Origin of the sequence: Pseudomonas sp. NFACC10-1, assembly GCF_900119195.1 — a bacterium.
GTDB lineage: Bacteria > Pseudomonadota > Gammaproteobacteria > Pseudomonadales > Pseudomonadaceae > Aquipseudomonas > Aquipseudomonas cerasi.
This window is the reverse complement of the sequence record NZ_FPJB01000004.1, coordinates 340,274-396,296: the sequence shown is the minus strand read 5'-3', so window position 1 is coordinate 396,296 and position 56,023 is coordinate 340,274. Positions and strand designations below refer to the sequence as shown.

The 56,023-nt window shown below is 60.5% G+C and carries 52 protein-coding genes, 1 pseudogene and 2 riboswitches (2 of these 55 cut by a window edge); of the genes and pseudogenes, 21 read left to right on the top strand and 32 right to left on the bottom strand.

From position 1 onward, the window contains the following. From BT119_RS14100 to BT119_RS14080, 5 genes are all read right to left on the bottom strand, one after another. On the bottom strand, nt 1-172 hold the beginning of the coding sequence (locus BT119_RS14100; RefSeq protein WP_072366105.1) for a PqiB family protein. Its footprint begins 1,508 nt before the window's first position; only the first 172 of its 1,680 coding nucleotides appear in the window; the start codon lies at nt 170-172; the stop codon falls past the left edge of the window. Further along, the gene (locus BT119_RS14095) at nt 165-779 is read right to left on the bottom strand and encodes a paraquat-inducible protein A (RefSeq protein ID WP_003364588.1); all 615 of its coding nucleotides are present in this window, start codon (nt 777-779) and stop codon (nt 165-167) included. Before BT119_RS14095 ends, BT119_RS14100 begins: the two co-directional genes overlap by 8 nt. Next, nucleotides 776-1,405 (bottom strand): paraquat-inducible protein A, encoded by a 630-nt coding sequence (locus BT119_RS14090; protein ID WP_004413845.1) that lies wholly within the window; start codon nt 1,403-1,405, stop codon nt 776-778. Before BT119_RS14090 ends, BT119_RS14095 begins: the two co-directional genes overlap by 4 nt. Nucleotides 1,406-1,671: 266 nt before the next feature. Continuing rightward, nucleotides 1,672-1,971, bottom strand: a complete 300-nt coding sequence (locus BT119_RS14085; protein ID WP_072366101.1) for a protealysin inhibitor emfourin — start codon at nt 1,969-1,971, stop codon at nt 1,672-1,674. A 41-nt stretch (nt 1,972-2,012) separates the two neighbouring features. After that, on the bottom strand, nt 2,013-3,083 hold the full coding sequence (locus BT119_RS14080) for a M4 family metallopeptidase (RefSeq protein WP_004413842.1): 1,071 nt from the start codon (nt 3,081-3,083) through the stop codon (nt 2,013-2,015). 267 nt (nt 3,084-3,350) lie between these two features. On the opposite strand from BT119_RS14080, the gene BT119_RS14075 reads away from it, so the two are divergent. After that, complete coding sequence (locus tag BT119_RS14075) at nt 3,351-3,692, top strand: hypothetical protein (protein WP_072366099.1); 342 nt, start codon at nt 3,351-3,353, stop codon at nt 3,690-3,692. Nucleotides 3,693-3,783: 91 nt separating this feature from the next. Here the strand turns inward: BT119_RS14075 and BT119_RS14070 are convergent, their stop codons facing one another. Next, nucleotides 3,784-4,101: an ElaB/YgaM/YqjD family protein gene (locus tag BT119_RS14070; protein WP_003364576.1), complete on the bottom strand. Its 318-nt coding sequence runs from the start codon at nt 4,099-4,101 to the stop codon at nt 3,784-3,786. 153 nt (nt 4,102-4,254) lie between these two features. Here BT119_RS14070 and BT119_RS14065 point away from each other — a divergent pair, with 153 nt between their 5' ends. From BT119_RS14065 to BT119_RS14055, 3 genes are all read left to right on the top strand, one after another. Then, nucleotides 4,255-4,509: a hypothetical protein gene (locus BT119_RS14065; protein WP_003315380.1), complete on the top strand. Its 255-nt coding sequence runs from the start codon at nt 4,255-4,257 to the stop codon at nt 4,507-4,509. A gap of 116 nt (nt 4,510-4,625) precedes the next feature. Next, nucleotides 4,626-5,987, top strand: coding sequence for an MATE family efflux transporter (locus BT119_RS14060; protein ID WP_072366097.1), 1,362 nt, complete (start codon nt 4,626-4,628; stop codon nt 5,985-5,987). Between the two features lie 22 nt (nt 5,988-6,009). Continuing rightward, entirely contained in the window at nt 6,010-6,660 is a 651-nt protein-coding gene (locus BT119_RS14055; RefSeq protein ID WP_004413838.1) for a TetR/AcrR family transcriptional regulator, read from the top strand. Between the two features lie 16 nt (nt 6,661-6,676). On the opposite strand, the gene BT119_RS14050 is transcribed toward BT119_RS14055, so the two are convergent. Together BT119_RS14050 and BT119_RS14045 are read right to left on the bottom strand one after the other, a co-directional pair. Beyond that, nucleotides 6,677-9,418, bottom strand: coding sequence for a glycoside hydrolase family 3 protein (locus tag BT119_RS14050; protein ID WP_072366095.1), 2,742 nt, complete (start codon nt 9,416-9,418; stop codon nt 6,677-6,679). Next, the gene (locus tag BT119_RS14045) at nt 9,415-9,657 is read right to left on the bottom strand and encodes a hypothetical protein (protein ID WP_044309348.1); all 243 of its coding nucleotides are present in this window, start codon (nt 9,655-9,657) and stop codon (nt 9,415-9,417) included. The genes BT119_RS14050 and BT119_RS14045 overlap by 4 nt, the downstream gene beginning before the upstream one ends. Before the next feature lie 592 nt (nt 9,658-10,249). Here BT119_RS14045 and BT119_RS27860 point away from each other — a divergent pair. After that, nucleotides 10,250-10,546: pseudogene (locus tag BT119_RS27860) on the top strand (hypothetical protein); the annotation flags it as partial. Nucleotides 10,547-10,583: 37 nt separating this feature from the next. On the opposite strand, the gene BT119_RS14035 reads toward BT119_RS27860, so the two are convergent. Then, entirely contained in the window at nt 10,584-11,462 is an 879-nt protein-coding gene (locus tag BT119_RS14035; RefSeq protein ID WP_058396272.1) for a glycoside hydrolase family protein, read from the bottom strand. 130 nt (nt 11,463-11,592) lie between these two features. Further along, nucleotides 11,593-12,072 (bottom strand): LEA/WHy family protein, encoded by a 480-nt coding sequence (locus BT119_RS14030; RefSeq protein ID WP_003411342.1) that lies wholly within the window; start codon nt 12,070-12,072, stop codon nt 11,593-11,595. A 190-nt stretch (nt 12,073-12,262) separates the two neighbouring features. On the opposite strand from BT119_RS14030, the gene BT119_RS14025 reads away from it, so the two are divergent. Further along, nucleotides 12,263-13,471: an acetyl-CoA C-acyltransferase gene (locus tag BT119_RS14025; RefSeq protein WP_004413828.1), complete on the top strand. Its 1,209-nt coding sequence runs from the start codon at nt 12,263-12,265 to the stop codon at nt 13,469-13,471. A gap of 89 nt (nt 13,472-13,560) precedes the next feature. After that, nucleotides 13,561-14,334 (top strand): enoyl-CoA hydratase, encoded by a 774-nt coding sequence (locus BT119_RS14020; protein ID WP_004413827.1) that lies wholly within the window; start codon nt 13,561-13,563, stop codon nt 14,332-14,334. On the opposite strand, the gene BT119_RS14015 is transcribed toward BT119_RS14020, so the two are convergent. Continuing rightward, nucleotides 14,274-15,896: a type VI secretion system Vgr family protein gene (locus tag BT119_RS14015; protein WP_072366090.1), complete on the bottom strand. Its 1,623-nt coding sequence runs from the start codon at nt 15,894-15,896 to the stop codon at nt 14,274-14,276. The two genes, BT119_RS14020 and BT119_RS14015, sit on opposite strands and share 61 nt — an antisense overlap. A 326-nt stretch (nt 15,897-16,222) precedes the next feature. Between BT119_RS14015 and BT119_RS14010 the strand changes: the two genes are divergently transcribed. Further along, nucleotides 16,223-16,927, top strand: a complete 705-nt coding sequence (locus tag BT119_RS14010; protein WP_003364547.1) for a YebC/PmpR family DNA-binding transcriptional regulator — start codon at nt 16,223-16,225, stop codon at nt 16,925-16,927. A gap of 20 nt (nt 16,928-16,947) precedes the next feature. Here the strand turns inward: BT119_RS14010 and BT119_RS14005 are convergent, their stop codons facing one another. Then, nucleotides 16,948-18,252: a leucine-rich repeat-containing protein kinase family protein gene (locus tag BT119_RS14005; protein ID WP_072366088.1), complete on the bottom strand. Its 1,305-nt coding sequence runs from the start codon at nt 18,250-18,252 to the stop codon at nt 16,948-16,950. A 78-nt stretch (nt 18,253-18,330) separates the two neighbouring features. Further along, nucleotides 18,331-18,876 carry a TetR/AcrR family transcriptional regulator gene (locus BT119_RS14000; RefSeq protein ID WP_003364542.1) on the bottom strand — a complete coding sequence of 182 codons (546 nt, stop codon included), beginning with the start codon at nt 18,874-18,876 and terminating at the stop codon, nt 18,331-18,333. Nucleotides 18,877-18,982: 106 nt separating this feature from the next. On the opposite strand from BT119_RS14000, the gene BT119_RS13995 reads away from it, so the two are divergent. Next, a complete protein-coding gene (locus tag BT119_RS13995) occupies nt 18,983-20,212 on the top strand; it encodes an MFS transporter (protein ID WP_042930247.1) in 1,230 nt (409 codons plus the stop codon). 36 nt (nt 20,213-20,248) lie between these two features. On the opposite strand, the gene BT119_RS13990 is transcribed toward BT119_RS13995, so the two are convergent. The 3 genes from BT119_RS13990 to BT119_RS13980 all read right to left on the bottom strand — a co-directional run bounded on the left by BT119_RS13990 (nt 20,249) and on the right by BT119_RS13980 (nt 22,998). Continuing rightward, nucleotides 20,249-21,385: a M14 family metallopeptidase gene (locus BT119_RS13990; protein WP_046719296.1), complete on the bottom strand. Its 1,137-nt coding sequence runs from the start codon at nt 21,383-21,385 to the stop codon at nt 20,249-20,251. 101 nt (nt 21,386-21,486) lie between these two features. Then, nucleotides 21,487-22,038 carry a DUF4880 domain-containing protein gene (locus BT119_RS13985; protein WP_072366086.1) on the bottom strand — a complete coding sequence of 184 codons (552 nt, stop codon included), beginning with the start codon at nt 22,036-22,038 and terminating at the stop codon, nt 21,487-21,489. A gap of 492 nt (nt 22,039-22,530) precedes the next feature. Next, on the bottom strand, nt 22,531-22,998 hold the full coding sequence (locus BT119_RS13980) for an Lrp/AsnC family transcriptional regulator (protein WP_004413813.1): 468 nt from the start codon (nt 22,996-22,998) through the stop codon (nt 22,531-22,533). Nucleotides 22,999-23,170: 172 nt separating this feature from the next. On the opposite strand from BT119_RS13980, the gene BT119_RS13975 reads away from it, so the two are divergent. After that, complete coding sequence (locus BT119_RS13975) at nt 23,171-26,653, top strand: indolepyruvate ferredoxin oxidoreductase family protein (RefSeq protein ID WP_072366239.1); 3,483 nt, start codon at nt 23,171-23,173, stop codon at nt 26,651-26,653. 87 nt (nt 26,654-26,740) lie between these two features. On the opposite strand, the gene cobM is transcribed toward BT119_RS13975, so the two are convergent. From cobM to BT119_RS13955, 4 genes are read right to left on the bottom strand one after another with little or no spacing between them, the layout of a single operon-like run. Continuing rightward, the gene (gene cobM, locus BT119_RS13970) at nt 26,741-27,490 is read right to left on the bottom strand and encodes a precorrin-4 C(11)-methyltransferase (protein ID WP_003364531.1); all 750 of its coding nucleotides are present in this window, start codon (nt 27,488-27,490) and stop codon (nt 26,741-26,743) included. Between the two features lie 32 nt (nt 27,491-27,522). Continuing rightward, a complete protein-coding gene (locus BT119_RS13965; RefSeq protein WP_004413808.1) occupies nt 27,523-27,972 on the bottom strand; it encodes a cobalamin biosynthesis protein in 450 nt (149 codons plus the stop codon). After that, nucleotides 27,950-28,672 carry a CbtA family protein gene (locus tag BT119_RS13960; RefSeq protein ID WP_072366084.1) on the bottom strand — a complete coding sequence of 241 codons (723 nt, stop codon included), beginning with the start codon at nt 28,670-28,672 and terminating at the stop codon, nt 27,950-27,952. The genes BT119_RS13965 and BT119_RS13960 overlap by 23 nt, the downstream gene beginning before the upstream one ends. A gap of 10 nt (nt 28,673-28,682) precedes the next feature. Further along, nucleotides 28,683-28,865 carry a CbtB domain-containing protein gene (locus BT119_RS13955; protein ID WP_003342053.1) on the bottom strand — a complete coding sequence of 61 codons (183 nt, stop codon included), beginning with the start codon at nt 28,863-28,865 and terminating at the stop codon, nt 28,683-28,685. A gap of 98 nt (nt 28,866-28,963) precedes the next feature. Beyond that, nucleotides 28,964-29,179, bottom strand: a riboswitch (cobalamin riboswitch). Between the two features lie 202 nt (nt 29,180-29,381). Continuing rightward, nucleotides 29,382-29,604, top strand: a riboswitch (cobalamin riboswitch). Between the two features lie 118 nt (nt 29,605-29,722). On the opposite strand from BT119_RS13955, the gene cobW reads away from it, so the two are divergent. From cobW to BT119_RS13935, 4 genes are read left to right on the top strand one after another with little or no spacing between them, the layout of a single operon-like run. Then, nucleotides 29,723-30,787 carry a cobalamin biosynthesis protein CobW gene (cobW, locus tag BT119_RS13950; protein WP_011268157.1) on the top strand — a complete coding sequence of 355 codons (1,065 nt, stop codon included), beginning with the start codon at nt 29,723-29,725 and terminating at the stop codon, nt 30,785-30,787. 3 nt (nt 30,788-30,790) lie between these two features. Beyond that, nucleotides 30,791-34,555 (top strand): cobaltochelatase subunit CobN, encoded by a 3,765-nt coding sequence (gene cobN, locus BT119_RS13945; RefSeq protein ID WP_072366082.1) that lies wholly within the window; start codon nt 30,791-30,793, stop codon nt 34,553-34,555. Continuing rightward, entirely contained in the window at nt 34,555-35,589 is a 1,035-nt protein-coding gene (locus BT119_RS13940) for a magnesium chelatase ATPase subunit I (RefSeq protein WP_072366080.1), read from the top strand. Before cobN ends, BT119_RS13940 begins: the two co-directional genes overlap by 1 nt. 53 nt (nt 35,590-35,642) lie before the next feature. Then, nucleotides 35,643-36,254: a vWA domain-containing protein gene (locus tag BT119_RS13935; protein ID WP_072366078.1), complete on the top strand. Its 612-nt coding sequence runs from the start codon at nt 35,643-35,645 to the stop codon at nt 36,252-36,254. A gap of 160 nt (nt 36,255-36,414) precedes the next feature. Here the strand turns inward: BT119_RS13935 and BT119_RS13930 are convergent, their stop codons facing one another. Then, complete coding sequence (locus BT119_RS13930; RefSeq protein WP_003315350.1) at nt 36,415-36,681, bottom strand: hypothetical protein; 267 nt, start codon at nt 36,679-36,681, stop codon at nt 36,415-36,417. Nucleotides 36,682-37,009: 328 nt separating this feature from the next. On the opposite strand from BT119_RS13930, the gene BT119_RS13925 reads away from it, so the two are divergent. Further along, on the top strand, nt 37,010-38,335 hold the full coding sequence (locus tag BT119_RS13925; RefSeq protein ID WP_072366076.1) for a sigma-54-dependent transcriptional regulator: 1,326 nt from the start codon (nt 37,010-37,012) through the stop codon (nt 38,333-38,335). On the opposite strand, the gene BT119_RS13920 is transcribed toward BT119_RS13925, so the two are convergent. Next, on the bottom strand, nt 38,312-38,857 hold the full coding sequence (locus BT119_RS13920) for an AAA family ATPase (RefSeq protein WP_072366074.1): 546 nt from the start codon (nt 38,855-38,857) through the stop codon (nt 38,312-38,314). The genes BT119_RS13925 and BT119_RS13920 overlap by 24 nt on opposite strands. Beyond that, nucleotides 38,854-39,417, bottom strand: coding sequence for a nicotinamide riboside transporter PnuC (gene pnuC / locus BT119_RS13915; protein WP_004413793.1), 564 nt, complete (start codon nt 39,415-39,417; stop codon nt 38,854-38,856). Before pnuC ends, BT119_RS13920 begins: the two co-directional genes overlap by 4 nt. 251 nt (nt 39,418-39,668) lie before the next feature. Here pnuC and BT119_RS13910 point away from each other — a divergent pair, with 251 nt between their 5' ends. Both BT119_RS13910 and BT119_RS13905 read left to right on the top strand, forming a co-directional pair. After that, the gene (locus BT119_RS13910) at nt 39,669-40,499 is read left to right on the top strand and encodes an undecaprenyl-diphosphate phosphatase (RefSeq protein ID WP_072366072.1); all 831 of its coding nucleotides are present in this window, start codon (nt 39,669-39,671) and stop codon (nt 40,497-40,499) included. Beyond that, the gene (locus BT119_RS13905; RefSeq protein ID WP_032609763.1) at nt 40,496-40,930 is read left to right on the top strand and encodes a DUF1294 domain-containing protein; all 435 of its coding nucleotides are present in this window, start codon (nt 40,496-40,498) and stop codon (nt 40,928-40,930) included. The genes BT119_RS13910 and BT119_RS13905 overlap by 4 nt, the downstream gene beginning before the upstream one ends. Here BT119_RS13905 and BT119_RS13900 read toward each other — a convergent pair. Next, entirely contained in the window at nt 40,925-41,293 is a 369-nt protein-coding gene (locus BT119_RS13900; protein ID WP_058396262.1) for an MmcQ/YjbR family DNA-binding protein, read from the bottom strand. The genes BT119_RS13905 and BT119_RS13900 overlap by 6 nt on opposite strands. A 126-nt stretch (nt 41,294-41,419) precedes the next feature. Between BT119_RS13900 and pcaD the strand changes: the two genes are divergently transcribed. The 4 genes from pcaD to BT119_RS13875 all read left to right on the top strand — a co-directional run bounded on the left by pcaD (nt 41,420) and on the right by BT119_RS13875 (nt 45,523). Then, nucleotides 41,420-42,211: a 3-oxoadipate enol-lactonase gene (pcaD, locus tag BT119_RS13895; protein ID WP_004413786.1), complete on the top strand. Its 792-nt coding sequence runs from the start codon at nt 41,420-41,422 to the stop codon at nt 42,209-42,211. Nucleotides 42,212-42,291: 80 nt separating this feature from the next. Beyond that, a complete protein-coding gene (locus tag BT119_RS13890; RefSeq protein WP_072366070.1) occupies nt 42,292-43,251 on the top strand; it encodes a LysR family transcriptional regulator in 960 nt (319 codons plus the stop codon). A gap of 74 nt (nt 43,252-43,325) precedes the next feature. Continuing rightward, a complete protein-coding gene (locus BT119_RS13885; RefSeq protein WP_072366068.1) occupies nt 43,326-43,934 on the top strand; it encodes an FMN-dependent NADH-azoreductase in 609 nt (202 codons plus the stop codon). A 548-nt stretch (nt 43,935-44,482) separates the two neighbouring features. Next, on the top strand, nt 44,483-45,523 hold the full coding sequence (locus tag BT119_RS13875; protein WP_004413784.1) for an alpha/beta hydrolase family protein: 1,041 nt from the start codon (nt 44,483-44,485) through the stop codon (nt 45,521-45,523). Between the two features lie 9 nt (nt 45,524-45,532). On the opposite strand, the gene BT119_RS13870 is transcribed toward BT119_RS13875, so the two are convergent. The 8 genes from BT119_RS13870 to malQ all read right to left on the bottom strand — a co-directional run. Then, nucleotides 45,533-46,186 carry a glycosyltransferase family 2 protein gene (locus BT119_RS13870; protein WP_003364497.1) on the bottom strand — a complete coding sequence of 218 codons (654 nt, stop codon included), beginning with the start codon at nt 46,184-46,186 and terminating at the stop codon, nt 45,533-45,535. Next, nucleotides 46,155-46,781: a class I SAM-dependent methyltransferase gene (locus BT119_RS13865; protein WP_072366064.1), complete on the bottom strand. Its 627-nt coding sequence runs from the start codon at nt 46,779-46,781 to the stop codon at nt 46,155-46,157. The genes BT119_RS13870 and BT119_RS13865 overlap by 32 nt, the downstream gene beginning before the upstream one ends. Further along, complete coding sequence (locus tag BT119_RS13860; protein WP_072366062.1) at nt 46,778-47,551, bottom strand: PIG-L deacetylase family protein; 774 nt, start codon at nt 47,549-47,551, stop codon at nt 46,778-46,780. The genes BT119_RS13865 and BT119_RS13860 overlap by 4 nt, the downstream gene beginning before the upstream one ends. 13 nt (nt 47,552-47,564) lie before the next feature. Further along, on the bottom strand, nt 47,565-48,578 hold the full coding sequence (locus BT119_RS13855) for an acyl-CoA dehydrogenase family protein (protein ID WP_054081015.1): 1,014 nt from the start codon (nt 48,576-48,578) through the stop codon (nt 47,565-47,567). Next, nucleotides 48,575-50,758 (bottom strand): glycogen debranching protein GlgX, encoded by a 2,184-nt coding sequence (gene glgX, locus BT119_RS13850; protein WP_004413777.1) that lies wholly within the window; start codon nt 50,756-50,758, stop codon nt 48,575-48,577. Before glgX ends, BT119_RS13855 begins: the two co-directional genes overlap by 4 nt. 156 nt (nt 50,759-50,914) lie before the next feature. Then, nucleotides 50,915-51,316, bottom strand: coding sequence for a DUF2934 domain-containing protein (locus tag BT119_RS13845; RefSeq protein WP_072366060.1), 402 nt, complete (start codon nt 51,314-51,316; stop codon nt 50,915-50,917). A gap of 17 nt (nt 51,317-51,333) precedes the next feature. After that, entirely contained in the window at nt 51,334-54,117 is a 2,784-nt protein-coding gene (locus BT119_RS13840; protein ID WP_072366057.1) for a malto-oligosyltrehalose synthase, read from the bottom strand. Next, nucleotides 54,114-56,023: the 3' portion of a 4-alpha-glucanotransferase gene (gene malQ, locus BT119_RS13835; RefSeq protein ID WP_024663687.1), read on the bottom strand. Its footprint extends 169 nt past the window's final position; the window shows 1,910 of its 2,079 coding nt (coding positions 170-2,079); its start codon lies off the right edge, out of view; its stop codon occupies nt 54,114-54,116. The genes BT119_RS13840 and malQ overlap by 4 nt, the downstream gene beginning before the upstream one ends.

Here is a 56,023-nt window from a genome sequence, read left to right as displayed (position 1 = left end):
GGAAGCTGACAGTGATTCTGGGGCCGATGTTCATCCAGTCATGGAAGGCCATGGATATGCCAATGATCGCAGCAACGATCGGCACCAGCCAGATCAGCGAGACACGCAGGCGACGACGTTTGACTTCAGGGCGTGGCACTGAAGGAGGCGGGGGGAGGGTACTGTCAGACATCTTCAACCTCTGCGTCCCAGATAAGCCGGGGATCGAAACTCATGGCGGCGAACATCGTCATCACCACTACCAAGCCAAAAAACAGAATACCGAGTCGCGGCTCGATGGTGCTGAGCTCACGAAACTGAACAAGAGACGCTACAAGGGCTACAACCAGCACATCGAGCATCGACCAGTAACCGATCAGTTCGATGAAACGGTACAGACGCGCGCGCTCGCGCATTGCCCAGGTGCTGCGACGCTGGCAGGTGATCAGCAGCATGCCGAGCACCAGAAACTTGATGCACGGCACCAGAACACTGGCGACGAAGATCAGGATGGCGATGTCCCAGGAGCCGCTTTCGAAAAACTCGATGACGCCGCTCATGATCGTGCTTTCGCTGCGGTTGCCCAGCAGGTTGGTGTACATCACCGGCAGTACGTTGGCCGGGATATAGAAAATCAGCGCAGCAATCAGATACGCCCAGGTGCGGCTGATGCTGTTGGGCTTGCGCCTGTGCACCGGCGAATCACAGCGCGGACAGCGCGTAGCGTCCTCCTGGCAGGCATAGCCACAGGTGTGGCACAGGCAGAGCTTGTGTTCATGGGCGAAGGGGATGCCGTTCATTGCGGCTGCACTCCCAGTTCATCCCACAACCGGCGGATATCCTTGTTGGCGATCAGCAGGATCAGCACCATCAGCATTGCCATGGCCCAAAGGCCGACGCCGGGGTGTACGTCAAGCATCCCGGACAGTTTGATGATCGCCACCAGAATGCCGAGCATGCACACTTCGAGCATGCTCCATGGGCGCAAATGCTCAAGCGCACGCATACAGGTTCTGAAGCCGGGCGCAATGATGCCCTTGTGTGCATGTACCAGCACCCAGAACAGCAGGACGATTTGCAGCAGCGGCGCAAAAATGATCGACAGCCCGGCCACCAGCGCAATGATCGTGATTCGTCCTTGAGCAAGGGCTTCAACCGACTGCCAGAGCGTGACCTCGTTGGACAGGCCCTTCATGTTGATGCTGATGACCGGGAACAGATTGGCGAACAGGAAAAGCATGGCTGCGGCGATGGTCAACGCCAATAGCTGTTCTATGGTCACCCGATGGCCACGACCGAGCAGCGCTTCGCAGCGAAGGCAGAATGCCGCCTCGCCGGGTTGCAGAGGGTGAGCTTCGTAGAGCGAGTCGCAATGCTCGCAGATGATCAGGCCGGAAGAGTGTTCGATAGGATGCACAGTGCTCATCGACGCCATTGATGCAGAGGTAAGGAGGTAAGAACGCGCAGCACGAAAAGATACCTCGTTAATGGCAGTGTGAAGCGTTTTTTTTTGTACGGTCAGCGCTAGCGGGCTGGTACAAATCATTGACCGTCAGGGTGTCGGGTGGTTCACATGTCACTGCGCCATTATTCCATGCGCGGAGAATAGTGGCGAATCCGGAAGCAGCGATGCCCTCCATCTGTCGACGAAAGGACATCGCTGCTGCCAGAGTCCTTTGGCAAACGCCTGTCTCAGAGCTGGCCGGGTTTGACGCGCTGCTTGAGAAAGCCGAGCAACTGGCGGGCGGATGCAGGCACGTTGTGTTCGTCGAACGTCAGGCAGATTGCCCTGGCGTCATCCTCGATGGTGATTTCGTACTGATTCAGGTCCCGCGCTTCGTCATTGAAAGCACTGCTGGACTGGTTCAGGCCGCTGTCGCTCACCAGCCGCTGCAACTGCTCGGCTTCGGGCTGCTCAAGGGTCGCTGTATCGACTTCACAGCGTTTGACTGCACCTGCAAAACCGCCGGATTGCACTAGACAGACCTTCATTTCAAGCACCTTTTTGATGGTTATGCCTTGGCTGACCTTGGCTATACCTTGACGCCGACCTCTTTCCAGGCCGCTTGTACGGCTTTTTTGGCTTTGGGGCCGAAGCGCGGGTCGGAGGCGATTTTTATGCTGGCCTTGGCACAATCGACGAATTGACTGTCCGACGCCAGCTTCAGCATCGTTTCATACCAGATTCTGCCCGCCACTTCCCAGGCATTTCCGCCCAGCGCCTTGGCCACCAGTACGAATGCCCGGTTGGGAATGCCCGAGTTGATGTGTACACCGCCGCGATCCTTGGCCCCGGTGTACAGGTCGGCCATTGTCGCGGGTTGCGGATCATCACCCAGATCCGGATCGTTGGAATACGCCGTGCCGGGTTTTTCCATATCGCGAATGCCTCGTCGCGTCGGGGCAGGCACCAGTAGCTCCTTGCCCACCACCCAGTCCGACTCGGCGGCGCTGGTGCCTTGTTTCCACTGGCGCACCAGCATGCCGAATACGTCGGCAAAGTGCTCGTTCAAGGCCCCGGATTGCCCGCGGTAGTCAAGGTTCGACGTGAAACTCTGCACGCCGTGGGTCAGCTCATGACCGATCACTTCAAGGCTGCCAGTAAAGCGCTTGAAGACCAGGTCATCTCCATCGCCGTAAGCCATCTGGCTGCCATTCCAATAGGCATTGCTCAGCGGTACATGATCACCGTTGAAATCCACCTCGGCGACGTGCACCGTCGAGACCAGCGACATGCCACTGTCGTCCAGTGAGTTGCGTTCGAACAGTTGCGCATAGAAGTCATAGACGTCACCTGAGCCATCGTAGGCTTCATCCGTCGCCTTGTCGCCCGTAGCTGCCTGGCCTTCCTTGCGCACCACGGCGCCGGGGAGATTGTCAGTGCCCTTGGCATCATGAATCACGCGGTGCTTTCGTCCGTCAGGCGATTTGATCGCATGCATGGAGGGCATGGTTCGGGCGGTCAGGCGGGAGGCGAGGAACGCCGAACTGCTCGTCAGGTTGGCAATGGCCCGGGCGCTGACCAGGGTCTTGGGGGACTGCGCCATACGCTCGAGCATGTAAGGCGGAATGAAGCAATGCAGGGGATTTCGGTCGTCGCACATGATGAACTCCTGTACTAATGCACCGATGGCGGCAAGCCACCGATCAACATGGTCGCACTCGTGTGACACCTCCCGTGGCGTTTATATGCAACGAAATATCCGATTACATGATCAGTGGTTACTGCCAAACCTGACTGAAGTGGCAATAGCCCCGTATTGCGGGTACTTCAAGTCATTCCAGGGCCCATGCGACACCTCGACACAGGCGATCAACGGGCCGCGCGGCAATGTTAGACTCGCGCCACTTCAGACGAGGAGCAGACCTACGTGCGCAAGACGGTAATGATGATAGCGGTACTGGCTCTGGCCGGATGCGATGGAGGCGGGCCCGCCAGGGATAAAGTCCAGGGGGCGGCAGCGACCGCTCCGGTCTCTACTCCACAGTGGTTCATTCAGATGAACTCGCGGGAGGCAGTCAGCGATTCCAGCGCCTGGTTACTCGAGCGCAGTTATGCCCCGATCATCGTGGACGTGGACGGCAAACAGCAGGTATTGATAGGGCCTTATGAAAGCCAGGCCAAGGCCGAGGAGGAGCGCGTGGCGTTACAGGCGAAGGTGACCAAGTCGCACCGTTTTGCCCAGCCTTCGGTGGTACAGCACACCCGATAGGGCGTTCGCCAGGTTTACATCTGCTTCATCACACTTCAGTGCATCGGCATCGCGGGTCAGCAACTGGCCCGCGATGCCGTTCATCAGTCGATCAACGACGACCCAGCAGCAGGCCAACTACCAGGCCAAAGCCCGCAGAAATAGCCACGGTCTGCCATGGGTGACCACCGATGTAGGTTTCGGTTGCTTCGACAACTGGCTTGGTGCGCTCGCGGACGCTGGCCATCGAGTCCAGTGCCTGCTTGAGTTTGACACTCAACTGCGCGCGCAATGTCTCTGCTTCTTCACCCACCAGAGCAGCACTTTCCTTGAGCAGTTTGTCGGATTCTTCGATCAGTGCCTGCAGGTCACTGAATGCCTGATCCTTGATTTGATCGGCAGCTTGTTGAGCAGGGGTCTTACGAGCCATGGGTGTATTCCTTTCAAGTGGTGGCAACAGTGTTCAATGGAGTCTCGCGTATCCTTAAAAGTTGCAATTGCTTGAATGACCCGACGCAAGACTCTGCAAGCAATGCCCCTTACGGGTGTAAGATGCAGCCGTTTTTAGCCGTAGGTGACTGTGATGAGTTTCAATCTGGCCAATCGGCCGCTCCCTGAGCGTACCGCTCTCGAAGACGAAAAATCCCGTCTGTTCGAACTGTGGCAGAGCAATCTGGGCAAGGCCAAGGGCGAGGCGGCACGCTTGATGGGCGAGCGCGCCAAGCGCAAGGGCAAGTGGTCTGAATGGGTTCGGTCCGAGCTGGACACCATGAGTCCGCCGGAATACGCCAACATGGTTCGCAGTGAAGTGAATCGTCTGATGGCGGCGAGCAGATAGCAGCACAACCCGACAGCGCCCGACAATCCGCGTCGATCATTCTTCACGCTTCAGCGTGAGGGTGTCCTGGTGAGGGGTCTTGCCTTCCTGACCCGTCAGGCCTTTTGAGAACATTGATGGCCCAAGCCAGTGCAAGATTTACCCAGGGCAGCGTAGCGCGCCATATCGTCGTTACCGCCAGTGCCAGTGCCTTGAGCCTGTTCGCCGTCTTTCTGGTCGACATTCTCACGCTGGTCTACGTATCGATGCTGCATGACCCCGTGCTTCTGGCGGCTGTCGGCATTGCCAAGGTCTTGATGTTTTTCAACGGTGCGCTGGCAACCGGCCTGATTATCGCCGGGGCCTCGGTGCTTGCCGCACGCATCGGCCATCGGGCAGCCAGGTCGATACCCAGGCTCACCGCCAGCCTGATGCTCATGGTGATCATGGTCAGCGGTCTGGCCGCCGCCGCGCAATTGACGTTTATCGTGCCGATCATGCGATGGCTGGGTGCCGAGGCGGCCACTTACGAGGCAGCGCGCAGTTTTATCTGGCTGACTTTGCCTTTTACCGCGTTGCAGGCGGTGATGCAGATGTCGGCGCAAATGCTCAGAACCATTGGTGACAACCGTAGGGCCATGGGCGTCGTGTTGTCCGCTGCCGCCACACTGGCAGTGGCGGACCCGTTTTTCATCTTTGGGCTCGGCCTGGGGCTCGACGGTGCTGGTATCGCGTTTGCCGTGTCTGCAGCAGTTTCCGCGTCCATCGGTCTGTATTGGGTGCGCAGCCGAATAGGCATGGTGTTCACGCGTCATCTGAAACTGTTGCGCCTGCACGCGCGGCATACCTTCAGGCTGGCGCTCCCGGCGATGGCGGCAAATCTGGCGACGCCAGTCGGTTTGGCTTATCTTGTCGCCTCGCTTTCGGCATTCGGCACCTCGGCTCTGGCCGCGATGACCGTGCTGGATCGAGTCATACAGTTTTCGTACTGCGCTTTTTTTGCCTTGCCTGGCGCGCTGGCTCCGGTGCTGGGTCAGAACATTGGTGCGGGCCGCGATGATCGCGTGCGTTCCGCGGTCACTTTTACCCGGCGACTGGTGGTCTGCTACGGGCTGGCCGTGTGGATGGTGCTGGTGCTTTGTGGAGGCATGATCGCCGACCTCTACCAACTGGGGGACGAAGCCCGCGCCGTGTTCATGGCCTTTTGTTTGTGGGGCGGCGGTCTCTGGGTTTTGATTGGTCTGGATTTTGTCGCCATCGCGGTATTCATCACCATGAACAGGTCGTGGTGGGTCGCGGTGTTTGCCTGGCTCAGGGCAACGGCGGGTACAGTGCCGTTCGTCTTCGCCGGGACCCACTGGTTCGGCAGCAGCGGCGCCTTGCCCGGCATGTTTACCGGCAATGCGCTCATCGCGCTGATCTCCATCACCACGGCGTCGCTGACGGCGAAACGGTTTTTTACCAGCAGGGCCCCGGTCATGAGCATCGGGGCACATTGAATCAAGGCGTTATCAGGTTTTTATGGTCATCGAAGAATCAGGGAATGAATCCGCAGAAACGGCTCCACCCAAGCGTCGCCGCGCACCCAAGGGAGACATGCGCCGAAAGGCCTTGCTGGACGCCGCTACTGTTGTTTTTGCCAGAGACGGCTATTCGAGTGCGTCGATGCGCGAGGTTGCACTGCTTGCCGGTATCACCACGGTCGGATTGCTTCACCATTTCCCCAACAAGGAAGCATTACTCGCGGCCTTGCTGGAGCGCAGGGACCAGCGGGTCACGTCGCGCTTTCAGGATCTGGTCACCGAGCCGACGCTCGAAGGGTTTCTGAAGTTTCTCAAGCTGAGCATGAGTTTCAGCATCGAGAATGCCGAGGAGTGTCAGGCAGCTTTGCTGATGAATACCGAGAGCCTGTCGAAGGCGCACCCGGCCTGGGCCTGGCACCTTGAACGATTCCAACTGACCCACGAACACGCACGCGGGCATTTGCAGGGGTTGATAGAGGCGGGGGAAGTGCGCAGCGATATCAATGTCAAAGCCCTGGCCCAGGAGATCTTCTCGGTCATGGACGGCTTGCAGATTCAGTGGCTGCGAAGCCCTCAGGACGTGGATGTCATGGCGGTTTTCGATATCTACGTACAGCGATTGGGAAGGGATATCAAGGCTCATCCATGAGCCTTGAAGGGGTGCATCAGTAGGTCTGTGCTGCGCTGACCTGGACTGCCTTGCGCAGTGGCAATGGCAGCGGGTTGCTGTCACGCGTGGTCAGTTTTTCCGGGTACAGGGTGATCAGCGTCCTGTTGAGTGTGAGGTTCTCCGAATCCGCACCGACGAGGATCTTGAACTTCCCGGCATCGACGTCCCAGCTTGCAGTCTTGTCGACGTAGTAAGCCAGGGAGCGCGAGTCTATCGGTACGCTGACGGTCTTGCTCTCGCCCGGCTGCAGGTACACCTTGGTGAAGCCCTTGAGCTCTTTCTCCGGACGGTCCACAGCAGGTTTGACCGGCTGCACATACAACTGCGCCACCTCGAAGCCTGCCTTGTCGCCGGTGTTGGTCACCGTGAATTTCACGTCGATCGTCGAGCCTGGCGTCAGCACGTTGGTCGACAGTTTAAGGTCGCTGTAGCTGAACGTGGTGTAGGACAGGCCATAACCGAACGGATAAAGCGGCTTGGCGTGTTTCTTGTCATACCCGCGATAACCCATGTACAGGCCTTCGCTGTAGGTCATCTCGGTCAGCGGGTTGCTGCCGCGATAGGCTGCCGGATCCGGATAGGAGGCATAGCTCGGGTTATCCTCGATCTTTTTGTCGATCGTGACCGGCAACTTGCCCGACGGGTTGACCTTGCCGTAGAGAATCTCGGCCAGTGCCTGACCGCCTTGCTGACCCGGGAACCAGGCTTGCAGCGTGGCGCCGACCTTGTTCGCCCATGGCTGCATGTTGGCCACGCCACCGCCGTGCATGACGACGATGGTGTTGGGGTTGGCCTTGGCGACGAAGCTGATCAGTTCAGCCTGTTGGTCCGGCAGATCGAAGCCATGGTCGGAACCTTCACCTTCGTTTTCAGACGTAGTCCCGGTCGCAACCACCACCGCATCGTATTTCGACAGGTCCTTTGGCGGACGCAACGCAGCCCAGCTCATCTGCACGCCTGTCAGGCCGCCCAGTACCGGAATGAAATTACCCTGCACGCGCTGGTATTCCAGTTTCACGGTGTAGGTCTTGCCGGCCGACAATGCTGCAGTTTTCCCCGACGTTGTCAGCGCATTCACCACATCGCCCGAGTAAGGCACACCGTCGCTCTGCACGATGAGCTCATCGTTGACCCAGAGTTTGTATGGGCCGTCCGCACGCACCTTGAACGCCTGGGCGCCCGAGATGGTTGGCCTGATGGTGGTGGTGAAACGTGCCGAGAAGGCGCCGGGTGTCGGGCTGAAGCCAGACACCGCAGTGCTGCCTGTGTTGGTCACGTTGCTGCCGGTGGTCCAGTTCAGGTTCACGCCGGGTTCGACACGCGTCAGCACCGGGTCACCGGAAAAGCTCGTGTTGGAGAAGTATTCGGCTTTTACCCCGGCGTTGCTGATCCCGTTATCGCCGGTTGCTGGCTGATACCACACCGAACTCGCCGGATTCAGGCTCATCTCTGACAGATACGTGACATCGCTGCTGCTGGATGCCAGTTGCTGCAAACCGCTCAGCTCGGTCACGTAGCTGTTGGGCGGGGAATTGGCGGTGCCGAAAGGCGACGCCGGTACGTCGTGCGCCCAGTTGCCGATCACGGCGATTTTTGCCGAACGGTCCAGCGGCAGCAGTGGTTTGCCGGCAGCGGTGTTCTCGTTGCGCAGCAACACGATGGATTCGCGCGCGGTATTCAGCGCGGCACGCATGCCGTATTCCGGATGCTCGAGAGTCTTGGCGGTGTTGAGGTTGTTCTGGAGGTCGTAGCTGACGATGCCGCGCAGGTTGCGTTTGACCTTGTCGTCGATCACGTTCTGGGTCAGTTGCCCGCTCCACAGGTAGGGCAGGAGTTTGGCTTCGGTAAACTGCAGGCCGGAGGGCATGTCGATGTCCGTACCAGCCCATGCGCCCTTGAAGGCATCATGAATGGCGTTGAAGTCACTGATGACCATGCCCTGATAGCCCCATTCGCCCTTGAGCACTTCGGTGATCAGGTGATGGTTTTCACAGGCGTAGTCGCCGTTGACCTTGTTGAAGCCACACATGATCGAGGCGACATTGGCGTTCTTCACCATCGACTCGAAGCCTGGCAGGTACAGTTCGCGCAGGGTGCGCTCATCGACCTTGACGTCGACCGCCTGACGATTGGCTTCCTGTTCGTTGGCCAGGTAGTGCTTGCCGCTGGCCTGGATACCCTGAGCCTGGATGCCGTTGACGATAGCGGGTGCCAGCACGGCGCCGAGGAACGGGTCTTCACCGCTGACGTATTCTGCCGAGCGGCCGTTGTAGGGTGTCCGGTACAGGTTCACGCCTGGCGAGAGCATCTGCTGACCGCCGGAAATGCGCGTTTCATAAGCGATGGCCAGACCGAACTCCTTGGCCCGGTTGATGCTCCAGGTCGCTGCCAGCGCAGACTGCGAAGGGTATTGCGCGCCGAACGTGGCGTTGTTGACGTGTACCCCCATGGACGAGTCATACGCCACGGTGCCCTTGATGCCCCACTTGAGCAGGGACGGGATCATGTGGCCGTCGTCGACGCGGGTGAAGTTGATCTTTTCCGACTGGTTCATGTTGTCGAGAATCGAGCTGACGCGCGCTTCGACTTCGTTGCCGGTCGCCGGGGTCACGGCGGCGAGTGCCAGGTTGGCCTGCATGACGCTGAACGTCAGCAGACTCAGGCCCAGGGTCTGTTTGAAAGCTGACAAGGCAAGTGTCCTTCCGGTCGATGTGATCGGTTGATTGAGGTTGTTCATGGTCGTTGTGCCTGGGCAGGGGCGTCGTCGGTGTCCACCGGCGTTTCGAGCAGGGACGACGAACTCTGTTGTTGAGCCGGTTTGATCTTGTCGGCGCCTGATAACTGGTCGCGCTTGGCTTCCACCTGCGTCCGGATCTGTTGATCGGACCCGGTGGCAGGTGTGCTGGAAGTTGAGTCCGCGGCGAAAGTTAAGGCACTTTGCGCGCACAGAAGTACTGCACTGAAAACAGACAGCATTGATCTAGTCATCGATTGAATCTCGATTGATGGTTTGCAGGATAAAAACGGACGGCTGTTGCAATCGCCTATTGCTCGGCTGAACACTCAGTCCAGCGAGAGCGAAAAAAGTTCACCGGTCGCTAAAGTATGAGTAATGAAGATTTTAATAAATGATGTCATGTGGCTATCATCTGATTTTTCCAGATGAAGGCAGAGAATTTAAGCGCGTTTTAAAGCATAAATTAGAAAAAATGGCTATTTTTCAGCTATAAAAATCCAAAATAAATGCAAAATGTAGGGTTTTATTGTTTTTTGATAAACCTAATTGTCGTTAGGTTTAGAGGGCTGGTAAGCTTTGCATCCTCGCGGTTCATGCGCGCTTTAAAAAGCCTGGTACGAGAGATAAAAGTATTGGGATGCGCCAGTTATTTAATTAACCTGTAAAGGAATTGTTCAGGGCTTACCGTGCGCGACTGATAATCGGCGTCATTAATTTTATTCGTGGCCATTTAAAAAAATGGACGTGCAAGTGTGCATTGTCGATTGACCGAAGCTGTGTGTCGACGCAGAAAAACGACAGGCATATTCAGTCGGTCGCGCGTCAGGTTTCATTAAGTTAAAGGCAACAGTGGTGAGTGACGAAAAACAACGGCTGGACCTTGCAGTGCTGCACATCGTCAGTCGCCTGTGCTTCAGCAAACCGCAAAAACTGACATTCGGTCAGATCTACAGGGAGCTGGTGCGCGCGTATTCAAGCGCTCCGGCAATCCACGTCTGTGTGGCAACCGTCGACACGCTGGTCGGGGAAGGGCTGCTGATCTCGACAAGAGTCCTGGAGCCCGATCAATCATTTCCCTATACCCAGCACATCATCAGCGGTCTGACCGAGATCGGCGCGGCCTCGCTGAGAGGCTGCGAAGACGCGTTGGCCGAGCAGCGGGAGGTTACTCGCTGTGTGGCAGCGAGAGGTAATACTGGCCCAGTTCGGTCAGCTTGCCCTCAGCGTCCAGCAAGCTGGAAAAGTGCGGGTCAGGGTTCATCCGGCCCGTGAACCAAGCGTATCTGAACACGTCCTGGCGCTGCTCGAGAGTGGCGACCATTTCCGCCATCTGCTGCTTCTGCTTGTCGACTGAATCAATCTGCGCACCGTCATCCAGGGCGTGCCAATTGGCGAACTCGGTGACCCAGAAGGGTTTTCCGTACTTCGACAGCCGATCGAGCATTCCCGGCAAGCCATAGTCGTACCAGTGAAAAGCCAGGTAATCGATGCGCGGGTCCCGATTCTGATTCATCGATCGATAGGCTGTGTAAAAGGCATCGAGCCACACCACCGGGTCGCCGTAGCCCGGCATGGTTCCCCAGTTCATCGCTGGCCCCACCAGTTTTACGCCGGTCTGGGCGGCGATCTGTTCCAGCCTCGGCCAGAAGCTGGCTGCCGCTTCGGGCGTCATGTTGGCCTGGTCGAGCAGATTCGGCTCATTGATCACCAGCAAATAGCGGATGGCTGAATGAGCCAGCAGGTATTGCTTCAACTGCCCGTCGTCAACGTTGCCGTTCCATACCATCGGGATGAAATCCACGCCGTACATCGACGCATAATCGTACGACGCCAGACGGTCATGGGGTCTGGGGCTCCAGTTGTACCACCAGCTCACGCCCGAAGATAACGCACTCAGGTCGGCGGGCAGGGCGATGTCGTAGGCAATGCCGCGCTTGGCGCTTTTTTCTGCAGCCCATGTCGGTGCCATGCACAGGCTGAGCATCAGCGTCACAAGGGCCAGAAAGGTCGGGGAAAAACGTGCTGACGGGTTCTGCGGAGTCATTGGCAAATCTTCCTTGAGGGTGGGGAGGCGCAGGGCATGCGCTGCAGTCAGCGAGCAGAAAGCATGCCACCTGTATCGTCCCGTTTACCCTGCCAGAACCCGGACAGGCATTGCCACCCATAATCACTTGTTACCAGGGATCTCCCTCGGCCTGGCGCAGATCCAGCGTGCCGCTGTCACTGAAGCGCATCGTGCCGAACAGGCCGCCAGCCAGTTTGCCGCGAAGCGTATAGGGCAGATTGTCCAGACGCTGGCTCTGACTGAGCCCCAGTGCCTGGCGCAAGGCAGCGAATGCCGACACGCTGACCGGCACCACCAGCACCGCCTCGGAGAAGCGTCCTACAGTGCCTTTCTGGTTGCTGACCCCGGAGGCCAATAGTCTGTCGTTCACGTCGAGGTCCAGCGCGACGCCGTTGTAGTTGATCTCGGTTTCGTTTGGGTTCTGCACCCGCAACGTGACCGCCATGCGCAGTTCCAGACCCTGGCCGGGGATGGGTTCGATACCCACGACGCTGATCGTCAGCGGGTCTCGATGGGGAATCAGCGCACAGGCGCTCAAGCCGAGGATAAGCAGCCCGGAGAGCAGGGCGCGGATCAGGCGTAGCGACATTCGTGTGCTCCAGCGTCAGGTTCAGTGATCTTCAGACCTCGCCAGTGGTGAGAGATTCGTCGCGTCGGGCACGATGCCGGGATAGCGGCTAATCTGCCTGCCTCAACCATTGCGTCTGCAAGGCAGCAGGTTGATGATTCCCGCGTACCTATAGAAAACCGTACCTATAAAAACAAGACTGGAGATAGCCATGTCCATCGAAAGGACACCCCCTCATCAAGACCCCGTGGTCATTGTCAGTGCCCTGCGCACGCCCATGGGTGGTTTTCAGGGCGACCTGCAGAGCCTCAGCGCCACCGCGCTGGGATCTATCGCCATCCGTGCCGCTGTAGAACGCGCAGGCATCGAGCCTGCAGACGTGGAGCACGTGCTGTTTGGTTGTGTATTGCCGGCAGGCCTCGGCCAGGCACCCGCTCGACAGGCGGCGCTGGGTGCCGGGCTGAGCCATGCGACGCTGTGCAGCACGGTCAACAAAATGTGCGGTTCCGGCATGCAGGCCGCAATCATGGCCCATGACCTGTTGCTGGCAGACAGTACTGCGGTGGTGGTGGCTGGCGGCATGGAGAGCATGTCCAATGCGCCTTACCTGTTGGACCGCGCGCGCAGCGGTTATCGCATGGGGCATGGCAAAGTGCTCGATCACATGTTTCTCGACGGCCTTGAGGATGCCTATGAGCCAGGTCGGCTGATGGGCACCTTCGCTGAGGACTGCGCGCGGCTCAACGGTTTCACTCGCGAGGCGCAGGATGCCTTTGCGCTGGCGTCACTGGCTCGCGCGCAACAGGCCATTGCCGGAGGCCATTTCGACGCCGAGATCGTGCCGGTGCAGGTCACCGTAGGCAAAGAGTCGAAGCAAATCACCCACGACGAGCAGCCGCCCAAGGCGCGTCCGGACAAGGTTCCCACGCTCAAACCCGCGTTTCGCGAGGGCGGCACGGTCACCGCAGCCAACTCCAGCTCTATCTCCGATGGCGCGGCAGCGCTGCTGTTGATGCGCCAGTCCGAGGCTAGGCGGCGTGGCCTGCGGCCTCTGGCGGTGTTTCATGCGCACGCGGCGTTTGCCGACCAGCCGGGCCTGTTTCCAACGGCGCCGATAGGGGCCATTCAGCGCCTTTTGGGCAAGACAGGCTGGAGCCTGGATGACGTGGATCTGTTCGAGATCAATGAGGCGTTCGCCGTCGTGCCGCTGGTGGCGATGCGCGAGCTGGGGCTTGAGCACGAAAAGGTCAACGTCAATGGCGGTGCCTGCGCGCTGGGCCATCCGATCGGTGCCTCGGGTGCGCGGATCATCGTGACGCTGCTGGCGGCGTTGCAGCGTCGACAGCTCAAGCGCGGCATTGCGGCGATCTGCATCGGCGGCGGCGAGGCTACTGCAATCGCTGTCGAGATTTTGAATTAGCCTTATTAATCAATAACTTGATATAAGAATTGAATGTTGATTCTATAAAAAATACTAATTGACTAATTAAATAAAAAGGATATTTATCAATGCTTTACGAGACTATTCTCATAGAGGTTATAGATAGCGTAGGTCTGATCAAGCTGAACCGGCCCCAAGCGTTGAACGCCCTGAATGCGCGCCTGATCAACGAATTGAACCATGCCCTCGACCAGTTCGAGGCGGACAGCGCCATCGGCTGCATCGTACTGACCGGCTCGGAAAAAGCTTTCGCCGCCGGTGCGGACATCAAGGAAATGGTCGACCTGTCCTACCCGCAGATCTATCTCGATGACCTGTTTCGTGAAAGCGACCGGGTCGCCGCGCGACGCAAACCCGTGGTGGCTGCGGTGGCCGGTTTTGCCTTGGGGGGCGGCTGTGAGCTGGCATTGATGTGCGATTTCATTCTGGCTGCCGAAAACGCCAGGTTCGGACAGCCCGAGATCAATCTCGGCGTGTTGCCCGGCATGGGCGGTACGCAGCGACTGACTCGCGCGGTCGGCAAGGCCAAGGCCATGGAAATGTGCCTGACCGGCCGATTGATCGATGCTCAAGAGGCCGAGCGCGCCGGTCTGGTGGCCCGCGTGCTGCCGCTCGATCAGTTGCTGCCGGAAGCGCTGGCAGTGGCAGCGGTGATCGCCAGTAAATCCCTGCCAGTGGCGATGATGGTCAAGGAGAGCGTCAATCGCGCATTCGAGGTCAGCCTGGCCGAAGGTATTCGCTTCGAGCGCCGGGTTTTTCACGCCGCCTTCGCCAGCCAGGATCAGAAAGAGGGCATGCGCGCCTTTATCGACAAACGCCAGCCCGACTTCAAGGACTGCTGATCTTCATGGCCCACGATCAGGATACGTTGCGCGTCGACCTGCAGCGCCGCGGTTTGCCCGCGTACCAGCAATCCGTCGTGGGCATTGACGTGCAAGTGCCGACCGCTCGCCACTCGAATACAGCCAGCCGGCTGTGCGGTCATCCCGTCCAGCTCATGACCCGGTGACAGTACTGCGCAAATCACCGGCCGTTCGGGATGATTGTCGAGGTAGCGCACCAACACACGTGCGCCCGGCGGTAGCCGATGAACCTCCGCGCAAGCGACCTCGGCCAACGGCCAGCGCTGTGCGGGTTCGTCTTCCAGATCCTGTACGTGCCAGTCGAAGCGGATTGAGCGATATCCGGGTGGGTCCGGCTGCATGCCGTTGCGCTGTAATGTGGCGAAATGCTCACCGGTGACCGCAGGTCGAGGGTGGCTGATCGAGGGGCGAAACGGCGTCGCCCAGGGTATTACCCTGAAACTGTTGCAGTAGCCGTTGCCTTGCAGCTGTTCAGCCTCGGGTGACGAACGTTGCGCTTCCACGAGGATGCGCAGGATTGCCAGCGCATCATGAGCGGCGACACCCTTCAGCACCTGTAACTGCCTGCCAGCGTGAGCGACTTCGGTCACTAGCCATTGGTCGTTGAGCAATGGCTCTGGGTGATCGAGCACCTGAATGACTTCACCACACTGTAAGGCGGTGTCGGTGCTTTGGCCTCTGACATCGCGCCGCTCGCAACGCAGGCGCTCCAGCCTGCGACTGCCACGCTGCCGACTCAGTGCCTCCTGGTGACTGATTGCTCCACGAACGCCTGGCGGTTGAAAGGCATGATTGGCCGCTATCGTCAGAGGATGTTCATCGTGCAGCGATGAGGGTGCATGCGCAGGTTGCGGGTGCTCGGCGACTTGTTTTGAAACGTGCGCAAACGCCAGTCGCTCGGCCAGGTGCAACAGCGTATCTCGTAACGCGCCTGACGCTTGCGGTCGCTTGAAGCGCACCGGCAATGGCTGCGCCGGAAAGCTGGCTGGGTCGTCCGAGAACACCAGCCGGTGGCCGCTCCGTCGATGCTCGAAACGGAAATGCATGCCTTCTTCCTCACACAGGCGCTGCAACAGGTGCAGATCGCTTTCGTCGTACTGGATGTGCAACGGTTTGGCAGGATAAAGGCCGTTCATGTGCTCGAAGCGGTAAGCGTTTGCTCCGATGCCGTGCGCTTCAAGCAATCGCATGATCAGTTGAGGGATCGCAAGGTCCTGATAGGTGCGGCGATGTCGATGCTGCGCCAGTTGTTGCAGATCAGGCATCAGGATCAGATGGTAAAGGCTCATTCGAGCCCCCCTGTGGAGCCGGGCCGCATGCTCGATACGGCCATGCCTGCCGCCGCCGGATTCGCCGAAGCTTAAAAACGCTTCGCGTTGCAGCAGGCTGTGCACATCCCACTGCGGGTCGCTGCCGATCATCCAGATGTCGAAGCGATACGTTTCGTTGAGGGCTTCATGGCCGCCGAAGCTGATGATATGCAGATCCGGCTGGCAGTCGGTGATCGCCAGCATGAAGGGCACTTGCAGGTCCTTGCGCATCCGCGGGGCTCTCTAGCTTCAAAAACGGGGCCGCGAAGGTTACGGAATACGGGGTTACAAAAGCATTGCTGCAAGGTTTTTCGGAAAGAGCCTACAAGCGTTGATGGAAAGACGATGAGTGCCGTTGGCCGGATTGATAGTCATCTTGGCCAGTTCGTCAGGCCAATCTGCCTGTCGGGGGTTTCATCTGCCGTGATCGCGTATAAAATGCGCCGCGCCGGACAGGGTATTTGCCGGTGACCCTTTTTCAGCGCCTTGCCTGCGCCGCGTTCTGTGAGTCATGCAGACGCAGGCGGCGAGGCGCCTAGCGAATCAAGAGAGCAGACATGGGCGCACAGTGGAAGGTCAAGCATAAAGAAGCGGCAGCCAATGCCAAGGGACGTACGTTTGGCAAGCTGTCCAAGGAAATCATGATCGCGGCTCGTGCTGGTGCAGACCCGGACATGAACTCGCGTCTGCGGCTGGTGGTCGAGCAGGCCAAGAAGGCCTCGATGCCGCGCGAGACTCTGGAACGTGCCATCAAGAAAGGCGCCGGCCTGCTGGGCGAAAGCGTCAACTTCGAGCGTCTGACCTATGAAGGTTTTGCGCCACACCGCGTGCCGGTGATCGTCGAGTGCCTGACCGACAACATCAACCGGACGGTCTCGGAAATTCGCGTGCTGTTCCGCAAGGGCCAGCTGGGTGCTGCGGGTTCGGTTTCGTGGGACTTTTTGTATCAGGGCATGATCGAGGCTGTTCCTGCAGCAGCGGATGCCGACCCGGAGCTGGCGGCAATCGAGGCCGGTGCCCAGGATTTCGAGCCAGGTGAAGAAGGCGCGACGCTGTTCCTCACCGAGTCCACCGACATGGACGCAGTCTGCAAGGCGCTTCCGGAATTCGGTTTCACCGTCCAGTCCGCGCAACTGGGCTACCGCCCGAAAAGCACCGTGGACGGCCTGACCGATGAGCAGATGGCCGAAGTCGAAGCGTTTCTCGAAGCCATCGACAACCATGATGACGTGCAGAACGTTTACGTGGGTCTGGCAGGCTGATCACTGCGCAATGGAGCGCTTTACGCGCTCCATGTTTTTATCTGTAGAAGAATCTCTGCCAGCGACGGTCGTTGCTGGCAATCAGGCTGCACGCAGCTTGCCTGCAGCGCCGTTAGACCCGCCATGACGTCCTGATCCTGCGGATCTGCCTCGCAACGTTCGAGCAATTCCCCCAGCAAGATACCGAATGCCCGCGTTTCGATGCGCTCCAGCGCCTCTCCCAACCCGGCTGACGGGTGAAAGGACGCCGCACCGAAGTCGCTCAGCAGGCAATTGCCATCCTCCTGCACAAGAATGTTGTGGCCATACAGGTCACCATGCGTGATCCCGCGGGCGTGCAGGTGCGCGGTGACCGATGCAATACCTTCAGCGAGGCGCAGCAGTACCGGCAGGGAAAAGCGCGTGTCACTGGCGTAGACATCGCGGCTACAGGATTCCAGGCTCGGCGGGCCGGCAAGATTGCCGAAATCGGGGGCTATCAGTGCCATGACCAAGCCGCGCTGCTGCTCGGGATGCCCGCTGATCTGTCCAAGCACCTCGATCAGCTGTACGTGGCGGCCTGCGGCGATGCAGGCCGCCATTTCATTGAGCGGCGAGCCATCGCTGGTGACCGCGCCCTTGTACAGCTTGACCGCTGCCATGTGCTCAGCGCCGGCGTCGTGCCAGACCGCCTGCTGAATGATCCCCGACGCACCTTCGCCCAAGCGTTGATGGAGGCTGAGGTGTTGCCAGGGGATTTCACGAATCGGCGCGGTGGGGCGTTCAGCGCACAGCGGGTTGTCGGCGAAGGCGAGCCATGCCAAGGCAGGCAGGCTCAGCAGCCAGTCCGGCAGCTCGGTCAGACGATTGGCCGCAATGCGGATCAGCTCCAGCTTGTGACACTGCGCGAGGGTCGCGGGCAGGGTGCGTAAGCGGTTGCCGGCGAGCATCAGCTTTTGCAGGTCCGGGCGGCGGCCCAGTTCGTCGGGCAGCGACTCGATGCGGTTGTCGGTGAGTATCAGCCAGCGCAGGCGCGGCGGCAGTGCTGCGGCGCTGACCTGTTCTATGCGATTGGCCTTGAGGCCGACAATCTGCAACTGTTGGCATTGGCCAATGCTTTCCGGCAGGTGGGTAAAGGCGTTATCTGACGCGAACAGCACGCGCAGGCGGGTCAGGCGACACAGGTCGTCAGGCAGTGAGGTCAGCCTGTTGCCACTGAGATTCAAGACTTCCAGCGTGTCGGCCAGGTCAAAGATTTCAACCGGGAATTCGCTCAGGTCACAGGAGAGGTCAAGCCGTTGGGTGCCTGCCAGCTTGCCGGCGCGTAGATCTGCGAGGGTGTGCATGAATAGGTTCGGTCATTGATGTCGGACGAGGCGCGCATGATAACGGGAGTTGCGCCCGCTGACTCCCTGCAAAGCGGCTCAGCTCAGGCAGCGGTCGACCCATTGACGCACGCGTTCGGGCGTCGGCGCCGATTCGGCATACAGAATCCGGTAAATCATCGGCGCGATGACGGCATCGATCATGTCGTCGGCACTGGGGGAAACCTCGCCGCGAGCGATGGCGCGATCGATCATGACCTGCAACTGCTCGCGAACCATTGCCGCACACTTGCCGACACAGCCGGAGGTACTGGCGGCGACATCGCGCATCAATGCCCGGCCAGGCGCCGAGGACATTTCGTCCAGATACATTTCACTCCAGGTCAGCAGGTCCTGATGCAGACTGCCCTGATCAATCGGCACGTCAGGGCGCAGACGCTCCAGGGCAGCGTCCGCCAGCAACGTGGTCAGATCACCCCAGCGGCGATAAATGGTCGACGGCGTAACGCCTGCGCGGGTCGCGATCATCGGCACGCTGAGTGCCGACCGATCGTGCTCCTGCAACAAATCGCGGACGGCGCGGTGGATGGATTCCTGCACACGGGCACTGCGGCCTCCGGTGCGAACTGCTTCTTTAATAGCCATACGGCGGACCTTAACACAAAGTATTTGCTTTAAGCGCTATCACGTCGCACACTCCGCAAAAGCTAATTTATGGCTTTAACAGGTTGCATTGGCGGAGAGCGTATCCATGTCCCTTTCTTCACACGATTCGACGTCGCCAGACGTGAAGTCTGACGGTCGGGCACGAAACCATCTCGGGTTTCTGGCGTTTACCACGTTATGCTTTTTTGCCGCGTCCAGCACGCCCACGCCGCTTTATCACCTTTATCAGGAAGCATGGGGATTCTCGGCGGGCGTGCTTACCCTGATTTTTGCAGTCTATGCATTCAGCCTGCTGGCTGCCTTGTTGATGGGCGGGTCGCTGTCTGACTATTTGGGGCGGCGCCCGGTGATTTTCGGCGCCTTGCTGCTGCAAAGCGTCTCGATGCTGCTGTTCATTCTGGCCAGTGACGTCAGCTGGCTGGTGGCTGCGCGCCTGCTGCAGGGTTTTGCAACAGGTCTGGCTGCCAGCGCACTGGGCGCAGCCTTGCTGGACAATGATTCGGTCAAGGGGCCGTTGATCAACAGCATTTCGCCGATGCTCGGCATGGCCGTTGGCGCTCTGGGGACAGCACTGCTGGCGCAATTCGCGCCGTTGCCGTTGATACTCGGTTACTGCTTGCTGCTGGCCGCATTTCTGAGTCAGGCCCTGTACCTGGGACGCGTCGAAGAAACCGTCAGTCCTCAGCCTGGTGTCTGGCAATCCCTCAAGCCCTCGCTGCATGTACCGCAGCAGGCACGCCGCATGCTGTGGCTGGTTCTGCCGGTGGACATCGCCGCGTGGGCGCTGGGTGGCTTCTTTCTGTCGTTGAGCCCGTCCTTGCTGGTAGCGGCGACCGGCTCCACCTCACCGCTCAATGGCGGCCTGGCGGTTGCGGCGCTGACCCTCAGCGGTGCGGCGGCGATTCTGACGTTGCGTCAGCGCGAGCCGGTACTCGGCTTGTGGGTAGGTGCGAGCTTTCTGCCGCTGGGTGTCGCGGTGATCCTGCTTTCGATCAACCTGGGTTTGCTGTGGCTGTTTTTCGTCGGCGCAGTGGTCGCAGGTGTGGGTTTCGGGTCGAGCTTTCTGGGCGCGCTGCGCATGCTCATGCCCTTGGCGCATGCCCACGAGCGGGGCGGGCTGATGTCGGCTTTTCTGGTGCTCAGCTACCTGGCCTTCTGCATACCGGCACTGGTCGCCGGCTTCTTTGCCCACTCGGCGGGGCTGGTGATGACCAGCAATGTCTACGGGGCAGTGGTGATCACGCTGGCGCTGATCGCGCTGGCCAGTCTGATCGTACGCCGTGCCGCCAGCGCAAACAAAAATGCCCACGCATAGGTGGGCATTTCGGTTTGCCTGAAGGCAGGAGAGCCCTTAACGCAGCTCTTTTACCATCTCGGACAACACGGTCAGTATATCCCCGGCCAGTTGCGCGGAGCGCTTGCCTGACCAGCCGGTGACCGGGTCTGGCGCGTTGTCGTGATCCTTGAACGGCATTTCCAGGGTCAGTGACAGGCACTTGTAGCGTTCGCCCACAGCATTGGCGGCCAGGTTCATGTTGGCCTGACCGGGCGCGCTGCGTGGGTAGCCATGAGCCGTCTGGAAGTTGTCGCTGACCTCGCACAGGCGGCTGCTAAAGCGCTCTTCAAGCTGGCGTTGCTGTGCGCTATACCCCGGATTACCTTCGCAGGCGGCAGTGAATACGTAGGGGATTTCCTCGTCGCCGTGCACGTCGAGGAACATGTCCACGCCGTACTTTTCCATCTGCTGCCTGATGAAAGACACTTCCGGACTCAGCGCTTCGGTACTGTCCTGCCAGGCACGATTAAGGTCCTTGCCGTTGGCGTTGGTGCGCAAGTGGCCATGAAAGGCACCGTCCGGGTTGACGTTCGGTACCAGGTAAAGATCCGCTTCTGCCAGCAATTGCTGCAGCGCGGCGTCATCCTTTTGCTGGAGGCGTTCGATTACGCCCTCCATGAACCATTCGGCCATGTGTTCGCCAGGGTGCTGCTGGGCAATCATCCAGATCCTGCGTTTGCCTTCGGCACCGTCGCCTTTGCGCAGCAGTTGAATATCCCGACCCTCGACGCTTTTGCCGACAGCCAGCAACTGCGCACCGGCTTTTTCCTGCGCCTGTTCGATCAGCCACTCATGGCGTTCGCGGCTGTAGGGTTCGAAGTACGCAAACCAGACTTGCGGCTGGTCCGGGGCCAGGCTGAAATTCAGCGCCTTGCCGTCGAAATCCGACGCTACCCGAAACCAGTTCTCATGGTCGTAGGACGCCACGGCGTTGTAGCCGGTCCAGGCACTGTTGAACGTGGACTCGCTGGCATTGGTCAGGCTGAAGCCATAGGTCTGGCCGACGTTCAGGCCTTCTGCCTTGAAATGAAACCACTGGAAATGCGCGCTTTGCGTGTCGGGCCGAATCGCCAGCCTGATATGCGCCGGGTCGCTTGCGTCGAGAACCTGAATGTTGCCGCTGTCGAAATCTGAACCAATAGTGAGAGTCAAGATAGGTGCCTGCTTGCGTAGATGCCTTTTCAGGCCACTACTGTACACCGATCAACATCGCGCCCTGCGACGTAAACTTCACTGCAACGGTCATCTGCGCCTCAGGATATGGCTTCGGCAGTGACCATCAGGCTGCAGATGAAGGCGGTCAGCAGGCACCAGATCAGATACACACTGCGCTTGCGCCGATGCCAGCCGGATGCGCCGAGCAGCGAGGCGGGCGCCTGCAACTGACGCCACAGTCGCTCGCTGTTCTGGAAGGCCGAAAGGTGCGCGGCGTCGGCGTCCAGCCAGTGGCGAAATTCGATGCGTTCGCTGGCGGTTGCCGCTGGGCTCTGCAGGTGCACATACCAGCGAATGGCCTGATTCTGAATGGCAGCCTGAATGGCAGCGCTTGGGGTGTCTGCCGCGCCAGGTACGTGGGCCTTGCCCAGCGCACGAAGCATCGCACGCTCTACCCGGGCGATATCGACGTTCATGAAGCGCGCGATGTCGGCATAGGCCAGTCCGTCGAGTCGGCTGAGCAGAAATATCTGCCGGGTCCGGCGCGAGAGCTTGCCCAGTCGGTGACCGAGTTCAATGGCCTGCAGCGTGGGTTGCGGCTCGGGCACGCGGACAGGGAGGTGCAGTAGAGACGAGAGCTGATTACTCATGATGTATAGCTCGCTGATCGTCCATGGGAGTCTTCCTTGTGATGTCGGGTAGCGTCCGTGACAAGAATAGACTAGTGAATACGAGAATCATTCTCAAGTGAAAAGTCGCAGCAATTACTTTTTATCTGCCGCATTGTGGCGTTTTTGCCATAAAAGCATGGCCTTGATCGAGTGGCCTTTGCTATGATCCGCGTCATTGCAACACACCGCGCAACACCCAGACTTCATTAGCCTGAAGCAGCGAAACCATAAAGAAAGAACCAAAAAAAGACCCGGCAAAAAGCCGGGTCAAAAACCGTGATTAGCCTGATGAGGAGATAATCAGGAAGCCGACCTAAGACTTCCCGGTTATCCAGCGAGTCTCGCGACCCGCTGATGCAATAATAATCATTATCATTTGCAAGTCAAATGTTTTTATTGCCCTCATTGATACCGATAATCCGCCAGCGCTCGCTCGGCGGATTTTCTTTTCTGGCTTCTCCCCGATATCGCCTAGTCCAGCGGCAGCTCCGTGGTGCGCTTCACCGTGCTCATGGCAATGTTTGAATGGGCTTCGTGGACGTGGGGCAATTGCAGCAAATGATCGCGCAGAAAGCGCTCGTAGCTGGCGATGTCCTGAGCGACCACCTTGAGCATGAAATCCATCCCCCCGGCCATCGTGTAGCACTCCAGCACCTCGGGGTGGCCGATGATCGCCTCCTCGAACTCCGCCAGATAGCGACGGCCATGGCCTGACAGCTTGACCTCGACGAACACCGTCATGCTCAGTCCCAGCTTCTGGGTGCTGAGCAGGGCGACCGTGCGTTCGATCACCCCGTCTTCCTGAAGGCGGTGAATGCGCCTCCAGCAGGGCGATTGCGACAGCTCGACGCGTTCGGCGATTTCCGCTGCCGACAGGCTGGCGTCATGTTGCAGCAGACGAAGAATCCTGCGATCGATAGGGCTCAATTTTGGCTGCATGAATTGACCTTGTTTTTTGTTCTGGCCGAAAAAAGCATGCTGAATATCAGCAGATTTGCGCGCATTTAGAAAGAAAAAGCCTCTTTGCTGCTGGCAGTCTAGTTGCAAGGCTGCCGGGCAGGACCGTCCCGGTGCAAATGACCTGACTTATAAGAACAAGAGAGGTATGCGCATGTCCCTGGCTGATATTCGTCTGGATGATAAATACCGGCTTGCCACCGGCAATCTGTACCTGACCGGCACACAGGCCCTGACCCGCCTGCCGATGCTGCAAAAGCAGCGCGATGAGGCGCAGGGCCTGAACACTGCCGGGTTCATCTCTGGCTACCGCGGTTCGCCGCTGGGTAATCTGGACAAGAGCCTTTGGGACGCCAAGGACTACCTGCAACAAAACGCCATCCATTTTCAGCCGGGCATCAACGAAGAACTGGCCGCCACGGCGGTCTGGGGCAGTCAACAGGTCAACCTGTTCCCACATGGCAAGTACGATGGCGTGTTCGCCCTCTGGTACGGCAAGGGGCCGGGCGTAGATCGTTGCGGTGATGTGTTCAAGCACGGCAACTCGGCCGGTGTTGCGGCCAATGGCGGTGTGCTGATCCTGGCGGGCGACGACCACGGCTGCAAATCATCGACCATCGCTCACCAGAGTGAGCACGCGTTCATTGCCTCGATGATCCCCGTGCTCAACCCCAGTAATGTCCAGGAGATTCTCGACTACGGCATCATTGGCTGGGAGCTGTCGCGTTACAGTGGTTGCTGGGTGGCGATGAAGACCATTGCCGAGAACGTCGACTCTTCCGCGGTGGTCGAGGTCGATCCATTGCGGATCAAAACCCGTATCCCTGACGACTTCGACATACCCGAAGGCGGTTTGCACATCCGCTGGCCGGACCCGCCGCTGGCTCAGGAGGCCCGACTCAATACCTACAAGATCTACGCCGCCAGGGCCTTCGCGCGCGCCAACCAGTTGAACAAGGTGGTGATCGATTCTGCGCAACCCCGGCTGGGCATCATCACCACCGGCAAGTCCTATCTGGACGTGCGGCAGGCCCTCGAAGAGCTGGGTATCGATCAGGAGCTGTGCGAGAAGGTCGGGATTCGCGTGCTCAAGGTCGGCATGAGCTGGCCGCTGGAACCGGTGTCGGTGCACGATTTTGCCGAAGGGCTGGACGAAATTCTGGTGGTCGAGGAAAAACGCAGTGTCATTGAAGACCAGTTGACCGGTCAGCTCTACAACTGGCCTGTTGAACGGCGGCCAGTGGTGGTCGGCGAGTTCGATGAGCAGGGCCGTTCACTGCTGCCGAACCTCAGTGAGCTGACCCCGGCGATGATTGCCAGGGTGATCGCCAAACGCCTCGCGCCGTTCTACAGCAGCCCGCAGATCGACGCGCGCCTGCAGTTTCTCAGCGACAAGGAGCAAGCGTTGCAGGCGCCGCTGTTCACCACCCAGCGCACCCCGCATTTCTGCTCCGGCTGCCCGCATAACACCTCGACCCGGGTTCCGGAGGGCAGTCGCGCCCTGGCCGGGATCGGCTGCCATTACATGACCATCTGGATGGATCGCGAAACCGATACGTTCACCCAGATGGGCGGCGAGGGCGTGACCTGGATCGGTCAGGCACCGTTCACCGAAACTCCGCACGTTTTCCAGAACCTGGGCGACGGTACCTATTTTCACTCGGGGCACCTGGCGCTGCGTGCGGCAGTGGCCTCCAAGGTCAACATTACTTACAAGATTCTCTACAACGATGCGGTGGCCATGACCGGTGGCCAGCCGATCGACGGCGTGCTGCGCGTCGATCAACTGAGCCGTCAGGTGTTCAACGAAGGCGTGCTGCGCATCGCGCTGGTTTCCGACGAGCCGGACAAGTACCCGAGTCGTGAGGACTTCGCGCCGATTACCACCTTTCATCATCGGCGCGACCTGGATAGCGTGCAGCGCGAGTTACGCGAGTTCAAAGGCGTGTCGGTCATCATCTACGACCAGACCTGCGCCACCGAAAAGCGCCGCCGTCGCAAACGCGGCACCATGCCTGACCTGGAAAAGCGCGCGTTGATCAACCCGGCGGTGTGCGAAGGCTGCGGCGACTGTGGGGTGAAATCCGGATGCCTGTCTGTGCTGCCCAAGGAAACGGCACAGGGGCGCAAGCGCGAAATCGATCAGAGCGCCTGCAATAAGGATTTCAGTTGCGTCGAGGGTTTCTGCCCAAGCTTCGTTACGGTGCATGGCGGCAAACTGCGCAAGCCTGTGTTGCCCAAGCAGGTCGAGGCGTTCGCGCGTCTGCCAGAACCGGCACTGCCGTCGCTCGACAGGCCGTTCAATATTCTCCTGCCGGGTGTCGGCGGCACAGGGGTGACCACCGTCGGCGCGATGCTGGGCTATGCCGCGAATCTGGAAGGCAAGGGCTGCAGCGTGCTTGATCAGGCGGGTCTGGCACAGAAATTCGGTCCGGTGGTCAGCCATATCCGCATTGCCGCGCGCCAGGAGGATCTGTTCGCCGTGCGTATCGCCGCCGGTGAAGCGCACCTGCTGCTCGGCTGTGACTTGCTGGTGGCTGCCGGCCCGGATGCGATCGCCAAGCTCGACAGCAAGATTTCCCATGCGGTGGTCAACAGCCAGCAAACACCGACCGCCGAGTTCACGCGCAATCCGGATGCCGTGTTCCCGGCCGAGGCCATGAAGCAGACCATCATCGAGGCGGTCGGCGCGGCGAAGACCCACTTTGTCGAAGCCACCTCGCTGGCCACCCGACTGATGGGCGACAGCATCGCCAGCAACCTGTTCATGCTCGGCTATGCGTTCCAGCTGGGCCTGATTCCATTGACCTCGGCGGCCATCGAGAAGGCCATCAAACTCAACGGCGTTGCGGTCAACCTGAATCAGCAGGCGTTTCTCTGGGGCCGTCGTACCGCGCATGATCCCGCCGCCGTGGAGGCCTTCGTCAATCCGCAAGACAAGGTCAGCGAGCCGCAACCGATGGACCTTGATCAGCGTATCCAGAGCAACGTCGATGCCTTGAAGCAGTATCAGAACGCGGCTTACGCCAAGCGCTATCTGGCGTTGGTGCAACGCGTACGCGACAGCGAATCGCGGGCGTTCCCCGGTCAGCAGCCGACGCTGACCGAGGCTGTGGCGTTCAATTACTTCAAATTGCTGGCGTACAAGGACGAATACGAAGTGGCGCGGCTGTACAGCAACGGCGAGTTTACCCGCCAGTTGCAGGCGCAGTTCGAAGGTGACTATCGACTGGAGTTTCATCTGGCACCGTCGTGGCTGGCCAAGCGCGACCCGCACACGGGCCTGCCACGCAAACGCAGCTTTGGCCCGTGGATGCTGCGCGCTTTCGATGTGCTGGCGGCGTTCAAATTTCTCCGTGGTACGGCGCTCGATCCGTTCGGTCGCAGCCTTGAGCGTCAGCAGGAGAGGGCGCTGATTGATCACTATGTCAGCGATGTCGAACTGATCCTGCAGCACCTTCAGGCGCAGAATCGCCACACCGCCTTGAGTCTGGCACGCCTGCCGGAACGCATTCGCGGCTATGGCTACATCAAGGAAAGCGCCATGAAAGCAGCTGCCGTGCAGGCCGATATTCTGCGCAAGAGCCTGGAAAGCGGCGAAGTGGCCGCGCCGAAGCTGTATGAGGCGGCTGCCTGAGGAGGGCAATACCAATCAGCGTGCCAGCTCAACGTTGGCACGCTTTGCATTACGCGATGCGATCGTCGTGCCGCGTAGAGGTACTGACTACACCGGCCTGAACAGGTGGGCATGCCCGGCGCGGTACAGCGAGGACTCGCTGAAGGTGTCATCGGCAAGCACACGTCCGACCAGAATCAGCGCTGTACGGCGAAAGCCCTTGGCCTGTACCTTTTCCTGAATATCCGCCAGCGTGCCAACGGCCCAGTCCTGATCCGGCCAGCTGGCGCGGTGCACCACGGCAATCGGGCAGTCGGCGCCGTAATGTGGCACGAGCTCTTCGACGATCCGCTGCAGGTTGTTCACCCCCAGATGAATCGCCATCGTTGCCCGATGGCTGGCCAGACTGGCCAGTTCCTCGCCGCTGGGCATTGAGGTCTTGTCGGCATAGCGGGTCAGAATCACGCTTTGCGAAACGTCCGGCAGGGTCAGCTCGACGCCCAGCAATGCAGCGCAGGCAGCGGTCGCGGTCACTCCCGGAATGATTTCGAACGGAATGCCCAGTTCGCGCAGATGGCGGATCTGCTCACCGATAGCGCCATACAGGCTCGGGTCTCCGGAGTGCACGCGTGCGACATCCTGGCCCTGTGCGTGTGCGCGCTTGATCAGCTCGATGATCTGCTCCAGATGCAGCTCGGCGCTGTTGGTCACCTGCACGGCCTGATGACCTTCCAGCACTGCGAGGGGGACCAGCGAGCCTGCGTAGATAATGACCGGGCAGTTGCGAATCAGGCGTTGTCCCTTGACGGTGATCAGCTCCGGATCGCCAGGGCCTGCGCCGATGAAATAGACAGTCAATGAATTCTCCGGGGTGAATGAGCGCGGGGAGATTATCCGCTGTGCGCAGGGCTGATTGCCAAGGCAAATGTGGCCTGCGCGCTTTTCTGCCGTTCTATCAGCAGCGTAGCCGTACCGTCTCCCAGTTGCGCCGCGAGTGCCAGGGCCGAGCCTTCGGCGACGCCATGACAGCCAGTGCTCTGGAAGACCTGCGCAGAGCGGTGCGTGAGGTGCAGTTCCCACGCTACCAGTTGCGCGGCGTTGAAGCATACCAGTGGCACTGCCAGTTGCTCGGCCAGCTCAAGCAGACCGGGCTCGGTTTGTTTCAGGTCGATGGACGCTAGCGCGGTCACCCGGGCAATGTCCAGCTCAAGTGCCTGCAGGCTTTGCTCAAGCAGATCGCGCAACAGCGCAGCCGAGCAGCCGCGCCGACAGCCCAGCCCGGCGACCAGAGGTGCGCCGGGTTGAAGGGTAACTGGATCAGGCCTGATGCAGGTCGACATGGTCGGCGTGCACATCGTTTTTGCGGAACAGCCAGGCACTGATCAATCCCAGAGCGACCCAGAACAGCGCGTTGGTCAGCAGCGAGGCCATCATGAACTGCGATTCCAGAGCCTCGGGAGCCAGGCTTTCATGGACCAGCGGCTGTGGCGCGCCAAGCACATGCGGGACCAGCAGAATCGCCACACCCAGTGCTTTGAGCAGCCAGTTCTGACCGAACACCAGCAAGGCCAGCCCGACGGCAGTCGACGCAGCAGCGCCGAGCCACCATAGCTGACGCTGACTCAACTCGGCGGCGGCCGTGCCTGGCAGTTCGGGTGGCAGGCCAAGGGTCGGGGCCAGCACGAACACGGCAAAACCGGCCAGCCCCCACCATGCGCCTTGCACGGTGCGACCCGGTGCCCGCAGGGCGTAAAGCCCGGCAAGCATCAGCGCAAAGCCCACCGCGACCACCAGGTTACCGCCGGTGGTGGACAGCACACGCTGCCAACCGGTTTCGGGCTCCCAGGCCGCTTCTTCATGGGCATGGCTGTGTTCGGCCAACGCGCCGTCCGTGTGCTGATGCAGTTGCTCGGCAGGCGCGTTTTCGTAGGTCTCGGCCTGCTGGATCAGCGGCACCACCCACAGGCTTTGCAGCAGGGTCAGCAGCAGGGCGGCGAGCAGGCCGGTGAAACCTGCGGTGTAGGCGATTCGCTTGAACATTGTGTAGCCCTCAATGGCAAGGAAAGGCAGCGCTGTGACGGGTGTCGTGTGCCGCGTTGTGCACGGCCGCGATGTGCGAGAAACCGGCGAAGTACACCAGGCAGGCGCCGAGAAGCGCAGCGCTGATGGCGGCTGTCAGGCGTTGAGTGCGTGTGGAGCTGGGCGCGGCGGCGTGGCTGCTGATGGTCGACATGGCGTTCCCTCTTGTTGGTAATCGGCAAGTGGGCCACGCGCAAAAGAACCTGCCGGCAGATGCCGGAGGTTTCAACTGCGCCCGCCCACCGCGGGTTTGTCATTGCAAGCATATCGGGCCGGTCTCCGGGCTCGCGAGGGGCCAGGACGTCAGTGCGTCAAAGCCTGCAAGGTCACCTTCCCATGCCAGCGGCACAGTGGATCAGACCTACTCTCGCTTACCGTTGCGGGGGCAGCACCGGACTTGCTCGACAACGCGAGCGCACCGGTTTCCCGTTTCACCCCGTGAGGGGCACCCGAAACAAGGCGCACAGGAGAGCATGGGCGGCGGGGCAGCGTCAATCTGAACGATTGACCTGTCTGCAGTCACTGCGTAGCCTTGCCGGTTCCAGGCTGTGTAAAAACTACTGCGCTTGGCAATACTGCGTTAAAAACAGGCGAAAAATGCTCATTTAGAACACCTAGACTCCGCTTTTTCGCCTGTTTTTGCCTTGTCTTGCCTTCGCTCGTGACGTTTTTACACACCCCGGTTCGAGGTTCTCCCCGGGTAAAACATCACTCAGTGGAGCTAAGACGGGAATGCGGTACAAGCCGCAGCTGCCCCCGCAACTGTAAACGGTCATGTTCATTGCACAGCCACTGCTGCGGCGGGAAGGCGCGATGAATGCGTGTCGGCGTTTCTCACTGCCTGCCGCACGCCGCCGTGAGCCAGGAGACCTGCCTCGAACGGGCCGCACATGCTGCGGCCCTGGAGAATTCTCACTACAACCGGGCGGGGTGATCCGGTGGCGATCCGATCTGCGTGTCATGCATGCGGTTCTCGTCCTGTTTGCCCGCCGCATTGCCAAAGGGCACCTGATGAAAACACTGGCCAAGCTTCCCGTTACCATCGTCACCGGCTTCCTCGGCTCGGGCAAGACCACCCTGTTGCGGCACATGCTCGACAACGCCGAAGGGCGGCGCATTGCGGTCATCGTCAATGAGTTCGGCGAGCTGGGCATCGACGGAGAAATCCTCAAGCAGTGCACGATCGGCTGCACCGAAGAAGAAGCCAACGGCCGGGTGTACGAACTGGCCAACGGCTGCCTGTGCTGCACCGTGCAGGAAGAGTTCTTCCCGGTCATGCGCGAACTGGTCGCGCGCCGTGGTGATCTGGACCATATCCTGATCGAAACCTCGGGGCTGGCGCTGCCCAAGCCGCTGGTCCAGGCTTTTCAATGGCCGGAAATCCGCAACGCCTGCACGGTCGATGCGGTGATTACGGTGGTCGACAGCCCGGCGGTACTGGCTGGTACTTTCGCTGCCTTCCCTGATCAGGTCGATGCGCAGCGCAAACTTGATCCCAACCTGGACCACGAGTCGCCCCTGCACGAACTGTTTGCCGATCAACTGGCCAGCGCTGATCTGGTGATCCTCAACAAGGCCGACATGATCGACGCCGAAGGTCTGGCGACGGTGCGTGCCGAAGTTGCCGAAGAGTTGCCGCCTGCCGTCAAGGTGATCGAAGCCAGCAGTGGTCGCCTGCCGATCAGCGTGTTGCTGGGTGTCGGTGCCGAGTCCGAACTGCATATCGATGCGCGCAAGACCCACCATGATCACCACGACGATGACGATCATGATGACCACGATCACGACGCGTTCGATTCGATATCCCTGAAACTGCCGCAAGCTGACGAGAAAGTCCTGCTCGATGCACTGAATCAGTTGGTGGTGCAGCACGGCATTCTTCGTGTGAAGGGCTTCGCGGCCATTCCCGGCAAGCCGATGCGCCTGCTGATTCAAGGTGTCGGGACGCGTTTCGACAAGCACTTCGACCGCGCCTGGCGTGCCGATGAAGAGCGTGCCACACACTTGGTGCTGATTGGTCAGGAGTTGGATGCCGCAGCCCTGCAAGCGCAACTCAACGCTGCGATTGCCGGCTGACCCATGCATTTACTGAGAACCCAGCCCGGCGGTTTCGTACCTGACGACAATATTGCCGATCTGGGCCAGACCCCGGCCGAGCTGGTGATTCTCTGCAGCGGCGACTCCAGCCTGGCGCTGCTGGCCGAGGCTGCCCGGCAGCTCCCCGAAGACTACCCCAGCCTGCGCCTGGCCAACCCGATGCAGGTCCAGAATCACGCCTCTGTCGACCTGTACGTCGATGAAGTGCTGCGTCACGCAAAGGTCATCCTGATTTCTCTGCACGGCGGTATTGGCTACTGGCGCTACGGCGTCGAGCGGCTGATGGAGCTCGCGGCACGCGGCGTTCAGGTCATTCTGGTGCCGGGTGATGACCGCCCTGATCCAGAGCTGAGTGATTTGAGCACCGTGCCTGCCGTAGAGCGCGACCGACTCTGGCAGTTTTTGCGTCAGGGCGGCCTGCAAAACGCGCTGCAACTGTACAACTGCATGGCCAGTCGCTGGCTGGACCGAGATTATTCCTGGGTCGAGCCCGCGCCGTTGCCGCGCACGGCGATCTACCATCCGCGTTTGGCAAGCGCGCAGCTTGCCGATTGGCAGGCAGACTGGCTTGCCGAGCAGCCGGTGGTAGCGCTGCTGTTCTATCGCTCGCACCTGCAGGCCGCCAATACCGGTTTCATCGATGAGTTCTGTGTGCGCTTGCAGGCGCAAGGCATCAACCCGCTGCCCATAGCCGTGGCCAGCCTCAAGGAGCCCGGCTGTTTCACTCAGGTGGAGGACTGGCTGGATGAGGCTGAAACCGAGTTGATCCTCAATACCACCGGTTTTGCCCAGTCGAGTCCGGAAGCGCCGCATCTGCGGCCGTTTCGGCGCAACGTGCCGGTCATTCAGGCCATCTGCGCGCAGGACAACGAGCCTGCCTGGCAGGCCAGCGAACAGGGCCTTGGCGCTCGTGATCTGGCGATGCACATTGCTTTGCCGGAGCTGGACGGACGGATCATCAGCCGGCCGATCAGCTTCAAGGACCTGGCCTGGCGCAGTGAGCGCAGCCAGTCGGACGTGGTCTGCTACCGCGCCCAGCCGGACCGGATGGATTTCGTCGCGCAACTGGCGCGGCGCTGGATCGAGCTTGCGCGCCTGCCCAATGGCGAAAAGCGCGTGGCGCTGATCCTCGCCAACTACCCGACTCGCGACGGGCGGATCGGCAATGGTGTGGGGCTCGATACGCCTGCTGCGGCGCTGAATATCCTGCGCGCCATGCAGGCAGAGGGCTATCCGCTGGCGCCGTTGCCCGACACTGGCACTGAACTGATCCAGCAACTGCTGGGCGGCGTGACCAATGATCTGGACAGTATCGACCAACGCCCGTGTCACCAGAGCATGGCGCTGGAGGAATACCTGGCGGCGTTCAACGAACTGCCGCAGGAAAATCGCGACGCGGTGAACGCCCGTTGGGGCACGCCGGACAGCGATCCGATGTTTCGCAGCGGCCGGATGATGATCGCCGGGCTGCGCTTTGGCCTCACCTTCATTGGGATTCAACCGGCGCGGGGTTATCAGGTCGACCCGAGCGCGGTGTATCACGACCCGGATCTGGTTCCACCTCATGGCTATCTGGCGTTCTACTTCTGGCTACGCAAGGCCTACGGCGCGCATGCGGTGGTGCATGTCGGCAAGCACGGCAACCTCGAATGGCTGCCCGGCAAGGGTGTGGGGTTGTCGCGAACCTGCTGGCCGGACGCGGTGCTGGGCGCCATGCCGAACATCTATCCGTTCATCGTCAACGATCCGGGCGAGGGCGCACAGGCCAAGCGGCGCACTCAGGCGGTCATCATCGATCACTTGATGCCGCCGCTGACCCGCGCGGAGACCTACGGCCCGTTACGCAATCTGGAACTGCTCGCCGACGAATTCTACGAAGCGCAATTGCTCGATCCGCGCCGCGCGCGCGAGCTGCAGCGTGACATTCTCGAGCTGGTCCGTGAAACCCATATCGACCGCGAACTGGCGCTTGGCGAGAACCTCGACAGCGATGCCGACGCGGCGCTCTGGCTGCCACGGCTGGACACTTACCTGTGTGACCTGAAGGAATCGCAGATTCGCGATGGTCTGCATATCTTCGGTCAATCGCCGCAAGGTCGTCTGCGCATCGATACCTTGCTGGCCCTGCTGCGTATTCCGCGTGGTGACGGGCGTGGCGCGCAGTCCAGTCTGTTGCGTGCGTTGAGCAAGGCGTTCGAGCTGGACTTCGACCCGCTGAACTGCGAATTGGCCGAACCCTGGACCGGCCCTCGTCCCGCTGCATTGCAGGCCCTGAGCAGCGATCCCTGGCGCAGTGCCGGCGATGCTCGCGAGCGGCTGGAGCTTTACGCCGCCATCCTTATCGAACGCGTCATCCAGGGCGAAGCGTTGACTGACTTGCCTGCACACGATGATCTGGCCCAGATCCTCGACAGCCTGCGTGACGTCGTCGCGCCGCGTCTGGATGCCTGCGGCCCCGGCGAAATGCAGGGCATGCTTGATGCCCTGAGTGGTCGTTTCGTGCCGGCAGGTCCCAGCGGCGCGCCGAGCCGTGGGCGTCTGGATGTGCTGCCCACCGGCCGCAACTTTTTTACCGTGGATGTGCGCAACCTGCCGACCACCACGGCCTGGCGAATCGGCTTCCAGTCCGCCAATCTGCTGCTGGAACGACACCTCCAGGACCATGGCGACCACCTGCGCCAGTTGGGCCTCTCGGTGTGGGGCACGGCGACCATGCGTACCGGCGGTGACGACATCGCTCAGGCCATGGCGCTGATGGGCGTGCGTCCGGTGTGGGCGACGGGCAGTCAGCGGGTCGATGACTTCGAGATTCTGCCGATCAGCCTGCTCGACCGCCCACGAGTGGACGTGACACTGCGGGTCTCCGGCTTTTTCCGCGACGCGTTCGCCAACCTCATCAAGCTGTTCGACGCTGCGGTGCAGGCCGTCGCGGCGCTTGACGAGCCCGACGACCTGAACCCGCTGGCGGCCAGGGTCCGTGAAGAACGGCAGGGCTTCATCGCAGAAGGTCTGAATGAAGACGAAGCGGCGCGTCAGGCTGGCTGGCGGATATTTGGTGCCAAACCCGGTGCCTATGGCGCTGGCGTGCAGGGTGCTATCGATGGCCGCCTGTGGCAGAGCCGCGATGACCTTGCCGAGGTTTACCTGAACTGGGGCGGTTACGCCTATGGCGCTGCCGATGAAGGTACGCCCGCACGCCAGCGCTTTGCCCAGCGGCTTTCTCAGGTGCAGGCGGTGCTGCAGAATCAGGACAATCGCGAACACGATCTGCTCGACTCAAACGACTACTACCAGTTTCAGGGCGGCATGCTCGCCGCTTCGGAAAGCCTCAGCGGGCAGAAGACCGCCAGTTACCACGGCGATCACAGCCAGCCCGACCTGCCGAAAATCCGTACCCTCAAGGAAGAGCTGAACCGGGTGATACGTTCGCGCGCAGCGAATCCGAAATGGATCGAAGGGGCCAAGCGCCACGGTTACAAGGGGGCGTTCGAGATGGCCGCGACCGTGGATTTCCTGTTCGCGTTCGATGCGACCACCGAGCTGATCGATGATCACCAGTACGCGCTGCTCGCAGACGCCTATCTGCTGGACCCGGCGACTCGCGATTTCATCGCTCAGCACAATCCTGATGCCTTGCGCGACATGACCGAGCGCATGCTCGAAGCCCAGCAGCGCGGCCTCTGGCAGGAGCCTGGCGAGTATCAGCAGGCGCTGGAAGACCTGCTCCTGGACATAGAAGAGAACTGATGACCGTGTCTGATTCAACGATGAGTGAAACACCGCATTTTCCGCTGGCCGCTGTGGTCGGTGCTGATGACCTGAAACTGGCGTTATGCCTGACTGCCATCGACCCGCGCATCGGCGGCGTGTTGATCGAAGGGCCGCGGGGCATGGCCAAATCGACGCTGGCCCGCGGGCTGGCCGATGTGCTGGCCAGCGGTCAGTTCGTCACCTTGCCGCTGGGTGCTACCGAAGAGCGTCTGGTCGGCACGCTGGACCTTGACGCCGCACTGAGCGAGGGCCGCGCGCGCTTCTCTCCGGGCGTGCTGGCCAAGGCCGACGGCGGCGTGCTGTATGTCGATGAGGTCAACCTGCTTGCCGACCATCTGGTCGACCTGCTGCTGGACGTCGCGGCCAGCGGCGTCAACCTGGTCGAGCGCGACGGTATCTCCCATCGTCATGCTGCGCGTTTCGTGCTGATCGGCACCATGAACCCCGAAGAAGGTGAATTGCGCCCGCAGTTGCTGGACCGCTTTGGCCTCAATGTGGCGCTGAGCGGTCATACACTGCCTGCCGAGCGCAGCCAGATCATCCGTCGCCGTCTGGATTTCGACACCGATCCGCAGGGCTTCTGCCAGCAGTGGCAAGCGCAGCAGGATGCCTTGAAGCTGCGCTGTGAACAGGCCCGTCAGCTATTGTCGAGCATCGAACTGGATGACCAGTCGCTGGCAATGATCACCGAGCGTTGCTTTGCCGCAGGTGTCGACGGCATGCGTGCCGATCTGGTCTGGCTGCGGGCTGCGCGTGCTCATGCGGCGTGGCGGGGTGCCGGGCACATTGAAGAGCAGGACATCGAAGCGGTTGCCGAATTTGCCTTGCGTCACCGGCGTCGCGAGCCCTCACCACCGCCGCAGAATTCCGAGGCGCCGCCACCACCACCGGGCTCGTCCAGCAAACAGGCCGAGCCTGACAGCGGGCAGGGCAGTTGGGGTGAGTTGCCCGCCCAGGCCGTCACGACCGGGTCACGCCGCGAAGTGCCGAGCTGGCCAAAAAAGCCCTAGGCATCCGTCCCCGCGCCATACAGGGGGCGGATGCCATTCCCCGTCCCGGTCGACTGGCCTGCGGCAGGCAGGGCGCTGTGCGTGTCGGTGCTGATGGCCCGGTGCAATGGCTACCGACCTTTCTGCGCGGTCAGCCGAAGAGCCACAAGGATCTGGTTCGCCAGCCGCGTAGCAGCCGGCCCAGCGAGTTATTGCTGGTGATTGTCGATGCTTCGGCGTCTACCCGCCGCCATCAGGCGTTGAGTCAGGCCAAGGGCCTGCTGTCGCAGATGTTCGACGATGCCTATCGACGCCGCGCGCGGCTGGCCTTACTGACCGCCAGCGGCACTGCGCCACGCTGGCAACATCAGGGGCTGAAGGCCTCATCGGCGTTGACACCCTGGCTGGATGCACTGGGGGCTGGTGGTGGTACGCCGTTGCTGGAAGCGCTGCAACAGGCAACTGAATGGCTGGGGCAACGGCAAAAACGCTATCCGGCCGAACAGCAGCGGGTTCTGGTGCTGACCGATGGCCGGATCAAGTCGTTACCGGCACTCCCTGCGTTCGACTGCGCCAGTTTGCTGATCGATATCGAGAAAGGCCCGATCCGCCTGGGAAGGGCGCGGGAACTGGCATCGAGTCTGGGGGCTGAGTACCGGCACATCGATGAGTTGAAGCGGGTCTGAGGGTGGGGAACCCCTCAGGCCCGGCTCTCTTGCCGATGCTCTGCGGGGGTGGAGCGCGCGCAGAGCATGGCACTGAAAACACACCTCTGTGGGCGCGGCAAGGGCGGCGATCCCACAGGGTTTTCCATTACGCCAAGCGGGGAGCCCGCTCAGTCAGCCATCAAGCCGGCATGGTCCACGGCTCAAGGTCGTAGCCTTCGTTGCTGATTTCTGCACGGGCCTGTTCCAGAGCGCTGGCCAGTTGGCGCTTGTCGGAATAGGTGCTGCTCGGGATCTGCTTGCGACCGATACGGTTGCTGGTGCGGTCGATCACCGTCAGGCTCAGTTCGCCGTTACCGTCCTGTGGTGCCCAGGCAACACACTGGAAGGGTTCAAAAGCGTGTCCAGCGATCAGAAGTGCATCGTTGAAGCGCAGTGGGGCGTTCATGGTCGTTTCCTCAAGTGCCCATATCAATTCAGTCTCGGCGGCGGGCTGACCGTCCGGCTGGTTACTTGTGTTGATGAACGACAAGGGGGCATGAGTCACACCGTTCATTGAAAATATTTGCGAATTATTTTTGATGGGGCGCGTGGAAGGCTGCCTGTTGCCGCAAGAACCGGGCAGGTAGCGCACTAATGACAGCAGGTTATGAGCGTTAGACCCAAACGGTACAACGCTGCGTCAAATATTTGCTAGGGTGATGAGTGGGCTCGCCAACAGACTGTTTATAAAAAGCTTTTCAAATCTTCCATACGCCGGGCGCCAAGGAAACCTCATGCATGGATCGGCCCCAACACGACGTCTGTTAATGCTCGACGGCGGTGACGACTGTCATCCATTGATCCCCGTTCTGGTCGAGGCCGGATGGACGGTGCAGGAAAGCCCATCGGGTTCGGCAATCATTGCTGATTGTGATGTAGGCCTGATTCACCTGACCCCCGATCATTTTGAACACTTGCCCAGGCTCGAGGCGTTGTTCATTAATAGCCCGGTGCGCTGGATTGCAGTGCTGGCAGCCAGTGATTTGCGCCGCGAGAAAATCGGTGATTTCGTCTGCCGCTGGTTTTTCGACTTTCATACGCTGCCTTTCGACGCGGATCGGCTGCATGCCTCGCTGGACAGAGCGTTTACGGCCGGGCGGCCGCAATTGCAGGGCTCGCCTTCGCAATTCAGCGTGGAACCCGAGTGGCTCGGCGACAGTCGGCCTGTCCGTGAATTGCGCAGGCTGCTGAGCAAACTGGCGCCCACCGATTCGCCGGTATTGATCAGGGGCGAACGGGGCACGGGCAAGGAACTGATCGCGCGCAGCCTGCATGTTCAGTCCTTGCGACGCGACAAACCCTTTATCGTGGTCGATTGCGCAGCGTCTGACGGGCAGTCGATCCACGCCGTGCTGTTCGGTCATGAGGACGGCGGGTTTGACGATGCTCAGGAACGTAGGGTCGGGTTGCTTGAAGCCGCAGACGGCGGCACGCTGTTGCTCGACGAGGTCGGTGAGCTGCCACTGGATACCCAGGCGAGCCTGCTGCGCTTTCTCGAAGACCGGCAGATCGAGCGCGCGGACGGTAGCGAACCGATTGCAGTGGATGTGCGGGTGCTGGCCGCGACCCGCGAGGATCTTGAAACGGCGGTGCGCAAAAAGCGCTTTCGCGAGGACCTGTATTACCGGCTCAATGTGCTGCAGGTCGGGGTAGCGCCATTGCGCGAGCGTCATGGCGATCTGGCGTTGCTGGCTAACCATTTCGCCCATTTGTACAGTCAGGAAACCGGCAGGCGGGCGCGCAGTTTCAGTCAGGATGCTTTGATTGCGCTGGGCAAGCACGATTGGCCGGGTAATGTGCGCGAGCTGGCCGGTCGCGTTCGGCGCGGGCTGGTGCTGGCCGAAGGCAGGCAGATAGAAGCGGCAAATCTCGGCCTGCTGGGTGAGGAGGACAGTGTTGGCAGCATGGGGACGCTGGAGGATTATAAGTCGCGGGCCGAGCGTCAGGCGTTGTGTGACGTGTTGACGCGCCACAGTGACAATTTGAGTGTGGCGGCCAGAGTGCTGGGTATTTCGCGGCCGACGTTTTACCGGCTGTTACACAAGCACCAGATCCGCTGAATCGCCCAGCAACTGCGAGACAGCGGTCAGCGCCTGTACGCGGCGCTGCTCCCAGTTACCGCCCACTACCCGGTAAGCCTGCCGGTGGTGTTCCAGCCATTCCCGGCTGGCGTTGAAAAAGGCCTGGCGTTCACCCAATTGCGGCTGGCAGCGCTGGCCGTCGCTGATCCAGTCAACGCCTTCAGGCGACAGCAGCAGATGCAGGTCATAGGTACGCCTCAGCAGTTGCTGTTCGATCCACGCAGGGCAGTCGCCGAACAGCGTGCGGCTCCAGAGCATGTTGCTCAACAGGTGCGTGTCGAGTATCAGCAAGTCTGGCTCGGCGCCGCGCGCGGCGTCCTCCCAGGCCAGTTGGCCCTGGGCGATGGCCGGAATATCGGCGTAAACGGTATCGCGGCCCTGCTGATCGATGAACTGCCGGACATATTCGCCGACCAGCAGGCCGCCGAACCTGTGTTGTATTTCCGCCGACAGCCAGCTCTTGCCGCTCGACTCGGGGCCGGTGAGAACCAGAACTTTCATCGCGCCAGCGCCAGATCGTTGCGCCACTCGCGCCAGCCCTGTACCGCCAGCAGGGTGAACAAGCCATACAGCGCAGCCGTCAGGTACAACTCTTTGTAGATGAACAAGCCGACGAAAATCACATCGAGCAGGATCCACAGCGGCCAGCACTGAACGCGTTTTTGCGCCATCCAGACCTGCGCCACCAGACTGAACCCGGTCAGCGCGGCGTCCAGCCAGGGCTGTGCTGCATCGGTGAAATGCGCCATGCCTGCCCCCAGTGCGACGCTGACAAGTGCGCCGACCGCCAGCCCCTTGAGCACCGAACGGTTCTGCAAGGTGGTCACCGCTTTGACCGGCAGGCCGTCACCGTGCCGCGTCCATTGTAGCCAGCCATAGACCTGCAGGCCTGCGTAGATGACCTGCAGGAGCATGTCCGAATACAGCTTTACGTCAAAGAATATCCAGATGTAGATCACCACCATGACCAGGCCGATTGGCCAGCACCAGGGATTCTGCTTCACTGTCAGCCAGACTGCGATAACGCCGATGGCGGCAGCGAAGAGTTCAAGCCCGGACATGGCGGCTCCTTGGTGAGGGTAGTGAGGGGCGGGGCCGGCGATTGTATGCGCTTCTGCGCGCTGCGTGCAGCTTGTGTTGCGCCAGACCTTACGTCAGCAGGCTTTGTGCGTGCAGGTCTGCTAGCATTCCGCGCCTTGCATTTGCGCGAGTTTCTTCAAGCTTCGTTCAGGCATGTGGCGGCATAGTGGCAAGCATTTTTTACACGACAACATTAAACAGCGAGCCTGCGGCATCGCTTCATGGGGGAATGATGGATCTTTGGACCGCTGCTCAGGCGTTGATATTGGGTGTTGTAGAAGGGCTGACGGAGTTCCTGCCGATCTCCAGTACCGGGCACCAGATCATCGTCGCCGACCTGATCGATTTTGGCGGCGAACGTGCCATGGCCTTCAACATCATCATTCAGTTGGGGGCGATTCTGGCGGTGGTCTGGGAGTTTCGGCGCAAGATCCTCGACGTGGTCGTGGGGTTGCCGAAACAGCAACAGGCGCAGCGTTTCACCCTCAACCTGCTGATCGCCTTCATGCCGGCCGTGGTGCTGGGCGTGATTTTCGCCGATACCATCCACCACTACCTGTTCAATGCCATTACCGTGGCCACGGCACTGGTCGTTGGCGGGGTGATCATGCTTTGGGCCGAGCGCCGCGAACACACCGTGCGCACCGAAACCGTCGATGACATGAGCTGGAGCGATGCGCTCAAGATAGGCTTGGTACAGTGTCTGGCGATGATTCCCGGCACCTCGCGTTCGGGTTCGACGATCATTGGTGGCCTGCTGTTCGGCCTGTCCCGCAAGGCGGCGACCGAATTCTCGTTCTTCCTGGCCATGCCGACGATGGTCGGTGCCGCAGTGTATTCGGGCTACAAGTACCGTGACATGTTTCGCCCTGACGACTTCGCGGTGTTTGCCATCGGCTTCATCACCTCGTTCATCTTCGCGATGATCGCAGTGCGCGGTTTGCTCAAGTTCATCGCCACTCACAGTTATGCGGTGTTCGCCTGGTATCGCATCGCCTTCGGCCTGCTGATCCTGGCGACCTGGCAGTTTGGCTGGATCGACTGGGCATCGGCCAAGGCATGACGGCGAGCCGCGGGTCGTCACGGCCAGCCAGCCTTGGCAGGCCGCCGGTACGGCAATTGCGCTTGAAGATCCTGGTGCTGTTGCTGCTGTGTGCGTTGCCAGTCTACGGCTCGGCATCGCTATGGCTGAGGCAGGTCACGCCGATCCCGGCGCTGGTCCTGATCGTCATGAGCCTGCTGGCGTTCGTGCTTTACCGGCATGACAAGCGACAGGCCGGCAGTGCTGGCCAGCGCACCCCGGAGAACGTCCTGCATGGTGTCGAGCTGCTCGGCGGCTGGCCCGGCGCGCTGCTCGCGCAACAGGTGTTCCGGCACAAGACCCGCAAGGTGTCTTTTCAGGTCGTATTCTGGCTGATCGTGCTGGTGCATCAGGCGTTGTGGATTGACTGGCTGTTTTTGGGCAAGCGGCTTGTGCAGCTGTTGCCGTTATAGCATCAGGCCGATCTGTTGCCGTTTCGGCAGCCTGCCGACCACCAACTGGTGCGAGCGGGTCAGCAGGTCGCGTAACTCATCGGCGCTCAGCGTCTGCAGGTCTGCCACGCTGATCCAGTGCGCACGCGCCAGGTAGGGCGCAGGTCGTATGCCGGGGCGATCCACGTAACCCAGAAACAACTCCGGGTGGACCTTGAACGCGAGGTCCTCGCCGACCAGGTCCATGACCGCGAACATTTTCTTTTCGGCGACGGAAAAAACCCGTACGCCGCCCCACTTGTAGTCTTCACGCGCGCCCGGCAGGTCGAGGCAGAATCTGGCGATGTCTTCCTTGTGCAGGGTCTTTTGCGGGCTCTTTGGCATGGATGCTCCCTGGGGTCTGACAGCGCACGGTAAGCTGTTCGATAGCCGCACGGATATTCGATCAGCGGATTGTATGCTGCTGCGACACTCATTAGTGTGCAGCTTTGCCTTTATCTGGAGTTTCGAATGTCTGCCGTGCAACTTGCTGATGGTCAACTGAACTACCTGCTCGAAGGCCCGGCGGGCGCGCCGGTGCTGGTCTTGTCCAATTCCCTGGGCACTGATCTGCACATGTGGGACAACCAGGTGCCTGCATTCACCCGTCACTTTCAGGTCTTGCGTTACGACACCCGCGGTCATGGCAAATCGCTGGTCAGCGAGGGCAGTTACAGCATCGAGCAAAACGCTCGCGATGTATTGGCGCTGCTTGACGCGCTGGACATCGACAAGGCTTTTTTCTGCGGCCTGTCCATGGGCGGGCTGATCGGCCAATGGCTGGCAATCAATGCGCCGCAGCGCCTGCACAAGGTCGTGCTGTGCAATACGGCCGCCAAAATCGGCAATCCCGATGTCTGGAACCCTCGCATCGAAACCGTTCTGCGTGACGGCCAGTCAGCCATGATCGCGTTGCGCGATGCCTCGATTGCGCGCTGGTTCACGCCTTCCTTCGCGGTCGCCGAACCTGCTGCGGTCGACACGGTTGTCGGCATGCTGGCACGCACCTCGCCACAGGGTTACGCGGCCAATTGCGCGGCCGTGCGCGATGCGGATTTCCGTGAACAGATCGCGTCCATCGAGCTGCCGGTGCTGGTGGTCTGTGGCACGGAGGATGCTGTAACGACCCCGGCGGACGGGCGTTTCATGGTCGACCGGATTCAGGGCTCGCAGATCATCGAGCTGCACGCGGCCCACCTGTCCAGTGTCGAGGCGGGTGAGGCATTCACTGTGCCGGTACTGGCATTTCTGACTGCCGAATAGCCGGGCGCGGTCCTAAGTCCCGGTCTTGAGACGCGGGGCACGGCGTTGCATACTCCCGGCTCTGAAAACGAGGTGGCCGGGTGTTTGATCTCAACGATCTGTTTTATTTCGTCCAGGTGGTCGAGTGCCTGGGATTTGCGCCGGCAAGCCGCAAGCTGGGGATCCCCAAGTCCAAACTCAGCCGGCGCATTGCCGGGCTTGAGGAGCGCCTGGGTGTTCGGCTGATCCACCGCTCGACCCGCACCTTTGCGGTGACCGAAAGCGGGCGTGACTATTACGCGCATTGCGTGGCCATGCTGGTCGAGGCCGAGGCTGCCGAAGAGGCCATCCTGCGTTCCAAATCTGAACCGCAGGGCAGGGTGGTGATCAGTTGTCCTCCGGCGTTGGCAGCGATGGGCTTCAACGAGACCATCGCCCGCTTCGCGGCCGAGCACCCCAAGGTTCAGATCCAGGTCGAAAGTACCAACCGACGCGTCGACCCGCTGACCGAGAACATCGACATTGCGCTGCGTGTGCGCTTTCCACCGCTGGAGGACGACGGCCTGGTGGTCAAGAAGCTCGGGCACAGCGCTCAGCGTCTGGTGGCACGCGCGGACCTGGCGGCCAGGCTGTCGGCAACGCCTTCTCTCGATGCGCTGTCGACACTGCCCAGCCTCGATATGCCCTCTTCGAATCACGAGCATCGCTGGTTGCTGGAGACGCAGCCCGGCCACTATGCCGAAATACGCCACACGCCGCGGCTCATCAGCTCGGACCTGGACATGATGCTGCAGGCCGCCTTGCAGGGAGTCGGCGTGGCACAGCTTCCCGAGCTGATTGTCAGGGAAGCCTTGCAGGACGGACGCCTGGTAGAGCTGTTCAGCGAGCATCGACCCAAGTGCGGCATCGTGCACGCTGTGTTCGCCTCGCGCCGTGGCCTGCTTCCCGCCGTCAGGGGCCTGCTGGATGCGTTCGAGACCTCGTTCAAAGAACTGAGCCTCAGTCCGGACTCACTCTATTGTTCTTTTAATAGAACGAACAGTCGCATTCAAGACCACTAATCATCTATTGCGATCAAGGATAGGATGCTCGCCACTTCATCGCTCAGTGGCGATTTTCTTAAGGGAGCTACGTTATGAAACTATTGCACCTCGACTCCAGCATCCTCGGCGATCACTCCGCTTCGCGTCAGCTGACCCATGAGGTTGTCCAGGCCTACCTGAATGCGCACGCCGACAGCCAGGTCACCTATCGCGATCTTGCCAGTGACGCGCTTGGGCATTTCTCTGCTGCCAGCCTCGCTGCGGCGGGCACGCCGGTAGAAGTCCGTGACGCCGCCCAGCAGCAGGAAGTGGCAGGCAACGAAGCCACTTTGCAGCAGTTTCTCGATTCGGACGTGCTGGTCATCGGCGCACCCATGTACAACTTCACCATTCCGACCCAGCTGAAAGCCTGGTTTGACCGGATTCTGATCGCGGGTCGCACGTTCCGTTATTCCGAAGCCGGCCCTGAAGGCCTGTGTGGCGGCAAGAAAGTCATTATCGTTTCCACCTCGGGCGGTCTGCACGCCGGACAACCCTCTGGCACCGGTCACGAAGAGCTGCTCAAGACGCTGTTCGCCTTCATCGGCATCACCGACCTGCAATTCGTCCGCGCCCACGGCCTGGCGTATGGCGAAGAGCCGCGTGCCAGCGCCATGAGTGCTGCTCAGCACTACATTCAGAACGAGCTGTTCGCGGCCTGATCAAAAGCCGTCTTCACGAAACTCTACAACCTGCACGGGGTTTTCCTGGCGGGTTGTGGAGTTTTTTTGTTTCTGATGCATGGCGATGGGCTGCGCAGAACGGCGCGTTAACGGGATACAACCTTGACAGCTTTCTTACAGGTAACGGGGTTCTTACGGGACTAGACTGGGTTTGTACGAAAAGTCGGCGAGCGAAGGTCAGGCAAGGCAAAAACAGGCGAGGAACGGCCGGGGTCGCGTTCAACTCTACGTGTTGTAAATGAGCATTCCGATTGGACTCGCATCCGAGCCTGTTTTTAACGCAGCATCACCGAGCGCAGCCACTTTACGTACAGAGCCTAGGGTTTTCGAGCATCGCCTTGTCAGGCTGGCGGGAGTATTCGCCCTCGAGAAAAAACAACGGGCAGTTTATGGCCCGGCTTGTGCACTATTTCTGTTTTCAACACTCATATCTGGGTGGGAACGGCGCGCTGGAGCATGATGCTCGACACAAGCGCTTGATGGATTGTCCGGGCGAAGTTCCGGATTTGCAAAGGTTGGGCCTTGCCATGGTACGTCTTTGTGCAGTGATGCTGGTTTTCCTGCTCGATAGCCTTGTTTCGGTGCACGCTCAGGCGGATGAAGCCTGGAGCGCGGGCTACCACCAGTTGAGTTTTCCTGATCCGCTGGATTCCCAGCCGGTGCAGGCCATCGCTTTTTACCCCTCCACCGCCGCCGAGCAGGTGAGCACCCTTCACGGCTATCGTGTCGAAGCCGGTGAAGAGGCGCCTATCGCAATGGGCCGCTTCCCCCTGTTGTTGCTGTCACACGGCAACACAGGCACTCCGCTTGCGCTGCATGACCTGGCCACTTCGCTGGCGCGTCAGGGATTTGTGGTGGTTGCCGTGGTTCACCCTGGCGACAATGATCGCGATCACAGCCGTCTTGGCAGCCTGAGCAACCTGTATGGCCGCCCGCTGCAGATTTCCGAAGCGATCAGCACGGCCTTGCTCGACCCCTTGCTGGCCCCCTATCTCAATGCCCGGCAAGTGGGCGTGATCGGTTATTCGGCCGGTGGCGAAACCGCGCTGATTCTCGCTGGCGCGCAACCTGATCTGCAGCGTCTGCGTCAGTACTGCGCCGAGCGCCCGACAGACCGCGATGCATGCAAGACGCAGGGCGAGCTTGTCGCAGACCGTGATGACCTTCACGCTCAGGCTGATCCACGGGTTGGCGCGCTGATGTTAATGGCCCCGCTGAGCCTGATGTTCGGCCGTCACACGCTGGGTGATGTGCACGTGCCGGTGCTGATGTACGCGGGGGATGACGATCAGTTGCTGGCGATCGACCGAAACGCAGAAGCGCTGGCGCGCAAGCTGCCGCAGCCGCCCGACTACAAGTTGCTGGCCGGGGCAGGGCATTTTGTCTTCATGGCACCGTGCAGTGACGAGCAACGCGCGACTGCGCCGTTGCTGTGCAATGACCCTGATGGCGTGGACCGCGAGGATATCCATCGTAACCTGAGTGCCGAAGCGGTGCGTTTCTTCAGCGCCGCGCTCAATTCGGCCGACGATGACCGTTCAGGCATGCAGACAGCGCATCACCAGTAAGCACGCCCTTCAGGCGTTCAGCGAACTCAGAAAATCACCGAACCCGCCCCTGGCTTTCGAGTCGAGGCGGGTGCTGGTGGTGACCCTGGGGCGGCAGCTCCAGGCGATCCGTGCTCCGATCAATTCCAGTTGCCGGACCAGATGCACGTCTTCATGGCAGGTCAAGGCAGGAAATCCACCTGCGCTGATATAGGCAATCGAGCTGACACCCAGGTTGGCACCATGAATGTGTCGGTGACCGTCACGGTGCTGGTAATGCTGCAGATAAGCAGCCTGCGCAGCAGCCGAGATGTCCTTGCTCCAGTCGCCGGGCGTCACCGTTCCGCACACTGCGTCGGCATCCAGCGCCAGCTGTTCGGCAAGCCAGTCACTGGCCACGGTACTGTCGCCATCGGTACACGCCAGCCAGCGTGCGCCTCGGTCGAGGAGAAACGCCGCACCCTGTGCGCGTGCCTGCCCCACGTTGCGCGCCGAGACTTCGAGAATCATCACACCATGGGCTCGTGCGATCTCCGCCGAGCGGTCAGTGCAGCTGTCGAGCACCACCAGCACTTCCACGCATTCGCCCTTGAGGTCGGGGTGGGCAGCCGCCTGCTTTATCGTTTCGAGACACAAGTCGAGTAACTGCTCTTCATTGTGCACCGGGATCAGAATGCCGATCATCGGAGAATTCCTGTTCTGCTACGGAGGTTCCATCACGACTCCACAGGTCCAGCAGGAAATCCTGTTCGTGATGACTGAAAAGTCGGTGCATGGACAATCGTGCAGCAAGGATGTCGTGGACCGCCTGGGCGTTCAGCGGGCAGCCTTCGATATCGGGCCGCCAGTGACAGGCGAGCAACTGGCCGTCCGGTGACAGGGCCGCCAGTGCACGGTCGATCAGGCCGTGCAGGTCGTCGGCGTCCAGGTAATAACCCATCTCGCTGAAGACGATCAGGTCGAATTCGCCTTGCGGCCATTGCTGTGGCAAACGCGCCTGTAACACTCTGGCATGGGGCAAGTCGGTCAGACGCTTGCGTGCCAGGTCCACAGCCAGGTTAGAGGTGTCGCAGCACACCAGCGCGTCGCAGCGCCCGGCAAGATCGGCACTGAGTTCGCCATTGGCGCAGCCGGGTTCGAATATCGAGCGGTAGCGCTCGCGGGGCAGGGCGGCCAGGGTCAGTGCGCGCTTGCGCCGTTCGTACCAGCGTTGCTTGAATGCCCACGGGTCATCGTTGTTGAGAAACAGCTCATTGAAATAACTGTCCTCGACGCTCATGTGAACACCACTTCAAAGGGGCGCAGCAGTCTTTCCAACACTGCAGCCGGCAAAACCGGCGAAAGACCGATTGCCGGATCACCCTGCAGCTGGCTGGTGAACGCTTGGGCGGCATTGCGTTTGTGGGCCAGGGTCACCGGATCGAGCAGCAGCTTGCGCGCTCTGTCCCATGGCAGACGTTCATCTTCGGGGTCGGCCCAGTGCCAGGCCCAGACCGGCACTTCGTAAAACTGTGCTCCGGTCGTCGCGCAGGCTTTTGCACTGGCTCTGCCGACCGCTTCATGGTCGCTGTGGCCATCTTCTGCCCAGGTGGCGAACACCACGTCCGCAGGGCCCAGATGCTGTTCGAGAAAGGCCACCAGCCGTTCCTCCGACTCGGCCACGGCGCCATCCTGAAAGCCGCAACGCAACCATTCGAGGCCCTCGGCAGGTATACCGAGGCGATTCAAGGCTTCGGCACTTTCCTCGGGCCGGGCTCTGGACAGACGATCGACAGGCCACAGCGTGGAGCCTGGATGGCTGGCTGTACCATCGGTGACCGAGATCAGTAACAGGCTGCGCTCCAGTTGTGCCAGTTGGCTCATCAGTCCGCCACAGGCCAGTACTTCATCATCCGGATGCGGGGCGATGATCACGGCTCGGCAATTGGTCGGCACCAGCAAGTCGGCAGTGATCGCTGGCAAGCCGTTCAGCCTGACCGAAGCATTCCAGGCAGCAAGGGATGTCCCCTGGCCGGACTCGTCATCATTCACTACGAACCCTTCGCTCATGCTCTATACGCTCTCATAGTGACCACGTCCGTGCAGCGGGCAACGCCTTGCCGACTGATTGGCCCAATGCTGCCAGGTCCTGTTCGGCGTGGCTCTGACGCAGGAAAACCGGCAGGTCGGTGATCAACCGGGCAAAGTGCGGGTCTTTGCAATAAGGCCCGGCGCCGACGGCCCGGCCCACATGCTGGATGACCAGATCGGCAGCTTGTTCGACATAGGCGCGGCAACGTCTGGCAAGCATCTCTGCATCGTCGGCTGGCGCTTGATCCAAGTGCGCGGCAGCTGCGCGCAGCACCTCGATTGCGGCATGCAGCGCCACGTCCGCAGCACCAAGGTGCGCAAGGGCGTGCGGCTCTTCGCGCTTGCCGACATGGGCCAGCAGGCGCTGCGCGATGGCGCGGGATGCGCCGTACCAGCAGGCCGCAATGCCGATGCCGCCCTGCCAGAAGCCAGCTCTGTCGAGATAGCCACCCGGCGCACCGATCGCTTGACCGACGGCATTGTCGAAAACCACATCGATGCTGCCGGTAGCACCCATGCCCACTGCGCGCCAGCCATCGCCGGTCATGTGTACGCCGGGCTGGTCAAGGCGCACTGCAATCAGTTGCTGCCGATGCTCGGCGTCCCATGCCGTTATCAATGCATGGCTCAACGCCGAAGCGCCCGAGCACCATGCCTTGCGGCCATGCAGGCGAAGTGCATCGCCAGCGCCGCTGATATTCACCCGTGCCTGTGGCGGCTCTGCCGCCCACATGCCCCAGGTGCTGAATTGTTCGGGGGGCGGGGCACCCAGTTCCGCCATGATCGCCAAGGCGTCCGTGTGCCCCTCGTACAACTTGCACAACCCCAGGTCGTGGCCTGCAACGCAGGCCAGCGCCCGCCAGCGCTCAAGTGTCTGACCGCGGGCAGGCAGGGGAAGCTGATCCAGACCTTCGTTGACCAATGCCTGCAAGCACTCGCCCAGCGCACGCGTATCGGCATAACCGTGCTTGCGCCAGTCGAGAAACTCACTCAAGGCATCGATCATTGCTGGTCTTCACGCTTCAGTTCGAACAGCAACAGCGAACGCGGCGTCACGGTGTATTCCGAACCGAACGCAAAGTGCTCCTTATTGCGTGCATCATCCTGATTGGTGTCGATCAGGCACTCGTAATGGGTACCTTCAGGCACTTCCGGCAGGGTGAAGTTGACACCGTCATGATGCGCGTTGACCACCAGCAGCAGCGTCGCGTCGGCACCCGCGCGACGGATACCGGTCTCCTGTGCACGACCATCCATCAGCATGCCCAGGCACCGGCCATTGGCATCGTGCCACTGCTCGACGCTCATCTCGTTGCCATCCGGAGCGAGCCAGGTCACGTCCTTGACGCCGATTTCCTCGTTGTAGTCGCCTACCAGGAAGCGGCTGCGACGCAGGATCGGGTAGGTCTGACGCAGCTTGATCACGCGGGTGACGAACTTGAGCAGCGCTTCGCCATCTTCGTCCAGATCCCAGTTGATCCAGCCAATCTCGCTGTCCTGGCAGTAGGCATTGTTGTTGCCGTGCTGGGTACGCGCGAATTCATCGCCCGCAACGATCATCGGCGTGCCTTGTGCCAGCAGCAGGGTGGCGAAGAAGTTGCGCATCTGACGCAGACGCAGGCTGTTGATTTCCGCATCTTCGGTCGGACCTTCGACGCCATGGTTCCAGGACAGGTTGTTGTTGCTGCCGTCCTGGTTGTTTTCGTCGTTGGCTTCGTTGTGCTTGTCGTTGTATGACACCAGGTCATGCAGCGTGAAACCATCGTGCGCGGTGATGAAGTTCACGGACGCCTGCGGACGACGGCCACGCTGATTGAACATGTTGCCGGAGGCGGTCATGCGCGCAGCGAAATCTGCCAGTTGGCCTTCGTCACCTTTCCAGAAGGCACGAACGGTGTCGCGGAACTTGTCGTTCCATTCCATCCAGCCTGGCGGGAAACCGCCCACCTGGTAACCGCCCGGACCGCAATCCCAAGGCTCGGCGACCAGTTTGACCTGACGCAGCACCGGGTCCTGACGGCAGGCGACCAGGAAGCTGTGGCGCTCGTCGAAACCGTCGTGGTAGCGGCCCAGAATGGTCGCCAGGTCGAAGCGGAAACCGTCGACGTGCATTTCCGAAGCCCAGTAACGCAGGGAGTCGGTGACCATTTGCAATACGCAAGGGTGGCTCAGGTCGAGGGTGTTGCCGGTGCCCGAGTCGTTGATGTAATAGCGCTTGTCGTCAGGCATCAGCCGGTAGTACGAGGCGTTGTCGATACCGCGCATCGACAGGGTAGGACCCATCTCGTTGCCTTCGGCGGTGTGGTTGTAGACCACATCGAGGATGACCTCGAGGCCCGCGTGATGCAGGTGCGCAACCATCTCCTTGAACTCGGCAATCTTGCCGCTCGCCAGATAACGCGGATCCGGGGCGAAAAACGCGATGCTGTTGTATCCCCAGTAGTTGGTCATGCCCTTCTGCAGCAAATGCTGATCGTTGACGAAGGCATGGATCGGCAGCAGCTCGACGGAGGTCACACCCAGCTTGCGAATGTGCTCGACGACCGGCGCTGATCCCAGACCGGCAAACGTGCCGCGCAGCTCTTCGGCCACCTCAGGGTGACGCATGGTGATGCCGCGTACGTGGGTTTCGTAGAAAATCGTCTTGTCCCAAGGCGTACCAACGCGCTGATCACGGCCCCAGGTGTAGGCCTCGTCGATCACTTTGCTTTTCGGTACGAAAGGGGCGCTGTCGCGTTCGTCGAAGCTCAGGTCGCCGTCAGGATGGCCGATGGTGTAACCGAACAGCGCTTCCGACCACTTCAGTTCGCCGACCAGTTGCTTGGCGTACGGGTCGATCAGCAGCTTGTTATGGTTGAAACGATGACCATTCTTCGGATCGTACGGACCGTACACGCGGTAACCGTAGATCAGGCCCGGGTGCGCGTCCGGCAGGTAGCCGTGGTAAATCTCGTCGGTGTATTCCGGAAGTTCGATGCGTTCCAGTTCGATTTCGCCGGTGGAGTCGAACAGGCACAGTTCTACCTTGGTGGCGTTGGCCGAGAACAGGGCGAAGTTGACGCCCAGGCCATCCCAGCTTGCACCGAGAGGAAAGGGAAGTCCTTCACGAATGCGAGACGGGGTACTGCCAGGGTTGTCTAGCGGGGCCGAATTATCTTCTGCCGGTGTAGTGGACTTCGTATTCATGATGACTTCCTGACGTCGAATGATTTTCTGAGCGGCCAAGACCGCTATCGAAGCCGCAGGCTCCGATACTGACGATAATCTAAGGGGGTGTAGCAGGCCTCATCTCTGGTCAGAGCGAGACCTGCAATAACTGACCGGTGCGCGGCCAGAAGAGTTTCAAGAATTCGACGGCTTGCGCGGCTTCTTCGGAGCAGGCTTGGCAGGAGCCTCTTTGGCAGGGGCGTCGGTTGCAGCGGCTGCAGCGGGCTTGGCCTTGGGTGCAGGTTTGGCGGCCGCCTTGGGAGCAGGCTTGGGCTTGGCTTCACCGGCAGGCTTTGGCGCAGGCGCCGATTTCGCTGCGGGCTTGGCTGCGCCTTTAGCCGGCGCCTTGGCGCTGTCTACCTCAGGCAGCTTGGGCTTGGTCAATTTGCGTACGCTGGACTTGTTCGGCGCCAGCGCTTCGGCTTCGGCCAGCTTGCGCGCCATTTCCCAGTGACGCTCGTCGTGACCGGAGGGTTTGCCCTCCGATTCCCAGATTTGGTAAGCAAAGTCGCGAATTCTTTTTTCGTCGGCACTCATCTTGAGACTCCCAGCTATTACATAGTTTGAATAAGCAGATTGACGGAAAATCTTTCAAGCGCTGCACTGAGCGGTACTTCCCGATCACTCGTCACGATAACGTCAGAAAAGAGTCCCTTCCAGTCAGAACCGGAGTCGGCAAACGGCAATATGATCCGCGTGTCGCCCCAATTGGCAGCATTAATCAATGGAGTTTGCGCAGTACCCAATAGTTCACTGCATGTGCGTGGTACTACGATGATAGCGCGCACTCCTTGCGTCTCCCGGGCAAAGGCCATCACCTGCTCGGCGTGACTGCCCTTTATTTCCAGAGGTTGATAACTGCCCTCGCTGAACAATACCGGATGTTCGGCGCGCAGGTTCAAGACCTTCGCGATCAGAGCCTGCTTGATGCGCCCGTCCTTCCAGTCAGTCAGCAGCTCGGCAACGCCTGCGTCTTCGGCCAGGGCCTGTTTCCGTGCAGCGTAGTCAACCGGGCGACGGTTGTCCGGGTCCACCAGGCTGAAATCCCAGAACTCGGTGCCCTGATACAAATCGGGAACACCGGGTACGCTCAAGCGTAGCAAGGTTTGCGCCAGGCTGTTGAGCGCGCCTGCGGTGGCAATACGGTTGGCCGTCGCACTGAGGGATTGGCGCAACGCCAAGGCTTCCGGTGCCAGCAGCAAACGCTCCAGAAATTCGCGGCAAGCGGTTTCGTAGGGCTGATTCGGTGCACTCCAGCTACTTTGCAGCTTGGCTTCGCGCAGGGCTTTCTCTTGCCACTGGACCATGCGTTTCGCGTATTCCTGGTGAGCTTCTTCACCCTCCAGGCTCAGCGGCCAGCTGCCCAGCAAGGCCTGGTAAAGCATCAGCTCGTCGCCGGCACTGATGGTCGGCTCGTCACCCTTGAGCGGCATTGCCAGCTGTCTCCAGCGCTCAACCTGTTCGGCGTACCACGGGGCGCACTCACTCAGGACCGCAAGACGTGTACGCGTATCTTCACCGCGCTTGTGATCGTGTGTTGCAGTGGTCAGCAGGTTGTCCGGAAACTTCTCCAGACGCTGCAGGCAGACCTGATGGAAGTCATCTACCGGCGCACCGAAGTGCTGCGGATGAAAACCCACATCGTTGCGCGAGAGCAGCACGGCAGAGCGGTAGAACGACGTGTCTTCGACCGACTTGGCGGCAACCGGGGAGGTCAGTTGCTGGAAGCGTACGCAGGCATTCTTGTAGAGCTTGCGCAGCGGGCCGCGTGGTAGTTTTCGCCACGGTTCGCCACCGAGCCAGCGTGCCAGGTAATCCAGCACTGGCCAGTCGCCTTCGTTCAGCGTCGCACGCGCGCCTTCCATTGCCTGCTGGAAATACTTGTCGTCCTGCGCCGAACGGCCGCATACCGAGATGTAGGTACGATAAATCGGGAAATTGACGATCAGCGCGAGCAGGGCACGGCGAATTGCACCCAGGGTCAGGTCGCGACTCATCAGGTCGCTGCGAGCAACCTGCAACAACGATTGGGCAACGTTCTCGAAATCGCCCGCCAGTGTGCCATGCAGGACCAGATCCCGGGCCACCAGCACTTCCTGATCGAAGTCGGCGGTACGCTCGGTCAGGCGGCTCCACAGCTCACCCAGAGGCTCTTCGCCCTTGGGGTCGTGTTGCAGCAATGACACCTGATTCATGAACTCGTAACCCGTCGTGCCGTCAACGCTCCAGTCTTCACGCAGCGGCTCGTCGGGGCCGAGAATTTTCTCGACGAAGATCGGCAGATGATCGATCTGTGCATGCTCGGGACGCAGCTTGAGCAAGCTCTTAACCCGGCGGTGCAGCTTGCGACCGTAGCCGCGCGGGTCCGCCAGACCATCGATGTGGTCGATACGCAGCCCGTCGACCAGGCCGTCGGCAATCAGCTGGAATATTTTTCCGTGGGTCGCCTCGAACACCTGTGGCCGCTCGACACGCAGGCCGCCCAGCTCGTTGATGTCGAAGAAACGCCGCCAGTTGATGTCATCGCCAGCGGTGCGCCAGCTGGCCAGACGGTAGTGCTGACGCTCCAGCAACCGGTGCAGGCGCTGGAAGCCTTCCGGCTTGCTCGAATCGAAATGCGCGAGAATCTGCTCAATACCCTTGAGTACCTGCGGGTCCTTGGCCAGCTCGGCCAACTCGGTCCTGGCCTGACGCGCGCGCTCATAAGCTTGCGGGAACTGCGCCAGAGCGGTGAAACGCTGGGCCATTTCCTTGAGTTGCGGGTGATCCACGGCCTGCAACAATGAGTCGTAGGTCAGTGGGCAGATCGGAAAGTGATGCTGATAGTGCTCGATGTAAAACGAGCCATGCTCGGCATCGAAGCGCAGCGGAATTTCACCGGCCTGCAATACCGTGCCGTAATCACTGCTCAGGAATGGCAGCAACAGCTGGCCTTCCAGCAGCGGGTCCGGCGAATTCCACTGGATGTCGAAGAACTCTGCATACGGGCTGCGACGGCCCCATTCGAGCAGGTCCAGCCACCATGGGTTGTCGGCACCGCCGACCGCCATATGGTTGGACACGATATCGAGAATCAGCCCCATGCCGTGCTCGCGCAAGGTCTCGACCAGGCGCAGCAGGGCAGGCTCGCCGCCCAGTTCCGGGTTGATGACCGTGGGATCAACGACATCGTAGCCGTGCATCGAGCCGGCACGGGCTTTGAGCAGCGGTGACGCGTAGACGTGGCTGATACCCAGGCTGGCGAAGTAGGGCACCAGTGGCACAGCGTCGTCGAGGGTAAAATCCTTGTGGAATTGCAGGCGCTGGGTGGCGCGCAACGGCTGTAATGGACGGGTCATTGATCACGCTCCGTAGCCTGCAGCCGGGATCGGGAAAGCAATTCCAGTCGTCGAGCAGCATTCGGGTTATCAAGCAGAGAGGCCGCATCGCCGGGAAGACGTCTGCGCCAGTTGGGGTGACTGTCAATGGTGCCGGGCAGGTTGGCCTGCTCTTCGACACCCAGGGCGTCTTCTATCGGCAGCAAGACCAATGGCGCACGTGTATGGCCAAGGTAGCTGATGCTCGCGTCGATGATCTGGGCCGGGTCTTCAGTACCGGAGGGCATACTGTCGATGTTTTGGCTCAAGGCACGCCGCAGGCTTTCATATTCCCGTGTGCGCTCTTCGCGCCACTGCGATTCATGCTGCTCGTCAATGTGGCCGAGGCGGGCATTCCATTCGATATCCAGCTCGCTGAGCCAGCCTGCGAGGGTAGGCAGGTCGTGGGTACTGGTGGTCGCCAGCGCTTGATCCGACCAGTCGAGAATCGGCTTGAACTGACCGTTGTTTTGTTCGAACAGCAGTACGCGCATGCCAAGAATCGCCCTGGCACTGAGTTTTTCGCTCAGGCCCTCAGGTACCGTACCGAGGTCTTCACCCAGCACGATCGCCTTGTGCCGCCAGGATTCCAGACTCAGCAGGCGAAGCATGTCGTCCAGCGGGAAATTAAGGTACGCGCCTTCACTCGGAGGCGCCCCCTGCGGGATGACCCATAGGCGCTGCAAGCCCATGACATGGTCGATACGCAAGCCGCCGGCATGGGCGAAGTTGGCCCGCAGCATCTCGATGAACGCACGAAAACCGTTGCGCTTGAGGCCGTCCGGTGAAAACGCGGAAATCCCCCAGCTTTGGCCAGCACGGTTGAGAATGTCGGGTGGTGCGCCGACGGTCAGGGCTGACAGCAGCTCGTCCTGGCGGCTCCAGGCCTGGCTTCCGGCGCCATCGGCACCCACGGCCAGATCGGCAATCAGGCCGACGCGCATGCCGCTGCTGCGTGCTGCCACCTGCGCGCGCTCCAGACCACGGGCTATGAGCCATTGGGCGAACGCATGAAAGCTGATTTGCTCGCTATGGTTTTTGGCAAACTCTGCGACGGCTTCACCGCGAGGGTCTTTGAACTGTTCCGGCCATTCATGCCAGTTGTTACCGATGTTCAGTGTTTCGGATTCGGCACACAGCGCTTCGAAGCGGCAGTGATTTTCCAGCGCTTCACCACCGCTGTGGCGGAAGCTGTTGAAGTCTTCGTGCAGTGGGTGATCACCCGCACTGAAGCCCTCATAAAGCGCGTGAAGCGCTTTCCATTTGGCATTGGCCGCAGCTGGCCAGTCGATCAGCGTCTGTGTTTCAAGACGCTTCATCTCGTCGCCGACACGCGCGTCTTCGATTGCCTGACGCCACGCACTTTCACCGAGAATCGCACCCGGCGACGCATACAGGCTGTTGAGAAACAGCCTGCTGGAAGGTGAATAAGGGCTGTAACGGTGAGGGTCGTTGGCGAACATGGCGTGGATCGGGCTGATGCCCAACGCGTCGGCACCTCGTTCCCCGGCAGAGCGCAAGACCTTCTCCAGTGCTTCGGTGTCACCAAAACCGCCATCACCTTCACGGCGCAAGCTGTAGAGCTGAGCGGTCAGTCCCCAGCCGTGCGGCTTCGAGGTGTCGGTCGCCATTGCCATGCTGAAGCAGGTTTTCGGTGCGACCGCGATGGTCAGGTGCTGGCCGGCAATTTCCAGCTGTTGGTAGCCGGGCGGGGCAAGTGCCGGAAGCTCTGCACTGGAGGTCAGTCTGGCATCCAGTGAAGAGCCGTCTTCGAGGTGAAGCGTAAACGGCGTTTGTGGAGCAAACCATTGCGACAGGTCCAGGTTGCTTTCTACATCGACCGTCAGCAGCGGCGGGGCAGTGGTGCCGTGACTGGCCTTTTGCAGGC

What these genes read in the sequence shown, in the direction of transcription:
- BT119_RS14090 (WP_004413845.1), bottom strand. Translation starts at nt 1,405, where the DNA reads ATGAGCACTGTGCATCCTATCGAACACTCTTCCGGCCTGATCATCTGC.
- cobN (WP_072366082.1), top strand. Translation starts at nt 30,791, where the DNA reads ATGCATTTACTGAGAACCCAGCCCGGCGGTTTCGTACCTGACGACAAT.
- BT119_RS13960 (WP_072366084.1), bottom strand. Translation starts at nt 28,672, where the DNA reads ATGTTCAAGCGAATCGCCTACACCGCAGGTTTCACCGGCCTGCTCGCC.
- BT119_RS13845 (WP_072366060.1), bottom strand. Translation starts at nt 51,316, where the DNA reads ATGAGTGCCGACGAAAAAAGAATTCGCGACTTTGCTTACCAAATCTGG.
- BT119_RS13955 (WP_003342053.1), bottom strand. Translation starts at nt 28,865, where the DNA reads ATGTCGACCATCAGCAGCCACGCCGCCGCGCCCAGCTCCACACGCACT.
- BT119_RS14050 (WP_072366095.1), bottom strand. Translation starts at nt 9,418, where the DNA reads ATGAACAACCTCAATCAACCGATCACATCGACCGGAAGGACACTTGCC.
- BT119_RS14070 (WP_003364576.1), bottom strand. Translation starts at nt 4,101, where the DNA reads ATGGCTCGTAAGACCCCTGCTCAACAAGCTGCCGATCAAATCAAGGAT.
- BT119_RS14080 (WP_004413842.1), bottom strand. Translation starts at nt 3,083, where the DNA reads ATGTGCGACGACCGAAATCCCCTGCATTGCTTCATTCCGCCTTACATG.
- BT119_RS14015 (WP_072366090.1), bottom strand. Translation starts at nt 15,896, where the DNA reads ATGCGCAAGGACCTGCAAGTGCCCTTCATGCTGGCGATCACCGACTGC.
- BT119_RS13865 (WP_072366064.1), bottom strand. Translation starts at nt 46,781, where the DNA reads ATGAGCGTCGAGGACAGTTATTTCAATGAGCTGTTTCTCAACAACGAT.
- BT119_RS14000 (WP_003364542.1), bottom strand. Translation starts at nt 18,876, where the DNA reads ATGGCTATTAAAGAAGCAGTTCGCACCGGAGGCCGCAGTGCCCGTGTG.
- BT119_RS13985 (WP_072366086.1), bottom strand. Translation starts at nt 22,038, where the DNA reads ATGAGTAATCAGCTCTCGTCTCTACTGCACCTCCCTGTCCGCGTGCCC.
- BT119_RS14095 (WP_003364588.1), bottom strand. Translation starts at nt 779, where the DNA reads ATGAACGGCATCCCCTTCGCCCATGAACACAAGCTCTGCCTGTGCCAC.
- BT119_RS13875 (WP_004413784.1), top strand. Translation starts at nt 44,483, where the DNA reads ATGGTACGTCTTTGTGCAGTGATGCTGGTTTTCCTGCTCGATAGCCTT.
- cobW (WP_011268157.1), top strand. Translation starts at nt 29,723, where the DNA reads ATGAAAACACTGGCCAAGCTTCCCGTTACCATCGTCACCGGCTTCCTC.
- BT119_RS13885 (WP_072366068.1), top strand. Translation starts at nt 43,326, where the DNA reads ATGAAACTATTGCACCTCGACTCCAGCATCCTCGGCGATCACTCCGCT.
- BT119_RS14020 (WP_004413827.1), top strand. Translation starts at nt 13,561, where the DNA reads ATGCTTTACGAGACTATTCTCATAGAGGTTATAGATAGCGTAGGTCTG.
- BT119_RS14025 (WP_004413828.1), top strand. Translation starts at nt 12,263, where the DNA reads ATGTCCATCGAAAGGACACCCCCTCATCAAGACCCCGTGGTCATTGTC.
- BT119_RS13855 (WP_054081015.1), bottom strand. Translation starts at nt 48,578, where the DNA reads ATGATCGATGCCTTGAGTGAGTTTCTCGACTGGCGCAAGCACGGTTAT.
- BT119_RS13925 (WP_072366076.1), top strand. Translation starts at nt 37,010, where the DNA reads ATGCATGGATCGGCCCCAACACGACGTCTGTTAATGCTCGACGGCGGT.
- BT119_RS13930 (WP_003315350.1), bottom strand. Translation starts at nt 36,681, where the DNA reads ATGAACGCCCCACTGCGCTTCAACGATGCACTTCTGATCGCTGGACAC.
- BT119_RS13965 (WP_004413808.1), bottom strand. Translation starts at nt 27,972, where the DNA reads ATGTCGACCTGCATCAGGCCTGATCCAGTTACCCTTCAACCCGGCGCA.
- pnuC (WP_004413793.1), bottom strand. Translation starts at nt 39,417, where the DNA reads ATGTCCGGGCTTGAACTCTTCGCTGCCGCCATCGGCGTTATCGCAGTC.
- BT119_RS14005 (WP_072366088.1), bottom strand. Translation starts at nt 18,252, where the DNA reads ATGCACACCCTCGCAGATCTACGCGCCGGCAAGCTGGCAGGCACCCAA.
- BT119_RS13870 (WP_003364497.1), bottom strand. Translation starts at nt 46,186, where the DNA reads ATGATCGGCATTCTGATCCCGGTGCACAATGAAGAGCAGTTACTCGAC.
- BT119_RS13980 (WP_004413813.1), bottom strand. Translation starts at nt 22,998, where the DNA reads ATGCAGCCAAAATTGAGCCCTATCGATCGCAGGATTCTTCGTCTGCTG.
- BT119_RS13905 (WP_032609763.1), top strand. Translation starts at nt 40,496, where the DNA reads ATGACGGCGAGCCGCGGGTCGTCACGGCCAGCCAGCCTTGGCAGGCCG.
- BT119_RS13975 (WP_072366239.1), top strand. Translation starts at nt 23,171, where the DNA reads ATGTCCCTGGCTGATATTCGTCTGGATGATAAATACCGGCTTGCCACC.
- BT119_RS13860 (WP_072366062.1), bottom strand. Translation starts at nt 47,551, where the DNA reads ATGAGCGAAGGGTTCGTAGTGAATGATGACGAGTCCGGCCAGGGGACA.
- BT119_RS14010 (WP_003364547.1), top strand. Translation starts at nt 16,223, where the DNA reads ATGGGCGCACAGTGGAAGGTCAAGCATAAAGAAGCGGCAGCCAATGCC.
- BT119_RS13900 (WP_058396262.1), bottom strand. Translation starts at nt 41,293, where the DNA reads ATGCCAAAGAGCCCGCAAAAGACCCTGCACAAGGAAGACATCGCCAGA.
- BT119_RS14030 (WP_003411342.1), bottom strand. Translation starts at nt 12,072, where the DNA reads ATGTCGCTACGCCTGATCCGCGCCCTGCTCTCCGGGCTGCTTATCCTC.
- pcaD (WP_004413786.1), top strand. Translation starts at nt 41,420, where the DNA reads ATGTCTGCCGTGCAACTTGCTGATGGTCAACTGAACTACCTGCTCGAA.
- glgX (WP_004413777.1), bottom strand. Translation starts at nt 50,758, where the DNA reads ATGAATACGAAGTCCACTACACCGGCAGAAGATAATTCGGCCCCGCTA.
- BT119_RS14085 (WP_072366101.1), bottom strand. Translation starts at nt 1,971, where the DNA reads ATGAAGGTCTGTCTAGTGCAATCCGGCGGTTTTGCAGGTGCAGTCAAA.
- BT119_RS14055 (WP_004413838.1), top strand. Translation starts at nt 6,010, where the DNA reads ATGGTCATCGAAGAATCAGGGAATGAATCCGCAGAAACGGCTCCACCC.
- BT119_RS13920 (WP_072366074.1), bottom strand. Translation starts at nt 38,857, where the DNA reads ATGAAAGTTCTGGTTCTCACCGGCCCCGAGTCGAGCGGCAAGAGCTGG.
- BT119_RS13995 (WP_042930247.1), top strand. Translation starts at nt 18,983, where the DNA reads ATGTCCCTTTCTTCACACGATTCGACGTCGCCAGACGTGAAGTCTGAC.
- BT119_RS14035 (WP_058396272.1), bottom strand. Translation starts at nt 11,462, where the DNA reads ATGACTCCGCAGAACCCGTCAGCACGTTTTTCCCCGACCTTTCTGGCC.
- BT119_RS14060 (WP_072366097.1), top strand. Translation starts at nt 4,626, where the DNA reads ATGGCCCAAGCCAGTGCAAGATTTACCCAGGGCAGCGTAGCGCGCCAT.
- BT119_RS13940 (WP_072366080.1), top strand. Translation starts at nt 34,555, where the DNA reads ATGACCGTGTCTGATTCAACGATGAGTGAAACACCGCATTTTCCGCTG.
- BT119_RS14045 (WP_044309348.1), bottom strand. Translation starts at nt 9,657, where the DNA reads ATGCTGTCTGTTTTCAGTGCAGTACTTCTGTGCGCGCAAAGTGCCTTA.
- BT119_RS13840 (WP_072366057.1), bottom strand. Translation starts at nt 54,117, where the DNA reads ATGACCCGTCCATTACAGCCGTTGCGCGCCACCCAGCGCCTGCAATTC.
- BT119_RS14065 (WP_003315380.1), top strand. Translation starts at nt 4,255, where the DNA reads ATGAGTTTCAATCTGGCCAATCGGCCGCTCCCTGAGCGTACCGCTCTC.
- BT119_RS13910 (WP_072366072.1), top strand. Translation starts at nt 39,669, where the DNA reads ATGGATCTTTGGACCGCTGCTCAGGCGTTGATATTGGGTGTTGTAGAA.